The following is a 54,449-nucleotide window of genomic DNA, read 5'->3' as shown; positions in this document are numbered from 1 at the left end:
AGCTTCTCGGCGAAGGCGTCATAGACCCCGGCCTGGACATAGATGCGGTTGGCGCAGACGCAGGTCTGGCCGTTGTTGCGGAACTTGCAGATCATCGCGCCCTCGACGGCCGCATCCAGATCGGCGTCGTCGAAGACGATGAAGGGCGCGTTGCCGCCGAGCTCCATCGAGGTCTTCTGGATCTGCTCGGCCGACTGCTTCATCAGGATCCGCCCGACATTGGTGGAGCCGGTGAAGGTCAGCTTGCGCACCTTCGGGTTCGAGCAGAATTCCTGGCCGATCTCGGAGGCCGCCGAGGAGGTCACGACGCTGAGCAGCCCCGCGGGCACTCCGGCCTCTTCGGCGAGCTTCGCCATCACCAGCGCCGAGAGCGGCGTTTCGGAGGCCGGGCGCGAGACGAAGGAGCAGCCCGCGGCCAGGGCGGGGGCGACCTTGCGGGCGATCATCGCATTGGGGAAGTTCCAGGGCGTGATCGAGGCGACGACGCCGACCGGCTGCTTCATCACCATGATCCGCTTGTCGGGCTGGTGGCCCGGGATCAGGTCGCCATAGACCCGCTTGGCCTCCTCGGCGAACCATTCGATGAAGGAGGCGCCATAGGCGATCTCGCCCTTGGCCTCGGCCAGCGGCTTGCCCATCTCGGCGGTCAGGATGGTGCCCAAGTCGTCCTGGTTGGCCATCATCAGGTCGAACCACTTGCGCAGAACGGCGGCGCGCTCCTTGCCGGTTTTGGCGGCCCAGGGCTTCTGCGCGTCATAGGCGGCGTTGATCGCGGCCCGGGCCTCGGCCACGCCCAGATCGGGCAGGGTGGCGATCACCTCGCCGGTCGCGGGGTTCGTCACCTCGAATTGCGCCGGGGCGTCGGCGGCGGAGACCCATTTCCCCGCGACCAGCGCGGAGGTGACCAGAAGATCGGGATTGGAAAGGCGGTCGGCAAGCGAAGTCATGGGATCGGTCCTGTCCTGCGTCATCGTCATGGCGCCCCTCGGAGGGCGCCGGGCTTGCCGGGCAGGGTGGCTCTCGGCGGCGGAAAGTCAACGCCGCGGGCCGGAGCGGCTGGCCACATCACCGCGATTTCGATGGCGCCAGAACGGAAAGCGGCGGCCGGAGCCGCCGCGATGCCTCAGGATTTGGTCTTCTCTTCCAGCCAGTGTTCCAGCCAGTGGATCGTGTAGTCGCCCCTCAGGATGTCGGGCTCGGTCAGGAGCGCCGGGAAGAGCGGCACGGTCGTGTCGATGCCGTCGACGATCAGCTCGCCCAGGCTGCGGCGCAGGCGGGCCACCGCCTCGTCGCGGTCGCGGCCATGCACGATCAGCTTGCCGATCAGGCTGTCGTAATAGGGCGGGATCGAGTAGCCGTCATAGATCGCGCTGTCCATCCGGACGCCCAGCCCGCCCGGCGGGTGATAGGCGGTGATCCGGCCCGGGCAGGGCGAGAAGTTCGGCAGGCGCTCGGCGTTGATGCGCACCTCGATGGCGTGGCCCTGGGGGACGAGGTCCTCCTGCACGAATTCCATCGGCAGACCGGCGGCGACGCGGATCTGCTCGCGCACCAGGTCGACGCCGTAGACGGCCTCGGTCACCGGATGCTCCACCTGCAGGCGGGTGTTCATCTCGATGAAGTAGAACTCGCCGTCCTCGTAGAGGAACTCGATCGTGCCGGCGCCGGCATAGTTGATCGCGGCCACGGCCTCGGCGCAGATCTTGCCGATCCGCGCGCGGGTTTCGGCGTCGATGCAGGGGCCGGGGGCCTCTTCGAAGACCTTCTGGTGGCGGCGCTGCAGCGAGCAGTCGCGCTCGCCCAGATGCACGGCCTGGCCCTTGCCGTCGCCGAAGACCTGGATCTCGATATGGCGGGGCTTGCCGAGGTACTTCTCGAGATAGACCTCGTCATTGCCGAAGGCCGATTTCGCCTCGGAGCGCGCGGTCTGGAAGGCGAATTCCAGGTCCTCGGCGGTCCTGGCCAGCTTCATGCCGCGCCCGCCGCCGCCGGCGGTGGCCTTGATGATCACCGGATAGCCGATCTCGGCGGCGACCACGCGGGCCTCGTCCAGGGTCGGCACGCCGCCTTCGGAGCCGGGCACGCAGGGCACGCCGAGCTTCTTCATCGTGTCCTTGGCGGTGATCTTGTCGCCCATGATGCGGATGTGATCGGCGGTCGGACCGATGAAGGTCAGGCCGTGATCCTGCACGATCTGGACGAAATTGGCGTTCTCGGAGAGGAAGCCGTAGCCCGGGTGGATCGCCTCGGCGCCGGAGATCTCGCAGGCGGAGATGATCGAGGCGATGTGCAGGTAGCTTTCCGAGCCCGGGGGCGGGCCGATGCAGACGCTCTCGTCGGCCATGCGGACATGCATTGCATCGGCATCGGCGGTGGAGTGGACCGCGACCGAGGCAATCCCCATTTCGCGGCAGGCCCGGATGATGCGGAGCGCGATCTCGCCGCGGTTGGCGATCAGGATCTTGCTGAACATGGGGCTTACTCGATGATCATCAGGGGCGCGCCGAACTCGACCGGGCCGCCATCCTCGACCAGGATGCGCTTGATGGTGCCGGCCTTGGGGGCGGGGATCTGGTTCATCGTCTTCATCGCCTCGATGATCAGCAGCGTCTGTCCCGCCTGGACGCTTTCGCCGACGGCGGCGAAGGCCGGGGCGCCGGGCTCCGGCTGGAGATAGACGGTGCCGACCATCGGCGATGTGACCGCGCCGGGATGGGCGGCCGGATCTTCCTGCGGCGCGGCCGGAGCGGCCGGGGCCGCGGCGGCGGCCGGGGCGCCCATGGCAGGGGCGGCGGCCTGGACGACGGCAGGGGCGGGCGCGACGGTCATGGTGCGGCTGACCCGGACGGTCAGGCTGTCGTCTTCGCCGTATTCCCGCTTCACCTCGAGGTCGCTCAGGTCGTTCTCCCGCAGCAGCTTCGCCAGAGCTTCGATAAACGCCACATCGGCGCCGTGCGGATTGTCGGTCATGCGTGCCTCGTCTGGATCCAAAATGGGGTTTCATCACCCGTCTTGGCCCGGTCATATATGGCAGGTTTCGGTCAGTTGAAAGCTGTCGCGTGGCGCTTTGTCCGGTTCACTGCGGCAGATTCGGTTGATTTCGCTCAATGTCCGCCCGGCCCGGGGGGATTAACGACCTTGTGATCCCAAGGAACAGACGCGGAGAACCGAAAATGGCCCCTGACAGAACCACGCCGGGAATTGCCGCTCGGCGCCTCGATGCCGAGTCCCTCGCCCGCAATTTCGCCGAACCGCAGCCGCCGCTCGACGCCGAGGAGGCGATAGCGCTGGCGCGCTCCTGCCCGCCGGAAGGGCTGGCCGAGCTGGCCCGGGCCTATCCCGACGGGCCCGACCTGGCGGGCTTTGCCGCGAAGATGGCCGAGGGCGATTTCGCCGGGGCCGCGCAGGTGCTCTACGAGACCAACATCCTCGGCGGGATCTGCGCGCGGGTGAATCCGCTCGACTGGATCTGCCGCGACCTGGGCGAGGAGGCGGCGGCGCTGGCGCCGGCCGTGGCGCAGCTCCAGCGCTTTGCCACCGATCTGGCAATGGCCGCGCCCGGCCATCCCTTCGTCCGCGCGGCGCCGAGCGGGCGCCGGGTGGCGGTGGTCGGCGGCGGACCGGCCGGGCTCGCCTGCGCCCACCGGCTGGCGCGCCACGGCCATGACGTCGTGCTGATGGAGGCGCGCGAGAAGGCCGGCGGGCTGAACGAATACGGCATCGCCGCCTACAAGCTGCCCGCGGGCTACGCCCAGGCCGAGATCGCCTGGCTCGCGCGGATCGGCGGGATCGAACTGCGCACCGGCCTCCGGCTCGGCCGCGACGTGACGCTCGAAGGGCTCTGCGCGGAGCATGACGCGGTCTTCCTGGCGCTGGGACTGGCCGGGGTGAACGCGCTGCGCGCCGAGGGGGCGGAGAAGGCCAATGTCCATGACGCGGTGGATTTCATCGCCGGGCTGCGCCAGCAGGGCTGGCAGGAGATCCCGGTCGGGCGCGACGTGGTGGTGATCGGCGGCGGGATGACCGCGCTGGAGACAGCGGTGCAGGCCAAGCTGCTCGGCGCGCAGAGCGTCACCATGGTCTACCGCCGCAGCGAGGCCGAGATGAGCGTCCACGCGCCCGAGCGCCAGCATGCCGCCTCGAAGGGCGTGCGCATCGTCACCGGCGCCGAGCCGGTGCGGCTGCATGGCGGCGAGGGCGTCGAGGAGGTCGAGTTCCTGCGCGCCGCCGGGGGCCGCACCTTCCGGCTGAAGGCCGACCAGGTCTTCAAGGCGATCGGCCAGTGCCTGGGCGAAGCGCCGGGCGGCATCCGGCTGGAGGCGGGCAAGATCGCCATCGCGCCGGGCGGGGCGACCTCGGTGCCCGGGGTCTGGGCAGGCGGCGACTGCGCCACCGGCGGCAGCGACCTGACGTTAGAGGCCGTGACCCAGGGGCGCGACGCCGCCGAGGACATCCACCACCGCCTGAGTGCCGCCTGAGGCGGGGACGGGGCAGAATGCCACTGGCCTCTGCCCCGGCTTTGCGCTTGAGTGTCCGGGTGCCTGACGACTAGGCCCCGATGACAATGGACAGCCTTCACCTGACGCCCGAAATCCTGCTGCGCGCCTATGCGATGGGCGTCTTCCCGATGGCCGAGAGCCGTGACGACCCGGAGATCTTCTGGGTCGATCCGCGCCGCCGCGGAATCCTGCCGCTTGGCGGGTTCCATGTCTCGCGCACGCTGGCCAAGCGCATCCGCCGGGCCGAGTTCGAGATCCGCTTCGACAGCGATTTCGCCGGGGTGCTTGCGGGCTGCGCCGACCGCGAGGAGACCTGGATCAACGACGCGATCTTCGATCTCTACTGCGAGCTCCACGCGCTGGGATTCGGCCATTCGATCGAGGTGCTGCGCGACGGGGTGCTGGTCGGCGGGGTCTATGGCGTTGCGCTCGGCGGCGCTTTTTTCGGCGAAAGCATGTTCTCGCGCCGCACCGACGCCTCGAAAGTGGCGCTGGCCTATCTGGTCGACCGGCTGAAAGGGCAGGGGTTCGAGCTATTCGACACGCAGTTCGTCACGCCGCATCTGCAGCGGCTGGGCGCGCAGGAGGTCTCGCGGCGGGAATACCGGCGGATGCTGGCGCGGGCGCTGCCGCGCCCGGCGCGCTTCGATGCCCGGGCGCCGGTGGCGACGCCTCAGGAACTGCTGCAGCGGATCAGCCAGACGTCGTAGCGCATGTGGTCGAGCGCGTTGAGCGCGGGCGAGGAGGCGACCATCCAGCCCTCGAAATTCGGCTCCGTGGCGCGCCGGTCCTTGATCGTCAGATAGGCATAGGCGTCGCCGGTCGGGTTGTCGGCGGGCACCCGGCATTCGGCCACGGAAATCTCGAGATCGCGGTAGGTCGTGCTGCTGCCGGCGCGGACCTGGAACTCGGTCAGCTCGCCGGACAGCCGGTCGAGCCCGCGCAGCGTCACCACCGGCGCGGTCTGCACCGGGATGTTGTCCTGCGCGCGGGCTGCCTCCGGCGCGAGGGCCGGGGCCGCCACCAGGAGCGCCGCAGCCAGGAGGCTCCGGATCATTCCCCGCCGCCCACGAACTTCATCAGGAGGCTGATCAGGCTGACGGCGCCCTGGGTGTCGACCACCTCGTCGCCGGGCGCGTAGTTGTCGACCGAGCCGCCGGGCAGGATCTCGACATAGTTGCCGCCGAGCAGCCCCTCGGAGGAGATCACGATGGCGCTGTCGTCGGGCAGCTCGATACCGTTGCGGATCTGCACGGTGGCCTCGGCGCGGAAGCTCTGCGGGTTCAGGTCCATCGAGGTGACGGAGCCGACCTTGACGCCGGCCATGCGGACATCGGTGCCGACGCCGATTCCCTCCGCCGAGCGGAAGCTGGCGGTCAGCGGATAGCCGGCATTGCTGGTCATCCCGCCGGTGGAGCTGAGCGTGTAGAGCAGGAAGGCTGCGGCGACGGCCAGGACGGTCCCGCCGACGGCGACTTCGGTAACATTCTCGGACATGTACGTCCCCTTCTTCGGGCCGTTATTCGGGCGACCAGGCGTCGTAGTCGCTGCGGGCGGCGGGTTCGGGCCGGCGGATGGAGCCGGCGGGGGCATAGGCCATGACCGTGCCGGTCAGGTTCTCGGCATGCGGCTTTTCCCAGGGCTTGTGCGCCAGCGGGCGGTCCGTGGGCGGCTCGTCCCAGGTATGGTGCAGCCAGCCGTGCCAGTCGGGCGACACGCGGCTGGCCTCGGCCTCGCCGTTATAGATGACCCAGCGGCGCTTGCCGTCTTCGGTCTGGTAGAAGATGTTGCCCTGATCGTCCTCGCCGACCTTCCGGCCGTGGCGGCTGGTGAAGATCTTGGTGCCGAGTGTCTGGCCGTTCCACCAGGTGACGGCCTGCTTGAGCGTGTCGACGATCGCCATGGGAACCCCTTCTTCCGGACAGCCCAGATATGGACCTGACATCTTATAATGACCAGTGCCACGCCGTCGCAAGTGGCGGGCATGGCACGGCCCATCGCGAAGCCGTGACGCAGAAAGGTTCAGAAAACGCAAAAGCCGCCCGATGGGCGGCTTTGACGTCGTAGATGCTGATCAGCTCAGCCCTGGCGTGCCTTGAAGCGACGCTGGGTCTTGTTGATCACGTACACCCGGCCTTTGCGGCGCACAACGCGGCAGTCGCGATGACGCTGCTTCAGCGAGCGGAGCGAGTTACGGACCTTCATGGCCTTTCTCCTCATTTCGCGGCGCGTCCGCGCCTGGTTGAAGCCAAAGGCCCCCGAAACGGGGGCCCGTTTTCCGAGAGGCAATGGTGGGCGGTACAAGGATCGAACTTGTGACCCCTACGATGTCAACGTAGTGCTCTACCGCTGAGCTAACCGCCCACTAGCCTTCCGCTTTGCCGCCTCTTTCCGGTCCTTCGGGCGCCGCCCTCCGTTCCGTTCCGCTGCTGCTCTGCGTCGGTGGGGGGCTTCTAATCAGAGTCGCGGGGGGGTGCAAGCCCTTTCGACAGAGAAAAGAATCTGACTATAAGGAAAGCCTGAGGAGAGCCGATGCCGACGACCCATTTCGACCTGTTCCTTCCGGATAAGCCGCTGTCAGGCGCCATTTTCGCGTCGCCGCATTCCGGCCGCAGCTATGCAGAGGCCTTCCTGGAAGCCTCCGTTCTCGATCCGCACACGCTGAGATCGTCCGAAGATGCCTATGTGGACAAGCTGATCGCCGAAGCGCCCGCGCTTGGCGTTCCGCTCTTGGCCGCGCATACGCCGCGCGCCTATGTCGATCTCAACCGCGCCGCGGACGAGCTCGATCCGGCGCTGATTCACGGCGTGCGGCGGCTGGCGCACAATCCGCGCGTGACCTCCGGGCTCGGGGTGATTCCCCGCGTCGTCGCGGGCGGGCGGGCGATCTACCGCGGTCGGCTGCCGATCGAGGAGGCGCAGAGCCGCCTGTCGGAACACTGGCATCCCTATCACGACGCGCTGCAGGCGCTGCTCTCCAGCCAGCGGCAGGCCTTCGGCCGGACGATCCTGATCGACTGCCATTCCATGCCGCATGAGGCGATCGAGCATCACTGCATGTCGATGGACCGGCTGCCCGATGTCGTGCTGGGCGACCGCTTCGGCGCCTCGTCCGATCCGGACGTGACCGCGGCGATCGAGGCGGTGTTCGAATCAGAAGGGCTGGCCGTGGCGCGCAACACGCCCTTTGCCGGCGCCTATATCTCGCAGCGCTACGGCCGGCCGTCCTCGTCGCAGAGCGTGGTGCAGGTCGAGCTGGACCGCTCGCTCTACATGGACGAGCGCAGCCTGGTGCCCCATGAGGGATTCGCGCGGATCAAGAGGGTGATGACGCGGCTGATCGCGGAAGTGGCCGAGCTGGCGCGTCCGCAGATGCCGCTGGCCGCCGAATAGGGCGGCAGGGTGCGCCGGGCCCCGCGGAGGGGCCCCGGCAGTCTCGTCGGCCGGTCTCAGGCGGCGTTGACGACGTCTTTCAGCGCCTTGGCGATGGTCACCTTCACCTGGCGGTCGGCTTCCTTCTTGATCTGCTCGCCGGTGGCCGGGTTGCGGACCATGCGCTCGGGGCGCTCGCGGCAGAAGATCTTGCCGACGCCCGGCAGGGTCACGGCGCCGCCCTTGGCGACTTCTTCGGTGATGATGCCGGCAATGGCGTCCAGAGCCGCGGTCGCGGTCTTCTTGTCGGTCTCCATGGCCTCTGCCACGGCTGCAACGAGCTGGGTCTTCGTCAGCGGTTTGGTCACGGCTTCGTTCCTTGTGCCTGTATGGTTCTTGGTTTGGCGCCCACCTTAGAACTAAGGGAATCAGCTACTCAATCGCTTTACAAAGGATTTCGTGCCGATCGGCGGGTTTGCCCACAGAAAATATGCTCCTGACGCCCCGGAAGGGCCGCTGAGGCTGTTTTCAGGGCGCTCCGCCGGGGCTGGATGTTGCAGATTTGCAACGCCAAATCGGGTGTCAGAGGAAAGCGGTCTCGTTGAAGCTGCGAAGTTTCCGCGAATGGATTCGCTCCAGAGGCATGTCACGCAGGATTTCCATGGCCCGGATCCCGATCTGCAAGTGCCTCCTGACCTGGGTATTGTAGAACTCCGAGGCCATGCCGGGCAGCTTCAGCTCGCCATGCAGCGGCTTGTCCGAGACGCAGAGCAGCGTGCCGTAGGGCACCCGGAAGCGGAAGCCGTTGGCGGCGATGGTCGCCGACTCCATGTCGAGGGCGACCGCGCGGCACTGGCTCAGCCGCTTCACCGGGCCGGACTGGTCGCGCAGCTCCCAGTTGCGGTTGTCGATCGTGGCGACGGTGCCGGTGCGCATGATCCGCTTCAGCTCGTAGTCCTTCAGCGCGGTGATCTCCTCCACCGCCTGCTCGAGCGAGGTCTGGATCTCGGCCAGGGCCGGGATCGGCACCCAGACCGGCAGGTCGTCATCCAGCACGTGGTCCTCGCGCAGATAGGCATGGGCGAGGACGAAGTCGCCGAGCCGCTGCGAGTTCCGCAGCCCCGCGCAATGGCCGACCATGATCCAGGCATGCGGGCGCAGCACGGCGATATGGTCGGTCGCGGTCTTCGCGTTCGACGGGCCGACGCCGATATTGACCAGGGTGATCCCGGCCGAGCCCTCGCGCTTGAGGTGGTAGGTCGGCATCTGGGGCATCTTGGCCAGCCGCGCCAGCTCGCCATCGGGGCTGGTGATCTCGGAATTGCCCGGCCCGACGAAGGAGGTGTAGCCCGACGCGGGATCGGCCAGCGCCTGGCGCGCCATCGCCTCGAACTCCTCGACGTAGAACTGGTAGTTGGTGAAGAGCACGTGGTTCTGGAAATGCTCGGGATCGGTGGCGGTGTAATGCGCCAGCCGCGCGAGCGAATAGTCGATCCGCTGCGCCGTGAAGGGCGCGAAGGGGATCGAGCCGTCCTCCAGCGTCACCGCATAGCCGTTGACGATGTCGTCATTCGTGGTCGCCAGATCCGGCACGTCGAAGATGTCGCGCAGCGGGAAGTCGAGCGCGCCCTCCTGCGGGACCTTCTGCCCGGCGGCGGCGAAATGGATCGGCATCGGCGTCGCTGACCAGCCGACCTGCACCGGCACGCCGTGATTGCGCAGGAGCAGCCCGACCTGCTGGGTCAGGTAGTTCTCGAAGAGATCGGGCCGGGTGATCGTGGTGGCATAGCGCCCCGGCTCGGTGACATGGCCGAAGCTCAGCCGACTGTCGGCCGAGGCGTAGCTGGTCATCACCGCGCGCACTTCGGGATAGTAGGCGCGGAAGCGCGCCCGCGCCTGGCCGCCGGTCAGCGTCGCGGCGAAGCGCTCCGAGAGGAAGGTCCGTGCCTCGTCGTAGAGCTCCCGCAGGAAGGCCACCGCCTCGGCGGCGTCGGAAAAGGTGCGGTGCGGCCGCGCGGGCGGCGTCTCGAGGGGCAGGGTCTGGGTCATCGGCTCTCCTGTCGCGGCGTGATGCGCCGGTCTTGGCGGCACGCTGGCACAGTGCCCGCAGGAGAGACAAGTGATAAGCCGATGACGGCGCCGCGGGCAAGCGGCGCGGCAGCGGAAGGGCCCGGCCATGCAGTTCGTCATCCACCACAACCCGAAATGCGGCACCTCGCGCAAGGTTCTGCAGGCGATCCGCGATGCCGGGCACGAGCCGGTCGTGGTCGAGTACCTGAAGACCGGCTGGACCAGGCCGCAGCTGCAGCTGCTTTTTGCGGTGGCGGGGATGTCCCCGGCCGAGGCGCTGCGGGCCAAGGGCACGGCCGCCGCCGAGCTGGGCCTGACCGCGCCGGATGCCGATCCCGACGCGATCCTCGACGCGATGGTCGCCGATCCGGTGATGGTAGAGCGGCCCTTCGTCGCCTCGCCGAAGGGCGTCCGGCTCTGCCGCCCGGCCGAGCGGCTGGAGGAGCTGCTCTAGCAAGCCGCGGCGAGGCCCCTTGCCGCCTGGCGCCGGGATCATGGTTCTGAACCGGCCGGGAGCGTGCCGTTTCCGCGGCGGCCTGCTAGGCCAGCCCGAGCAGTGTCCCGCCATAGAGCGCGGCGGTTTCCAGCGCCCGCTGGCGGCGCGGCCCCATCGCCATCAGCGCCCGGGTCCGCCCCAGCGCGGTAGAGCGGTCATGGCTGGCGAAGGCGTCCAGCCGGGCGCGGTTCTCCGGCGTCAGCAGGTGGCGGCAGTTCTCCAGCGCGGCCAGGTTGGCCTCGAACCAGCCGCGCCACTTGCCGCCGCCGAAGGAGCCCGCGCGGCGCATCACCGCGCGCAGGCTGCGGTTCTCGCCCAGCACGTTGCCGGCATGCTGGCGGTAGTGCATGCAGGGCCGCGGATCATAGAGGATGCGCCCTCCGGCGCCCGTGACCATCAGGTAGCACCACCAGTCGTGATAGGGCACCTTCTGCCGGCCGGCCGCGCGCATCAGCCGGTGCGCCGCGGGGTTCAGCACGATCGTGTTGCCGGCCACCACGTTCTGCACCAGCGCATTGCCGAAGCCGAAATGCCGGTGGAGCCGCGACGGGCCCAGCGGATGCAGCGCGGCATCGGCCAGCATCGTGCGGCCGCAGGCCAGGGCCGGGGTGTCCGGATCGGTCCCGGCCAGCAGCGCCATCGCGCGCTCCAGCTTGCCGGGGAACCAGACATCGTCCTGGTCGCTCAGCGCGGCATAGCCGGGCGGGTCGGTCTCGTCGCAGATCAGGTTGAGGAAATTCGCCGCGAAGCCCTGGCCCGGACCCTCGACGATCCTGGGCGCCCGGCCTGCGGGATCGCGGAAGGCGCTGGCAATGGCGCGGGTCGAATCCCGCGATCCGTCGTCGCCGATCACCAGGTTCCAGTCCCGGCAGGTCTGTGCGGAGAAGCTGTCGAGCTGCGCGCCGAGATGCCTGCCGCCGTTGTAGCTGCAGAGCAGGACCGTGATCTGTGCCATGCCGTCTTCTGTCTTTCCCGTGTTGCGCTACCCGTTATGGCGGATTTCCACCGTGCGGCAAGTGAGGGAATTGCCCAGAAGGCGCCGTAGGTGTAGCAGTTCGGCAGGTAGAAGTGCGGGGTTGCGATGGCATATACTGTCCCGAATCCGCTTCCGCTGGCGAACAGGCTCCGGACCATCGCCCGCGAGGAGGGAACGCGTGCCGCTCTGGGCCGGGTTGCGAATTACGGCCGCATCCGGCTGGCCCAGACAACGGTCGGGAAGGCGGTGGGGTTCGGTACCGCGGCGCGGTCGATCTATGCGCTGGGACCGACCTGGCAGCATCTCGCCCGCAGCGGCGTCTTCTTCGGCAGCCAGGGCAGCGCGCAGCAGCGCCACCTGGCGGTGATCGCCGAGGCCAGCCTGCCGCAATGCACCCGCTACCGGGTGGAGCAGATGTCCGGCCTGGCGCGTGCCTGCGGCATGGGATTCGCCGCGGCCGACCACCGCGACGAGGCGGAATCGCTGACCGCGCTGCAGATGGCGAGCCATGTGATGCTCTACCGGCTGGAGCCCGGGGCGCGGACCTGGATGTACCTCTACGAGGCGCGGCGGCTTGGGCTGCCGGTGCTCTACGATCTCGACGACCCGCTCTTCTCCGTGCCGGCGATCACCGGCTCGCAGGTCAGCCTGCCCGAGATCCTCACCCGCCATTTCGCCGATGCCGCGCCGGGGATCCTCGCGGTGATGGGCGCCTGCGACGCGATCAGCGTCAGCACGCCGGCGCTGGTCGAGGCGGTGCGGGCCTTCCTGCCGCGTCCGGTCTTCCTGCGCCGCAACTATGCCGATGCCGACATGCTGGCCGGGCTTCCCGGCGCCGCACCGGTCGCGGGCGGGCCGGGGCTGACCCTGGCGCTGGCCAGCGGTTCGGACGGGCGGCTGGGCGATCTCGAAGTGGCGCGTCCGGCGCTGGAGCGCTTCCTCGCCGCCGATTCCGGGCGGCGGCTGATGCTGATCGGCCACGGTCTCGACCATCATGCCGGGCTCGACCCGTCGCTGGTGCGCCAGATCATCCCGGTGCCCTTCCAGGACTATCCGCTCTACCTGGCGCAGCTCGCCGAGGCGGATGCCGTGCTGGTGCCGCTGGCCGACGATCCGTTCAACCTGTGCAAGAGCGCGGTGCGGGCCTTCGACGCCGCCGCTGCCGGGCGGCCGGTCATCGCCAGCCCCTTCGGCGACCTGCCCGCGGCGGTGCGCCACGGCAAGACCGGCTGGCTGGCCGAGACCGAAGCGGAGTGGGACGCGGCCTTCGATGCGCTGGCCGCCCGCGCCGACCGCGGCCGCGAGCTGGGCCGCGCCGCCCATGCCGAGCTGCACCGGGAATGGAGCGATCCTGCCTCGGCGCGGATTACCGATGCCGGCCTGAGGGAGTGGCTCGTGTCGTGACTTCCAGCCGTTTCAGCCACGTTCTCGTGGTCAACGTGCATTTCGATCCCGACAATTACGGCGGGGCAACGATCGTCGCGAAGGAAGTGTCGCGCCATCTCTGCGCCGCCGGGCTCAGGGTGAGCGCGGTCGCGACGATGCAGGCCGAGGAACTGCCGCCCTATGCGGTGATCCGCAGCCATCGCGACGGGATCGACACCTACCGGATCAACATGCCGCCAGGGCCGCAGCCGATGCTGCGCTACTGGGACGACCAGATGACCGCGCGGGTGGCGCAGATCGCCCGCCAGGTCGGCGCCGATGTCGCCCATCTGCATTGCCTGCAGGGGCTGGGCGCCGGGTTGATCCCGGGGCTGCGCGCCGAGGGGCTGCCGGTGATGCTGTCGGTGCATGATTTCTGGTGGCTCTGCCAGCGGCAGTTCATGGTCCAGCCCGACGGTCGCTACTGCGGCCAGGATCCGGTGCGGCTGCGGCAATGCGTGGGCTGCGTCTCCAGCCGCAGCCAGCTCGGCGAGCGCAACGAGAAGCTCTTCTCGGCGATCCGCCAGGCCGACCTGGTGACCTTCCCCAGCAGCTTCGCCCACGGGCTGTCGCTGCGCTCGGGCCTGCCCGCGCGGCGCAGCGTGATCTGGGAGAATGGCATCAACCGGCCCGGCCCGGGCTTCTTCGACAACCAGGCGGTGCGGCGGGCGCAGTCGCCCGAGCTGACCTTCGGCTTCGTCGGCGGGCCCTCGGCGGTGAAGGGCTGGCCGCTGGTCAAGGCGGCGTTCCAGCGGCTCGACCGCGCGGATTTCCGCGGCATCGTCGTCGACGGCTCGCTCGACGGCAGCTGGTGGCGGCAGAGCATGTTCCAGGGCATGCGCGGGCAGTGGAACATCCATCCGCGCTTCGAGCAGGCGGCCGGGATCGACCAGTTCTACGCCTCGATCGACGTGCTGCTCTTCCTGTCGCAATGGCGCGAGACCTTCGGGCTGGTGGTGCGCGAGGCGATCAGCCGGGGCGTGCGGGTGATCCAGACCGATGGCGGCGGCGCGACCGAGCACCGGGCGAAGTCGCGGCGGCTGCCGATCGGCGCCAGCCCGGAAGAGCTGACCGCCATTCTCGGCCAGGAACTGCAGAACCGCGACGCCCATCCCGAACCCGTGCCCTGCCGCAGCTTCGCAGATCAGGCCGAAGAGCTTCTCGTCCTGATGGAAACGCTGTAGGACTCTTCCAGTGATGTCAGTAATGGGGGCACCGACCGTTTGAGCCTGCTGAATTCCTTTGCCCGAATGCCGCGCGTCGTCGGCGCGCTGATCCTGCGGGAGATGGCCACGACCTACGGAAAATCGCCCGGCGGCTATCTCTGGGCGGTGCTGGAGCCGACTCTGGGCATCATGGTGATGGCCCTGGGCTTCTCGCTCCTGGTCCGGACCCCGCCGGTCGGCGACAACTTCATGCTGTTCTACGCGACCGGGCTCCTGCCCTTCAGCATGTACATGGACCTGTCGAACAAGATCTCGGGCTCGATCACCTTCTCGCGGCAGCTTCTGGCCTATCCGAGCGTCACTTTCATCGACGCGATCCTGGCGCGGTTCCTGCTGAACGCGCTGATGCAAATGCTGGTCTTCTACATCATCCTCGGCGGGATCATCGTGATCTTCCAGCCGGAAATGATCATGAATATCAGCCAGATCGCGCTGGCGCTGTCGCTTATCATGTACCTTGCGCTGGGGATCGGGCTGTTCAACTGCTTCATGTTCTCCTACTACCCGCTCTACCGGCAGCTCTGGGGGATCGCGACGCGGCCGTTGCTGATCTGCTCGGGCGTGTTCTTCACCTATGACTCGCTGCCGCCCGCGCTGCAGGACTGGCTGTGGTTCAACCCGATCCTGCAGATCGTCGGGCTGATGCGCGAGGGCGTCTACTTCCAGTACGACGCGTCCTATGTGTCGCTTTCCTACATCATCCTCTTCGCCAGCGTGCCGGCGCTCGCGGGTCTGTTTTTCCTCCGGCGCTACTACCGTGTTATCCTGTACGAAATGTAGGATCTGCAAACTCCTGCCGCCGCAGGCCGGGACCGGTTGGGCGCATGCGCGGTCATGACAGATTGCGCGCCCCCGGCCGTCCGAGCCTAATCTGAACCGCGAAGCATGAGCGTGGACAAAAGTGAACACCCCCCGATCCGCCCAGGGCGGTACCCCCTCCGAGCCCGAGCAGGCCGGAAATGACGAAACCGAAATCTCGCCCGAGGTGATCTCCGGCAAGCCCGGTCCGGCCGAGCCTGCAGACAGTCCGCGCCCCGGTCCCGGTCCGGGCCGCAAGCCCGGCGGTCCCGGGCGGCAGGGCGGCCCCGGACGGCCCGGCGGACCCGGCAAGCCCGGCGGCCGCGGGCCCGGCCCGCGCGCGGCAGAGGCCAAGGCCGCAGGCGTTCCGGTGCCCGTCGAGGGCAACCCGGTGCCCGCGCGCCGTCCCGATGCGCCGGTTCCCGCGCGCCCGGGGCAGGGCGGCGGCGCCGGCGGGCGCAAGCCGCCGCTGAACCGCGTGAGCATGGCTCCGGTGCCGCGCGCACGGCTGCGCCACAAGCACCGCTTCCTGTTCTACACCTTCTTCCTGATGGTGCTCCTGCCTGCGGCGGGCGCCTTCTACTATCTCTACGAGCATGCCCAGGACCGCTACGCGTCGAATTCGGCCTTCTTCGTCCACAAGGAGGATACCTCGACCTCGATCGAGACCGTGTTCGGCCTGACCGGGATCGGCGGCACCACCACCACGCCGGATGCCGACGTGCTCTACCAGTTCATCCAGTCGCAGCGCATGGTCGAGCTCGCCGACCAGAAGCTCGACCTGCGGGCGATGTTCAGCCCGGCCTATGACGTCGACCCGGTCTTCTCGCTGAAGCCCGATGCCACGCTCGAGGACATGATCGACTACTGGGGCCGGGCGGTGAAGGTGATCTACGAGGCGGATTCCGGCCTGATCAATCTCGAGGTCCGGGCCTTCTCGCCCGAGGACGCGCAGAAGATCTCGCAGGAAATCCTCGACGAGAGCGCGACGCTGATCAACGATCTCAGCCGCATCTCCGAGGGCGACTCGATCAAGGAGGCCGAGGCCGACCTGCATATCGCCGAGGAGCGGCTGAAGAAGTCCCGCGTGGCCGTCGCGGAGTTCCGCGGCAGCAGCCAGTTCGTCGATCCCTCGGCCAGCGTGGCCGGGCAGGAGGGCGTCATCACCGCGCTGGAAACCAGATTGGCCGAAGAGATGATCGCCCGCGACGCGCTGGTCGGCACCACCACCCGGGACGACGACCCCCGGCTGGAGCGCTCTGACCGGATGATCGAGGCGATCCGCGAGCGCATCAAGGAAGAGCGCGCCAATGTCGGCAGCGACCAGGCGCCGGCCGTGGGCACCTACGAGGAGCTGCTGGCCGACCGGCAATTTGCCGAGGCGGCCTATACTGCCGCGCTTGGCGCCTATGATGCCGCCGTTGCCGAGGCCCGCCGCAAGAGCCGCTACCTGGCCGTGCATATCGAGCCGACCCTCGCGGCCAGCTCGATCTATCCGCAGCGGGTGCTCTACGGGCTGACCGCGACGGCCTTCCTGTTCGTGATCTGGGGCGTTGCCATGCTGGTGGTGATGTCGATCCGAGACCGTCGCTGAGAGGGGAGGCGCCATGTTCGCCCGTCTCAGAGGCACGAAGCGCCCCGTCGCCGGAACCGTCCCCGAGGAGCCCGCAGCGCCGGGCGCCCCGCGGGAACGGCCGGCGCACGGCCGCGGCTCGGTGCGCTTCGTCAACGTGACCAAGAGCTATCCGAGCAGCCACGGCCAGCGGAAATACATCGTGCGCGACTGCAACCTGCTCTTCCCGGCGGGCAAGAAGATCGCGCTTCTCGGCCATAACGGCGTCGGCAAGTCGACGATGATGCGGATCATCTCGGGCGCGCAGGACTACGATTCCGGCGAGATCCAGTGCAATGGCGCCATGTCCTGGCCGATCGGTTTCTCCGGCGCCTTCCACCCCGAGATGACCGGCGCGCAGAATGCCCGCTTCGTCGCCCGGGTGCATGGCATCGACACCGATGCCATGGTCGATTTCGTCAGCGATTTCAGTGAGCTGGGCGACTATCTCGACATGCCGTTCCGGACCTATTCCTCGGGGATGCGCGCGCGCCTGGCCTTCGGCGTGTCGATGGCGGTGCCCTTCGACTGCTACCTGGTCGACGAGGTGACCTCGGTCGGGGACAAGCGCTTCCGCGACAAGTGCGCGGAGACCTTCCACACCCGGCTGCGCAGCTCCAGCGCCATCATGGCCACGCACAACCTGTCCCAGATCAAGAGCATGTGCGACATGGTGGCGATTCTGCATGACGGGGAGCTCTCGCTCTACCCGTCGATCGAGGAAGGGCTGGAAGTCCACAAAGCGAACCAGAAATCGCCCGACAAGCCGAGGAACAACTGATGGCCGCACCCGTGCTGGTCCTTGGCGCCTCCGGCCGCGCCGGTCGGCTGCTGCGCGGCGCCTGGCCGCTGATCGGCGCAGAGGCGCCGCGGGCGCTCTTCCAGGCGCGGCGTGCCGGGCCGGGCATCGACCTGGCCGGGCCCTGCGGCCCGGACCTCGCAGAGCAGCTTGCCGAGGCGCCCTCGGCGATCCTCGTCCTTGCCGGCGTCACCGCCGGGAGCGAGGCGGAGCTGGCCGCGAATTCGGATCTGGCCCGTGCCGGGCTGGAACTCGGCGCCGCGCTCGGCACGCCGCTGGTGATGCTCTGCTCCTCGGCCGCGGTCTACCGCCCCGACGGCAGCGGGCGCGCCTTTGCGGAGTCCGAGGCTGGCGGGGCCGAGCGGCCCTATGGCCGGGCCAAGCTGGCGATGGAGGCAGCGGCGCGCGACTGGATCGCGGCGCGTTCCGGCGGGCCCGCGGCGCTCTGCCTGAGGCTGGCCAATATCGTCGGCGCCGACATGCTGGGCGATGCCGTGCGGCGGGCGGCGGCGGGAGACCCGCTGGTGCTCGACCGCTTCGCCGATGGTCAGGGGCCGCGGCGCAGCTACCTGTCGCCGGTGACGCTGGCACGGGTGGCGGCGCGGGCCGCCGCGGCCGCTCCGGCGGAGCGCTTTACCGCGGTGAACCTGGCGGAGCCGGGCGGCGCGACGGCAATGGCGGACCTCCTCGGCGCGCTCGGCGAGCTGGGCCATCCGGTGCCCTGGTCCTGGCGCGACGCGCCGGGCAGCGCGGTGCCGAGCCTCGTTCTGGATCTGGCGCGGCAGCAGGCGCTCTGGCCCGGGCTCGAGACCGCGGGCGCGGGCGCCCGCGCGCTTGCCGCCGACTGGATCGCAGCCGGGGGCGGCCAGCCGTGACGCCCGCCAAGCGATTGATGGACCTCGCCTTCTGCCTGCTCCTCCTGGTGCCGGTGGCGCCGATGATCCTGGCGATCACGCTCTTGATCCTGCTGCGCGACGGGCGGCCGGTCTTCTACCTCTCGGAGCGGATGAAGACCGCCGAGCAGGGCTTCACCCTGGTGAAGTTCCGCACCATGACGGTCGATCCCGGCCGCGGCGGCGTCACCGGCGGAGACAAGACCGACCAGATCACCCGCACCGGCCGCTGGCTGCGCAGGCTCCGGCTCGACGAGCTGCCGCAGATCTGGAACGTGCTGCGCGGCGATATCAGCCTTGTCGGTCCGCGCCCGCCGCTGCGCCGCTATGTCGAGGCGGCCCCGGCGCTCTACCGCGAAGTGCTGGCCTGCCGGCCGGGAATCACCGGCCTCGCGACCCTGCGCTTCCACCGTCACGAGGCGCTTCTGCTGGCCGGCTGCCGCAATGCCGAGGAAACCGACCGGGTCTACCGGCGCCGCTGCGTGCCCCGGAAAGCACAGCTCGATCTCATCTATCGGAAAAACAGGAACGTATGTTTCGATTTTCTTATACTTGTGCAAACTTTTTGTGCAGTCCTCCCCCGCATTCGGCCGAAATCGACCTAGCTGGCGATTGCGCTACCTAAAGGGTGCTGCGACGCAGAAAGCAGGTGCGGGTTCGCTCCCGTAAAGGTAAAATAATCGTTAAAAGCTGGAAGGAGTCGCACCGTCCGGCTTGGCAGCATCATTCTGGAGGACGCTCGAGATGGAGTCTGGCTACCTGAATTTAAGCTTCTTCGTTCCATTGATTTGACAAAGTAAATCTGTGCCTCGCCGGACAGTCTCCGGCGGTGTTTTTCTGCGACCGGTGATGGAAGGCTGATTTTGGACCGGGAAGATCAAAGTGTGTATGGGCTGGTCAGCTCGCTGACCATGATGCAGAAGCGCTGGATTCTGGTCGCGCTCGATGTCTGCGCCGTGCCAGTCGCGCTGCTCATGGCGAATTTCTTCCGCAGCGGCGCCGTCGATTCCCAGGCGGCGGTGTGGGAGAACTGGACCATCGCGATCGCCATGATGGTGATCGCGGCCATGGTGTCCCTGTTCCTCGGCCTGCCGCGGATCCGGCTGAACGGATTCGAGACCAACGGCGTCCACCTTGCCGCGGGATTCGCGGTGATGGTGTCGATCGTCGGCGCCTCCCTCAACAGCCTGGTCGATCATGCCCTTCCCTGGTCGACCTTCATCAATTTCGGCCTGATCCTCTTCATCGGGGTGATCGGCTCGCGGGTGCTGCTGCGCTTCGTGCTGCTGTCGATCCTCAGCCGCAGGCATCCGCGCTCCGCCGTGGTGATCTACGGCGCCGGGCGCACCGGCATCCAGCTGGCGAACGCGCTGCGCCATGACGCCTTCGTGGTGCCTGTCGGCTTCATCGACGACAACCCGGCGCTGCACCGCGTCTTCGTGTCCGGCCTGCCGGTCTGGGCGCCGATCGAGCTGCCGCGCGTGGTCTCGGAGAAGAGCGTTTCGAAGGTGCTGCTGGCGATGCCGTCGCTTTCCGCGGTGAAGCGCTCGCGCATCCATCACCAGCTCGTGCCGCTCGGGGTCGACGTCCAGGCGCTGCCCTCCTTCGCGCAGCTCACCGGCGAGGAGCCGCTGCCCTCGAAGCTGGCCCCGGTCAGCCCGTCCGACTTCCTGCAGCGCCGCTCCTTCCAGAGCGACATGTCCATTGCCCGCAGCACGTTCCGCGGCGCGACCGTGATGGTGACAGGGGCGGGGGGCTCGATCGGCTCGGAACTCTGCCGCCAGCTCCTGGCGCTCGGGCCGAAGCGGCTGGTGATGTTCGAATCGAGCGAGCTCGCGCTCTACAGCATCGACCTGGAACTGCGCGGCCTCTCCAGCGACGTGGAGCTGGTGCCGGTGCTGGGCTCGGTGGTGGACGAAACCCTCTGCCGCACGATCATGTCGCGCGAGGGCGTGCAGATCCTGCTCCATGCCGCCGCCTACAAGCATGTGCCGCTGGTCGAGACCAACCCGATCGCGGGGCTGCGCAACAACGTGCTGGGCACCAAGGCCCTGGCCGATGCCGCCCGCGACAGCGGCGTGCAGCGTTTCATCCTGGTCTCTTCCGACAAGGCGGTGCGGCCGACCAATGTCATGGGCGCGTCGAAGCGCCTGTCCGAGCTGATCATCCAGGACATGGCGACCCGCCCGGGGCCGCTTTTCTCGATGGTGCGCTTCGGCAATGTTCTGGGCTCCTCGGGCTCGGTGATCCCGCTCTTCCAGGACCAGATCGCCAATGGCGGGCCGGTCACGCTGACCCATGAATCGGTGACGCGCTACTTCATGACGATCGACGAGGCCGCGCGGCTGCTGCTGATCTCCAGCGCGTTGACCTCGGGCGGCGATGTCTTCGTGCTCGACATGGGCAAGCCGGTGGCGATCATCGACCTGGCGCGGCAGATGATCGAGGCGGCGGGCTACAGCGTCCGCGATGCCGAGCATCCCGATGGCGACATCGAGATCACCATCACCGGGCTGCGCCCCGGCGAGAAGATGCACGAGGAACTGCTGATCGGCGACGGGCGGATGACCACGATTCACCCCAAGATCACGCGGGCGCGGGAATCCAATCTCTCGGAGATCGAGGTGGCGACCTTCCTGCGCGACCTGCGCGACGCGGTCGACGGCAACGACACCGCCGCGGCGCGCGCGGTGCTGGCCCGCTGGGTCGAGGGCTCCATGGGCCCGGGCAGCCAGCGCCAGGCCTGAACCGGCCCGGAACGTGTGAAAAATGGCACATGACGCAGCGACGCCCCGCCCGGCCGGGCCGGGGTGTTGCAGAAACGGCCGCCGCAGTCGAGTGTCGGTGCATCAGTTTTAGGTGGGTGGAACGTGAGCGGCAAAACTGCCTTCAGAGCGGGGCTGAAAGCGGGTGTTTCGGTTCTGGGGTTGCTTCTGGCCAGCGCGGCCGGGGCGCAGGAATACCGGCCATCCGACTGGCCGACGATGAACCTTTTCAACGTGCCGGGCGCGATCGAGACGCCGAGCGCCTTCACCAAGCCCGACGGCGAGATGGCCCTGACCATCGGCAATTTCGCCGGCATGACCCGGTTCCAGTTCGGCGCGCAGGTGCATCCCCGGCTCTATGGCGGCTTCCGCTATACCGAGATCAGGGATTTCGATTCCGCGGGCTTCAGCACCTACTATGACCGCAGCTTCGACCTGCGCTTCACCGCGATCAAGGAATCCCCGTTTCTGCCCGAAGTGACGATCGGCCTGCAGGACTTCATCGGCACCGGCATCTACGGCGCGGAATATGTCGTCGCCTCCAAGCATATCGGCCGCAAGCTGCAATTCTCCGGCGGCCTCGGCTGGGGCCGGCTGGCGGGCAATTCGGTGCTCTCGGGCTTCGGAGACCGGGCGCCCCTGACGCCCGAGGATGTCGGCGAGGGCGGCGACCCGAACCTCTCCACGCTGTTCCGCGGCGAGATCGGCGCCTTCGGCAGCGTCCAGTGGCAGGTCCGCGACAACCTCGTGCTGAAGGCGGAATATTCCAGCGACGAGTACCAGCTCGAATCCGAGGATCTGGGGGTCTTCGACCGCGACATCCCCTTCAACTTCGGCGCCACCTACCAGACCAAGGGCGGCACGGAGCTCTCGGCCTACTATCTCTACGGCTCCGAGGTCGGGGTGCAGGTCGCCTTCAGCTTCAACCCGAACCGGCCGGGCACTGGCGGGTCGCTCGACAGCGCGCCCCTGCCGATCACGCCGCGCCCGACCCGCGCGGCGGCGCCCGATGCCTATGTCACCGGCTGGAGCGACAGCGAGGCCGGCCGGGACTATGTGCGCGGCAAGCTGGCCGAAGTGCTTCTGCTCGACAAGATGGAGCTCGAAGGGCTGCGCATCGACGACACGCATGCGACCGCCTATCTGCGCAACGTCACCTACGTGGCCGAGCCGCAGGCCCTGGGCCGCGCCGCGCGGGCGATGGCGGCCATCCTGCCGGCCTCGGTCGAGGTCTTCACCATCGTGCCGATGGAATCGGGGATGGCGATGCCCTCCTTCACCTTCCGGCGCAGCGATCTGGAACGCTACGAGGTCGCGGCCGACGGGTCCGAAAAGATCCTGGCCGCCGCGCAGGTGACCAGCACGCCCGCCCGCCTGACCGGCGGGGACCAGGTCGACGGCTTCTATCCGCGGCTCAACTTCCTGGCCGAACCCTACATGCGCACCAGCCTCTTCGATCCCGACAACCCGTTCCGCGCCGATGTCGGCCTGCGGCTCGGCGCCGGGGTCGAGGTCACGCCGGGGCTGATCGTTTCGGGCACGGTCATCAAGAAGGCCTTCGGCAATCTCGACCAGAACAAGCGGGAATCGAACAGCGTGCTGCCGCATGTCCGGTCGGATTTCCCGTATTACGACCGCGAAGGCGATCCGGCGATGGAGACGCTGCAGGCGGCCTACTATGCGCGCCCCGGCAAGGATCTCTACAGCCGCGTCACCGCGGGCTACCTGGAGCAGATGTTCGCGGGCGTCTCCACCGAGGCGCTCTGGGCGCCCTATGACACGCCCTTCGCCTTCGGCGCCGAGGTCAACTTCGTCCGGCAGCGGGACTTCGACGGCGGCTTCGGCCTGCAGGACTACGATGTCGTGACCGGCCATGGCTCGGTCTACTACCGCTACGAGGACTATCTCGCGCAGGTCGATGTCGGCCGCTACCTGGCAGGCGACTACGGCGCGACCCTGGGGCTCCAGCGGATCTACGCCAATGGCTGGAAGGTCGGCGCCTTCGCCACCTTCACCGATGTCTCGTCCGAGGATTTCGGCGAGGGCTCCTTCGACAAGGGCATCACGCTGACGATCCCGCTGGGCTGGTTCTCCGGCACGTCCTCGAAAGTGGTTCCGCAATTCACAATGCGGCCGCTGCAGCGCGACGGCGGCGCGCGCCTGAACGTCAACGGCCGTCTCTACGGCCTCGTCGAGTCCTCCCGTCAGGACCGTGTCGAAGAGCAGTGGGGACGGTTCTGGAGATGATGCGTCGGATTGGAATGGGTGCGGTCCTGGCGGCAGGGCTGCTGGCGGGATGCACGAACGCACCGGTGGATTCGTCGCTGAACACGGTCATCCTCGGCTCGCTGCAGACGATCGGCTCGGCGCTGACGCCGGGCGAAGAGCGGACCGGCCCGGTCGTCACCCGCGAGACGGTGGAGCGCGCCGGACGGCCGCTGATCCTGATCGACGTGCCGGTGACCGGCGACCAGGCGACGGCCATCGCCTTCGGCCGCAACGGCAATGCCGAGACCTGGATCACCCGCAACGGCGTGACCTTCACGCTGAAGGGCGGGGCGCTGTTCTCCACCCGCGGACTGGGACCGGATCTGCTGAGCGCGACGACCGCCGGGATCGAGACCGCGCTGCCGCAGCGGGCATCGGCGAAATACGCGCGCGACCTGCGCTTCATCGGCGGCGACGAGAGCATCCAGAAGTTCCGCTTCTACTGCGAGCTCGTCAACGAGGGCCCCGAGGACCGCGTCGTCCTGCAGCTCCGCCACAGCACCACGCGGATGCGCGAAAGCTGCTACGCGCTGGAAGGCAGCCGGAGCTTCACCAATCTCTACTGGGTCGGCTCGGACGGCATGCTGTGGGATAGCCGCCAATGGGTCAGCGAGATGGCGCAGTACGTCACCATCCAGCGCCTGCACCGCTGAGGCGGCAGCGCCGCTAGAGGCTGGCGAAGCGGGCGGCGAGCGCGTCGGCCGCCTCCTTCCAGCCCCAGGGGGCATTCGCCACCCAGAGCCCGCTGCCGGTCATGCCATGGCCGGGCCGGGCGGGCGGAAAGCGCACCGTGCTTGTCACCGCCTCGCCGCCGATCTCCGACAGCTTCGCGGCCAGCGGCAGATGCGCGCCCGATTCCAGAAGCGGATACCACAGCATCACGACGCCGACAGGCCATTTGCGGCGCAGCTTTGCGACCAGATCCGGGATCGCCGTCCATTCGGTCTTCACCTCGTAGGACGGGTCGATCAGGATCAGCCCGCGCCGCGGCTCGGGCGGGGTCAGCGACAGCGCCAGGGCGGGCCCGTCGGCGGCGTGGATCTCGGCCCAGGAAATCGCCTTCTTCAGCGCGGCAACCTCCTGCGGGTGCTTCTCCGCCAGGATCAGCCGGTCGGTGTCGCGCAGATGCGTTGCGGCGACGATCGGCGAGCCGGGATAGGCCTGCGGACCGCCGAGCTGCCGCGCGGCATCCAGCGCCTGGGCATAGGGGTGATCGTCGGGGAACCAGCCCTCCATCCGGCCGATCCCGGCCGCGGCCTCGCCGGTCTTGGCGGCCTCGGGCCCCGCGAGGTCGTAGAGCGCGCGCCCGGCATGGGTCTCGATATAGCTCAGGGGCTTCGGCTTCTTCGCCATGTAGTCGAGCGCCACGGCAAGCAGGGCGTGCTTGTGGACATCGGCCGCGTTTCCGGCGTGATAGGCGTGCTGGTAGGAAAGCATGGCGTCCCATAGCGCGCGCCCGGCCGCCTGCCAAGCGGAACCGCGCCGGGGCGGTCCACGCGAAGGTGAAGCCGCGCGATCTTGCGTGAACGCGGCTGCGGGCCATGTCTGAGGGAGACGCATTCCACCAGAAGAGGCCCTGCATGATCCGCTCCGCCCCGCTTCCCGTGACGCTTGCCGCTTTCCTGTCGCTCTCGGCCTGCGCCGATGCGCGGGATTTCAACGACGCCCGCCCGAATGGCCGCGGCCAGTCCCCGGCCTTCGCGGGCCAGACGCGGGCGCCGGTGCTGGAGGACGGGGTGCGGCTGCGCCGCGAGGTGGTGGCCGAGGGCCTGTCGCATCCCTGGGGGATGGCGGCGCTGCCCGAGGGCGGCTGGCTGGTGACGGAACGGCCGGGCCGGCTGCGGATCGTGTCGGCGGAGGGGGCGCTTTCCGAGCCGGTCGCAGGCCTTCCGCAGGTCGATGCGCGGCGCCAGGGCGGGCTTCTCGACGTGGCGATCCGCGGGGATTTCGCCCAGAGCCGCCGGGTCTGGTGGAGCTATGCCGAGCCGCGGGGCGCTGGGACGACCGGCACCGCTGTGGCGAGCGGCCGGCTCTCGGCCGACGGGCGGCAGATGGAGGACGTGCAGGTGGTCTTCCGCCAGGATCCCGCCTGGGCCTCGACCGCGCATTACGGCGGGCGGCTGGTCTTCGACCCGTCGGGCGCGCTTTTCGTCACTACCGGCGAGCGCTCGGTATCCGGGGCGCGGGAGCTGGCGCAGGATGTCTCAATCCAGCTCGGCAAGGTGATCCGCATCGATCCGATGGGCGGGCCCGCGCCGGGCAATCCGCGGATCGCGGACGGGGCGCCGGGCGTCTGGTCCTGGGGGCACCGCAACCTGCAGGCGGCGGCGATCGGGCCGGACGGGGCGCTCTGGACGGTCGAGCACGGGCCGCGCGGCGGCGACGAGCTGAACCGGCCCGAGGCGGGGAAGAACTACGGCTGGCCGGTGATCTCCTACGGCGTCAGCTACAATGGCAGCGCGGTCGGGTCGGGCGAGACCGCGCGCGACGGGATGGAGCAGCCGGTCTACTACTGGGATCCGGTGATCGCGCCCTCGGGCCTGGCCTTCTATGACGGCGCGATGTTCCCCGGCTGGCAGGGCGACGCGCTGATCGGCGGGCTCGCCGGGCAGGCGCTGGTGCGGCTGGAGATCGCGGATGGCCGCGTGACCGGCGAACAGCGCTACCTGCAGGGCTTCGCCCGGATCCGCGATGTGGAAATCGCGCCCGACGGGGCGGTGATGATCCTGACCGACGAGGACAATGGCGCGCTGATCCGGCTGACCCCGCAATAGGGCGGGGGCAGATCGTCACAGCTTTGGCCTGAATTGGATAGGATGATTGACCAGATCGTCCGAAGCCTCTAACGAGAGCGGAGGGAGACTGGACAATTCGCCTGCCGGGGAGGGCTGGCCATGCGCCTGACTGACTGCCACAATTTTCAAGATTTCCGCCGTCTGGCCAGGCAGCGCCTGCCGGGGCCGATCTTCAACTACATCGACGGGGCGGCGGATGACGAAGTCACCTACCGCCGCAATACCGAGAGCTTCGAGGCCTGCGACCTGGTGCCCTCGGTGCTGGCCGGGGTCGAGGATATCGACCTGTCGGTGACGGTGATGGGGCAGAAGCTGGCCCTGCCGATCTACTGCTCGCCCACGGCGCTGCAGCGGCTCTTCCACCATGACGGCGAGCGCGCCGTGGCGGCGGCGGCCTCGAAATTCGGCACGATGTTCGGGGTCTCGTCGCTGGGGACGACCTCGATGGCCGAGCTGCGCAAGCAGTATGACACGCCGCAATGCTACCAGTTCTACTTCCACAAGGACCGCGGCCTGAACAAGGCGATGATGCAGACGGCCAAGGAGTCGGGCATCGACGTCATGATGCTGACGGTCGATTCCATCACCGGCGGCAACCGCGAGCGCGACCTGCGCACCGGTTTCTCCATCCCCTTCCGGCTGACCCTGGGCGGCATGGCGCAATTCGCGATGAAGCCGATGTGGGGGATAAACTACGTCACCCACGAGAAATTCTCGCTGCCGCAGCTCGACGCGCATATCGACATGGGCGGCGACACGCTGTCGATCGGGCGCTATTTCACCGAGATGCTCGATCCGTCGATGACCTGGGACGACGTGGCCGAGATGGTGCGCGACTGGGACGGGCAGTTCTGCCTGAAGGGCATCATGTCGGTCGAGGACGCCAAGCGCGCGGTGGAGATCGGCTGCACCGGCATCATCCTGTCGAATCACGGCGGCCGACAGCTCGACGGCTCGCGCGCGCCCTTCGACCAGCTCAAGGAAATCGTCGACGCGGTCGGCGACCAGATCGACGTGATCATGGATAGCGGCATCCAGCGCGGGACCCATGTGCTCAAGGCGCTGAGCCTCGGCGCCAAGGCGGTCGGCGGCGGCCGGTTCTACCTGTATCCGCTGGCCGCGGCGGGCCAGCCCGGCGTCGAGCGGGCGCTGACCCTGATGAAGGCCGAGCTCGAGCGCGGCATGCGCCTGATGGGCGCCAGATCGGTGGACGAGCTGAACCCGGGGAACCTCCGGTTCCGCTGAATCCGGCTGGAAGAGGGGAGGCTTCCGGCCAGGGCCGCTGCCTGCAAACCGGGCAGCGGCCCGGTTTTTCGCCTATTGCGCGGAAATGCGCGACTTTTCATTTTGCGATTGTGGAAAACTCGGCTATGCGCAGGGCAGCCGATCAACTTTCAGCCAGGAGGGCGTTACATGACAGCGATGAAGCACATGCCGCGCCCGACCAATCTGTGGCTGCCAGTCGAAGGCTGCAAGGGGTCGTACCGACAGGGTTACCGACTCTGATCCGGGCCACCGCCCCCTGACATCTCCGATCAGCATCAAGACCACTCAACCGGCGTAACGCGTCCGGTCCGGCGATCCTGCGGCTGATCTTTCCCAAAACCCAAGCACTTGAAAAGAAAGGCCCGAAATCCGTGTCTTCACGGGCGGGAAATATCAATGAACATGATCAAGCACGACACCATGGGCGCGCCCGCGCCGCTTTCCGTCACCGTCGACTCGCTGATTTCCGAGCATGGCGGCTGGCGCTTCCTGATCGCCGCCATTGCCGGTCTCGGCCGCGCACCCATGATCCGCCGGCAGATAGACCACATGCCCGACTACCTGCGGATGGATGTGGGCCTGCCGCCCAAGGACGATCCGTTCCCCAGCCGGGAGTTCATGCGGTGATCCAGCGCGGGCCGGCCTTGCGGCCGGTCCGCAACTCCGCTCCGGCGGCGGCTCAGATCCTCAGGAAGGGCTGGGCCAGCCGCGGCAGCAGGCTGTGGAAGCGCAGCCGGTCCGAGGTGGCCGCCAGACAGATGCAGGTCTCGTCGCCGAGGACGCGGGGCATGTGGTCGATTTCCTCGTCGGCAATCTCGACATCGCCGCGGCGGTAGGTGCCGAACTCGTCCTCGAACGCGCCCTGAAGCACCAGCGTCAGTTCCAGCCCGCGATGGCCGTGATCAGGCATGGCGGCACCGGGCGGGATGCTCAGCAGCCGGACCGAGGCGCCGCGCGTGTCCTGCAGGATCGCCTGCCGTGCGCCCATGCCGATCGGCCGCCAGGCCACCTTGTCGAGATCTCCGCCCACCGCTTTTCTCAACGGTTCCGGGAAGATGCCGGGCCTGCGCGCCGGGCGCTGCGCCGCGGCGGGGCTGTCCGAGATCCGCGCCATGCAGGCGGCGAGACTGCCCTCGTCCATTGCCATCGGCGCGGTATCCTCAAGGAGGGCGCCGCCCACGGCATCGAAGCTTTCCAGCCGCGCGCGGCTGTCGTCGCAAAGCGAGACATGCGTTGCCACCACCAGGTCGAACACCTCGGGCAGGGCGCCGGTGCCATAGGCGAGCAGCAGCTCGTCGGGCAGGGTATGGGTCACGTCATGCGTCACGGCCTGGTCATCTCCCGTCTCAGGCGATCGAGCGCCAATCTAATCCGCGATTTGATCGTGCCAAGGGGCAGACCGGTCACTTCCGCGATTTCCGTGTGGCTCATCTCGCCGAAATAGGCCTGCTCGACCAGCTTGCGCTGCGGATCGGGCAGGCGGCGGACGGCATCGGCCAGGGCGCGGCTTTCCTGCTGGAAGGCCAGCGCATCGGCCTGGTCGGGCTCTGCCTCGGGGCCCCAGGGCAGATCCTCGGGCTCGGGGCGGGCGGCGCGGCGGGCCATGTCGATGCGCCTGTTGCGCGCGATCGTGTAGATCCAGGTGGCCAGGCTGGCGCGGGCCGGATCGAACTGCGCCGCCTTGTTCCAGACCGTGGCCATGACCTCCTGCGCGCATTCCTCGGCGGTGGCCGCGTCGCTGCCGGCCTTCATCAGCATGCCCTTCACCCGCGGGGCGAAATGGCGGAAGAGCTCGGCGAAGGCCTCCTGGTCGCGGCTGCGGATGCGCGCGATCAGCGCCAGCCAGCGCTCTTCTGTGGAAGGGGCAAGGGTCACGGCTAGGGCCTGCCTCGGGGGTCCGTCTGGTCCTGGTTCCACGAGCTTAGGCGATTGGCTCAGGTCCTGCAAAGCGTCAGTTCTCCGGGTCTGGCGGATAGGCGCCGCGAGCGTGCCTGGTCGGAAATTTGTGATCCGCGGCAGCGGCCTGTGCGTAGAGCTAGAGTGAACAAGGCGGAGGTCTAGGGTATGGAAGCACAGGCAGGCAGCGCGGCGCGGCGCGTGGCAGTGATCGGCGGCGGGATATCGGGGCTGGGCGCAGCCTGGGGCCTGTCGCCCTGGCACCAGGTCACGCTGTTCGAGGCGGCGCCGCGGATCGGCGGGCATGCCTGCACGGTGATGGCGGGCAAGCGCGGCGACCAGCCGGTCGATATCGGCTTCATCGTCTTCAACCGGGCGAACTACCCGCGGCTGACCCGGCTCTTCGCCGAGCTCGACGTGCCGGTGGCGCCCGCGCAAATGAGCTTCGGCGTCTCCGCCGGGGGCGGCAGGCTGGAATACGCGCTGAACGATTTCCGCACGCTCTTCGCGCAGAAGCGCAACCTGGCGCGCCCGGCCTTCTGGCGGATGCTGCGCGACATCCTGCATTTCAACGCGCATGCGGCGGACTATGCCGGCGATGACAGCCTGACCGTGCGCCAGATGCTGGAGCGCCTGGGCACCTCGGAGGGGTTCCGCGACCACTACCTGCTGCCCTTCTCGGGGGCGATCTGGTCGACGCCGGTTTCCGACGTGCTGGATTTCCCCGCCGCGGCGATGGTGCGCTTCTTCGCCAACCACAATCTCCTGAGCGTCACCGGCCAGCACCAGTGGTACACCGTGCGGGGCGGTTCGCGCGAATACCTGGAGCGGATGGAGCGCATGCTGCGCGCCCGCAATGTCCGCATCCGCACCCGCGCGCAGGTCGATGCGGTGCTGCGCGACGCGGGCGGCGTCCGGATCAAGGCACAGGGCGGCGACTGGGAGCGCTTTGACGAGGTGGTCTTCGCCACCCATGCCGATGACACGATCCGCATGATCGCCGATCCGGCGGAGGAGGAGCTGACCTCGGTCGGCCGCATCGACTACCAGCCGAACGAGGTGGTGCTGCATTCCGACACGGCGATGATGCCGCGGCGGCGCCGGGCCTGGGCCTCCTGGGTCTATAGCGAGGAGGCGGGCGGGCCGGGCGGTCCGATCGGCCTGACCTACTGGATGAATTCGCTGCAGCCGATCCCGATGGACGATCCGCTTTTCGTCAGCCTCAACAGCACCCGCGCGATCGACCCGGCGAAGATCCACACGCGCACGACCTTCCGCCATCCGGTCTACACGACGCAGACGCTGCGCGCGCAGGAGGCGGTGCGGAAGATCAGCGGGCGGCGCGGCACCTGGTTCGCGGGTGCCTGGATGGGCAGCGGCTTCCACGAGGACGGGCTTTCCGCCGGGCTGGCCGCGGCTGAGGGGATTTCGGCGGCGGGCCGCGAAAGGGCGGTGGCATGAGCCGGGTCGAGCATCTGAGGGGCGAGACCGTCCATGCCCGCGAGGCGGATGTGCAGAACGCCTTCCGCTACAGTGTCGACTACGTGATCTGCGATCCGGAAGAGAGCCGCGGGCCGCTGCTTTTCTCGCGCAACCGCGCCAATCTGGCGGCGCTGCAGGACCGCGACCATGGCGGCGCGCCGGGCCAGGGCCGCGGCGCCGCCTGGATGCGCGAGGTGCTGGCGGCGCACGGGCTCGAGGCCTGCGACGGGCAGATCCTTCTCGTCGCCCAGCCGCGGGTGCTGGGCCATGTCTTCAACCCGGTCAGCTTCTGGCTCTGCCATGACCGGGCGGGCGGGCTGCGCGCGGTGGTGGCCGAGGTGTCGAACACCTATGGCGACCGGCATTCCTACCTGCTGCATCATCCCGACCAGCGCGAGATCGGCCCCGCCGACCGGCTGGAGGCGCGGAAGATCTTCCATGTCTCGCCCTTCCTGCCGGTCGATGGCGGCTATGTCTTCCGCTTCGACATCCGGCCCGACCGGATCGGCATCTGGATCGACCACCGCTCGGAGGCGGGGCGGCTCTTTGCGACGCTGACGGGACGGCGGGCGCCGCTCCGGTCGCTGGGCATCCTCGGCATGTGCCTGCGCCGGCCCTTCGGCTCGCGCCGGGTGCTGGGGCTGATCTACTGGCAGGCGCTGAAGCTGCGCCTGAAGGGCGCGGGCTGGCATGTCCGTCCAGCGCCCCCGGCAGAGGAGGTCAGCCGGTGAGCCTTCTTGCGGGATTTCTCGGCGGCCTGCTGGCCGCGATGCTGGTGGCGGCGCTGGCCGGGCGGCTGGCCTCTTTCCGGGCGCAGCGCCCGTCCGACTATGCCGGGCAGGCGCCGGCCTTCGATCTGGTGCGCCATCTCGACGGGCCGCTCGACTGCGAGGGCGTGATCTACGGCCCCTTCGGCCGCGTGGCGGCGCGCTTCGTGGCGCGGATGGTGGTGGAATGGGACGGCGCGCGGGGAACGATGCGCGAGTCCTTCCGTTATGACAGCGGCACGCGGCAGGAGCGGGTGTGGACGCTGAGCGTTGACGAAGACGGCCGCGTGCAGGCCGAGGCGCCGGACGTGGTCGGCATTGGCCATGGGCGGCAGAGCGGGCCGAGCCTCAGCCTGCGCTACCGGCTGCGCCTGCCCGAGAGCTCCGGCGGCCATGTGCTCGACGTGACCGACTGGATGTACGTGATGGAGAACGGGGCGGTGGTGAACCGCAGCCAGTTCCGCAAGTTCGGCATCAAGGTCGCCGAGCTGGTGGCGGTGATGCGCCCGGCGGTCAGCGCCGCGGCCCCCGGAATGACCGCCTGAGACGGGCGGCGGGAGAACGGAAATGAGCGGGTTTGCGGGGCAGCGCTACTGGGTGGTCGGCGCCTCCGAGGGGTTCGGCCTGGCGCTGGCCAGGGCGCTGTCGGACGAGGGCGCGGAGCTGGTGCTGAGCGCGCGCAATGGCGCGCGGCTGGAAGAGGCCGCGGCGGCGATGCCGGGTCCGGCGCGGGCCGTGCCGGTGGATGTCGCCGATCCGGCCTCGGTCGCGGCGGCGGCAGAGGCGGCGGGCCAGATCGACGGGCTGGTCTTTGCCGCCGGGGTCTACTGGCCGATGGCGGCGGCGGAGTGGCAGGCGGAGGAGGCCGAGACGATGGCCGACGTCAATTTCACCGGCGCGCTCAGGGTGCTGGGCCGGGTGCTGCCCGCGATGGTGGCGCGCGGCCGCGGCCATGTGCTGCTGACCGGATCGCTGACCGGCTATCGCGGCCTGCCGGGCTCGATCGGCTATACCGCCTCCAAGGCCGGGATCATGTCGCTGGCCGAGTGCCTGGCCTGCGACCTGCGCGGCAGCGGCGTGCGGGTGCAGCTGGCCAATCCCGGCTTCATCCGCACCCGGCTGACCGACAAGAACAGCTTCGCCATGCCCTTCATCATGGAGCCGGAGAAGGCCGCGGAGATCGTGCTGCGCCACATGAAGTCCCGCCGGTTCCGCCGCGATTTCCCGCGCGGCTTCGGCCTTCTGTTCAAGCTCGGCCGGGTGCTGCCCGACGCGCTCTATGTCCGGCTCTTCGCGCCGCGCGGGGGCTGAGCCGGAGCCTTCTCCGCAGGCTCCGCGCGATCTGATCTATGTCCTTTCCTTCGGTCCGAGATTCGGCAATCGTGATGCTGTGACTCACCAAGGAGGCAGAAAAATGCCCGAAATCCATGCCGACATCGCGGCGCAGGTGATCCTGCTGGCGCGGGAGGCCGAAGACAGCGGAGACTCGACAGCCCGGGCGGAGCTGTCCTCATTCATCGCCGGGCTGAACGAGGACGAGGCTCTGATGCTGGTCGCGCTCGCCTGGATCGGCCGGGAAAGCTTCACGCCGGACGAATGGGACGAGGCGGTGCAGACCGCGCGCGAAGAGGCGCGGGTGCCGACGGCCGACTACCTGTCCGGCATGCCGCAGCTATCGGGCTATCTCGAGGACGGGCTGGAGGCGATGGGCATCTCCTCGGCCGATGCCGAAGACGACCTGATGTAGCCCCTGCGGGTTGGCGCCGCTGGCGTTGACCAAGACGAAAGACATCTCCGCTAGCATTCCGCGGCGCCGGCTGTCGGCGCTGGCAGGAACAGGGCGGGGATGGTCCAGGATATCGACCGGTACTATGCGTTGGGCTACATCTCGCTGGTCCTGGGGTTTCCGTTGGTCTTCGTGCTCTACTGGCGGGCCCTGGTCTATTCGCATATCCTCAAGGCGGAGGGCGGCCTCGCCGGCTACAAGGCGGCGCTGAGGGAACGCGCGGAAACCGACAATGTCGCCAAGGCCTCGCTGAAGTTCCTCAAGACGGCGAATATCTATTTCCTGTTCTACTGGCTGTCTTTCGCGGTCATCGTCGGCACGCATCATGCCCGCGGCTGGTGGACCGAGTGAAGCAAAAATTTCTGTGGCAAAATGTGAAATCGTATGTAAAAACATCCGCAGCGGGGAGGTGCTCAGTGGATAGGCGCTTGACGTATCACCCCTGAGTCGGGTTAGGGTTCTCTGCGGCAAGATGCCACCGGCATGAAACAAATTTTCGCTGCTTTGCAGCAACTTGCGGGCATCGCCGGGAGGAGGAACGATGAGGAAACTCTGGGCCTTTGTCTGCGTGATCGGTTTCACGGCCTTCTGGGCCTACGGGCTTGCGATCCTCGCAGCCCTGTTCGGGGAAAAGGTGTTTTCGCCGCTTGAACTTGTGTTCTGCCTGTTCGGCCTGGTGCTAGGACTTTACGCGCGAATGCGCCTGCTGCGGCACACGCCGTCGATGCATGGCCGCCGCGCAGCGTCCCGGGCACGGCTGGAACAGGAGTATATGGAGAGTGCGCAGGGCTAGCGCCCTGACCCCGCACCTCCATTGACGGTCGGCCGCATCTGCGGGGTAGGGGAGGACCCTGCGGTGCGGCTGGCCTCTTTTTTACTGTGCTCCGGCTGGGAGGGGAGGCCCGGCCGGAGCTTTTTATTGTCTGCAGTTCTTATCGTCTGCAGATCCCGCTTTCCGGACCGTCTGCCGCCCGGGAACCCGGCCCTTGGCGGGCCGGGCGGCGGTGTCCCGGGGACCGGGACCCTGCCGGAGCGCGCTCAGTAGGGCTGCGGATGCGCCTTGTGGACCGCGGCGATGTCCTTCAGGCAGTCCTCGCTCAGCTCCAGGCCGTCAGCGGAGAGCACCTCCTCGAGCTGCGCCGTCGAGGTCGCGCCGATGATGGCGGCGCCCATGAAGGGGCGGCTGACGCAGAAGGCCAGCGACATCTGCACCAGGCTCAGCCCGTGGGCGCGGGCGACCTCGGCATAGGCCTCGACCGCGGCGAGGGCGCGGTCGGTCAGGCGGCCGCCGAGCCCGGGATTGCGCGTGCCGCGGCTGCCTTCGGGAATGGCGCCGCCCTGGTACTTGCCGGTCAGCAGCCCGGTCGCCAGCGGCGAGTAGGCCAGGAGCGGGATGTCCTCGTTCAGCGAGGCCTCGGCGGCGTCGGTGTCGAATTCGCGGTAGAGCAGCGAGTACTCGTTCTGGATCGTCGCCATCCGTGGCACGCCCATCTCGTCGGCGACGCGCGACCAGGTCGACATGCCCCAGGCGCTCTCGTTCGACAGGCCGATATAGCGCAGCTTGCCGGCCTCGACCTGCTTTGCCAGTTCGCCCAGCACGTCCTGCATGTGCTCGATGGTCTCGTTGCGGTTCTGCGCCGAGGGGTCGTAGCTCCAGTTCTGGCGGAAAGCGTAGGAGCCGCGGTTCGGCCAGTGCAGCTGGTAGATGTCGATGACATCGGTCTTCAGCCGCCGCAGGCTGTTCTCGACGCATTGGCGGATCTCGCCGGCGCTGATCGCCGCGCCGCCGCGGGCCTTGCCGCCGGCCCCGCCGATCTTGGTGGCCAGAACCCAGTCATTGCGCCGCCCGGTCTTCTCGAACCAGTTGCCGATGATCGCCTCGGTGTCGCCGACGGTTTCCTCGAGCACCGGGGCGACCGGGTACATCTCGGCCGTGTCCATGAAGTTGATGCCGCGATCCGCCGCCATCTCGATCTGGGCATGGCCCTCTGCCTCGGTGTTCTGGCTGCCCCAGGTCATCGTGCCGAGGCAGAGCGAGGTGACGGCCAGGTCGGTGCGGCCAAGCTGTTTCTTCTGCATGTAGTCATCTCCGGATGCGGTCCTGCCTTGGCTAGAGTGCAGATGCAGCAGGCGCAAGGCCCGTCCGGTCCGGCTTTGGAACATTTGGGGAACATGCTAGGATCGGCGCATGATCGAGGCCGGGCTGAGTCGCGATCCGCACCCTTCTGCGGCGCTGGTGCGGGTCTCTGCGGAAATGTCGCTGCGTCCGGGACGGGCGCATGAGCTGTGCGGCGCGGCGCGGCGGCGGCTGGCCCTGGCCGTGGCGGCGGCCGTGACCGGGCCGGTGCTGTGGATCCGCCCCTCCTGGCAGGCGGAGCAGCTGAATTGCGACGGCGTGCGCATGCTGGCCGATCCGGGGCGGCTGATCTTCGCGGAGCCGGTCCGCGCCGAGGATCTGCTGTGGTGCATGGAGGAGGGGCTGCGCAGCGGGGCGGCTCCGCTGGTGGTCGCGGAACTGCCCGCGCCCCCGGCGATGACGCCGGTCAGACGGCTGCACCTGGCGGCGGAAACGGGAGGAGGCCAGGCCCTGGGGCTGCTGCTGACGCCGGGCGCCGGGGGCGCCCCGGGGGTGGAGAGCCGCTGGTCGCTCGACCCGGTGCACGAGCCCGGGCAGAGGCGCTGGCGGCTGGAACGGCGCCGCGCGCGGACCCAGCCGCCGAAGGTCTGGGACTGGGCGGCTTGAGCGGCGCGCAACGGGAGCCTCCTGGCGGCGCACCGCCCGCGTGACTCCCCGCCGCGTGCGGTGCGCTCAGGCCCGGACCGTCAGACGGCCACGGGCTCCGCCCTGGACAGCAGCTTCGCGAGCTGGTCCTTCAGGGCAACCCGCGTGCGCCGCAGGCGCAGCGCCTCGATATCGCACATCGGCTGCAGATTGGTCTCCACCCGATGGAGGATGTCGTTGATTTCGGTGTATTCGTCGGCCAGCCGGGCGACGCGGGCGTCGGTCTGGCGCAGATGGCGGAGGGTCTCGACTTGAGCGGGGAACTCCTCGGCAAGGGCATGGGCAACGTGGGTCATCGTCGGTGTCCTCATCTCTGTGGCAAGACGGACCTTACGCGAGGACAGGCGGGCCCCGCCTTGATGCCGATCAAATCCGGCCTAGCGGCCGGATTTTTTGACCTGGTGCTCGCGCCAGGCGATGAAGGACACGGCCGAGACGATCACCCCGCCGCCAAGCAGCACATAGGGATCGACCGGCTCGCCGAAGACGATCACGCCCAGAAGGACCGACCAGACGAGCTGCAGGAAGGTGACCGGCTGGGTCACGGCGACCGGCGCGGCGCGGAAGGCCAGGGTCATCAGGTAGTGCCCGACATTGGCGAAGACCGCGGCCAGCGCCAGCGTGGCCAGCACGGGCCAGGGCGGCGTCACCCAGTTCGCCGCCGCCAGCGGCAGCAGGATCGGCGTGACCGAGAGGCTGAGCCAGGCGACGATCACCGTCGGCGGGAAGCGCGCGGTCAGGGTCTTGCCGATCACGTAGGAGCTGCCGAGGCTGATCGCGGCGAGGATCATCGCGAAATGCCCGGGCTCCAGCGTGCGGAAGCCGGGGCGCAGCAGGATCAGCGCGCCGAGCAGCGCCACGGCCACCGCCGCGATCCGCCGCGCCGCCAGCCGCTCGCCCAGGAAGAGCGCGGCGCCGACGGTGACGCAGACCGGCGCGAGGTAGTTGATCGCCGTGACCTCGGCCAGCGGGATGCTGGCGATGGCGAAGAACCAGGCGCAGATCGCCACGGAGTGGACGACGCCGCGGCCGAGGAAGAGCTTCAGGTCGCGCCCCTTCGGCCAGTGCGCGCGCAGCCGTCCGGCCAGGGGTACCAGGAAGACCAGCCCGAAGGCGAAGCGCAGGAAGGCGCCCTCGACCACCGGCACGGCATCGCCCACCGATTTCATCGCGCCGATGAAGCAGACGAAGGCGAGGCCCGAGAGCACCATCCAGCCCATGCCGGCCAGGGGCCGCTGTCCGGGCAGCGGTGGCGGCGTCACCTCAGGCAATGACCACCACCAGGACGGTCAGCGCCGCCATCACCACCAGCGCGGCCAGCGCGATCATCCCGCTCATCCGCGGATCCTTGGGGTCCTTCATGCCGCGTTCCTTACGCCATGACAGGGGCGGCGGCCCGCTCGGCGCGCAGGTTCCGCGCCAGCAGGTCCATCGCGGCCATGCGCACGGCGACGCCCATCTCCACCTGCTCGCGGATCACCGAGCGGGTCAGGTCGTCGGCGATCAGCCCGTCGATCTCCACCCCGCGGTTCATCGGCCCGGGATGCATGACGATCGCGTCGTCCTTGGCGTAGCCCAGCTTCTCGGCATCGAGGCCGAAGCGGTGGAAATACTCGCGCTCGGACGGGATGAAACCGCCATCCATGCGCTCGCGCTGGAGCCGCAGCATCATCACCACGTCGCAATCGGCCAGCCCCTCGGCCATGTCGTGATAGACCTCGACGCCCCAGTCCCTGACCCCTGCGGGCAGCAGCGTGGGCGGGCCGACCAGGCGGACGCGGTTCTCCATCTTGTGCAGCAGCAGGATGTTCGAGCGGGCGACGCGGCTATGGGCGATGTCGCCGCAGATGGCGATGTTCAGCCGGTGCAGCCGTCCCTTGGCGCGGCGGATGGTCAGCGCGTCGAGCAGCGCCTGGGTCGGATGCTCGTGCCGCCCGTCGCCGGCGTTCAGCACCGCGCAATTGACCTTCTGCGCCAGCAGGTCGACCGCGCCGGAATGCGGATGGCGCACCACCAGCAGGTCGGGATGCATCGCGTTCAGCGTCACCGCGGTGTCGATCAGCGTCTCGCCCTTCTTCACCGAGGAGGTCTGCATCGACATCGACATCACGTCGGCGCCCAGCCGCTTGCCGGCCAGCTCGAAGCTCGACTGGGTGCGGGTGGAGTTCTCGAAGAACATGTTGACCTGGGTCATCCCCGCCAGCGCGTCGCCATGCTTGTCCTCGCGCCGGTTCATCTCGGCATAGCGGTCCGCGAGGTCGAGGACCGTGCGGATCTCTTCGGGATGGAGCGGCTCGATGCCGAGGAGGTGCTTGTGGGAGAAGGTCATGGAGTCCTCGCGCCTGTGCTGCGGGTGTTCTAGCGGGCGGCGCTGCCGGTGCCAAGGTGGCGGAGGGCCGCGAGATCGGCGGCGCTGTCGATATCGGCGAGCGTGTCGGCGGTGGCGACGCGCAGCCCCGCCATGCTGCGCAGCGTGTCGGCGCGGGCATGGGCGCTCGACCAGCGCACGCCCCGGAAAAGCCCCGGCGGCGCGGCGCGGCGTCCTGCGAGCCCGACCAGCCAGTAGCCCCCGTCGGGGGCCGGGCCGATCACGGCGTCATGGGCGGCCAGCGCATGGAAGGCGCGGGCGACATGGGCGCGGGTGATGCCGGGGATGTCGGCGCCGATGACGATGGCGGGGCCGGGGGCCTGGCGCAGGATCCGCCCCATCCGCGCGCCCAGATCGCCGCGTCCCTGGGGCAGGCGGGGCAGATCCGCGGGCCAGGCGCGGCTTTCCTGCCCTTCGCGGTCGGGGCTGACGGCCAGCACCAGCTCCCATCGCGGATCGCGCAGCCGGCGCAGGAGCGCCCGGGTCTGGTGGCGGAACCACCAGGCGGCCGGGACCATGCCGATGCCCGCGCCCAGCCGCGTCTTGACCCGGCCCGGCCGCGGCTCCTTCACCATCACGGCCAGGCGGGGACGGATCACGGGCGGTCGCGCCACATGTCGACATGCGGGATGCCCGCATCGTCGTATTCCTCGCCGTCCGGGGTGAAGCCGAGCTTGCGGTAGAAGCCCGCGGCCGAGACCTGCGAGGACAGCTTGACCCGCTGCACCTCCGGCGTCTCGCGGATGGCGTCGAGCGCGGCGAACATCAGCCGCGCGCCCAGCCCGGTGCCGCGATAGGTGTCGAGCACGCAGACCCGCTCGATCTTCGCGGTCTCCCCGACCATCCGCCAGCGCAGCGTGCCCGCCGGGTTCCCGGCCTCGCGCGCGATCAGGTGCCGTGCCTCGGTGTCGAGCCCGTCCCATTCCAGCTCGGCCGGGATGTTCTGCTCGTCGATGAACACCGCCTGCCGCAGCGCGCGGATATCCGCCATGTCCTTGCCGGTTGCGGCTTCTGTGATGATCATTGCGCGAAATACTCCGTCAGGATGCGGCTGTAGATGGCCTTGAGCTGCGGGATCTGGGCGATCTCCACCCGCTCGTCCACCTGGTGCATGCGGTGCCCGACCAGGCCGAATTCCACCACCGGGCAGTGATCCTTGACGAAGCGCGCATCCGAGGTGCCGCCCGAAGTGGACAGCTCCGGCGTCACGCCGGTCTCGGCGGTCACGGCCTGCGCCACCAGATCGACCAGCGGCCCCGGCGGGGTCAGGAAGCTCTCGCCCGAGACGGCGGTGGTCATGTCGAAGCCGATGCCGGTCTCCTCGGCGACCTGACCCATCTCCTGCGCCATCCAGGCGACGAGCCCGGCGCTGTCATGCAGGTCGTTGAAGCGGATATTCACCGTCGCGCGGCAGCTCGCGGGCACGACATTGGTCGCCGGATTGCCGGTGTCGAAGGTGGTGACGGCCAGGGTCGAGGGGTCGAAATGGTCGCTGCCGGCATCGAGCACGGCCGAGCTGAGCCGGTCGACCAGCTTCGCCATCGCCGGGACCGGATTGGCGGTCTTGTGGGGATAGGCGACATGGCCCTGGATGCCGCTGGCGGTGAAGAAGGCGCTGACCGAGCCGCGCCGCCCGATCTTCATCATGTCGCCCAGCGTCTCGGGGCAGGTCGGCTCGCCGACCAGGCAGGCCGCCATCGCCTCGCCCTCGGCCGCCATCCAGTCGAGCAGCGCGACCGTGCCGTCCTTTGCCGGGCCCTCCTCGTCGCCGGTGATCGCCAGGATCACCGCGCCGTCGGGCGGCGCCTGGGTGACGAGGTCGATCGCCGCGGCGGCGAAGGCGGCGACGCCGGATTTCATGTCGGTCGCCCCGCGGCCGTAGAGCCAGCCCCCGGCCTCCTCGGCGCCGAACGGGTCCATGGTCCAGGCGGCGGCATCGCCCACGGGGACCACGTCGGTATGGCCGTTGAAGCCGAAGGTCCTCGGATGCCCTTTGGCGCCCCAGCGGGCGAAGAGATTGGCGGTGCCGTTGCGGTCGACGCGGGTGCAGGCGAACCCGGCAGCGGCGAGCTCCCCCGCCAGCAGCTCCAGTGCGCCGCCCTCCTCGGGGGTGACAGAGGGGCAGCGCACGAGGCGGCGGGTCAGCGCGACGGGATCGGTTGGCATCGGCGGTCTCCTTTGGGGCCGGAGTACCGCGCAGATGCCAGGCGTGCAATCCGCCCCCTCAGTCCCGGTCTTCGTCTCCGAAGAACGGGGTCATCTGCGCCACGATCACGGCATTCTCGGCCAGCGCGCGGTCCATCAGCTCCGCCTCGTCGGCATCGATCTCGTGGCCCATCGCCTCGCGCTCCTCGCGGGTGCCGTAGCCGGTGACATCGAGCGGGGCGAGATCGGCCTGCTTCAGCACGGCAACGGTCTCGCGCACGGCCTCGGCCTCGTCGACGCCGGAGGAGTAGCACATCAGCGCCGCTCCGGTTGCGCCCTCGGGCAGCCCGTCGCCTTTCTTGCGTCCGAGCTGGACGAGCAGGGTGAAGACCTGCTGGGGTTTCTTTTCCTTGGTCATGGGCGGCAGATGCGCGCGAATGGCTGCGGCGTCAAGCGGGTTGTTCGGGCAGGGGCGCGCGGGCAGGGTGGAGCCGGATTTGAGCGGGGCGATTGGATGGTGGAATTTGCGGACGAGACGGACATCGAGGCCTGGCTGAAAGACCAGCCAGATCAGGTCTCGATCCATCTTGCGGCGCGCTCGGCGCTTCGGGCACTGCCGGGCTTTGGTTTGGCTGACCAAGAAATGGCTTTGCCAGGTTTGGGGCTAAATGATGGAGCCTCACTGTCTGAGGTTGTTCTGCCAGCTCTTCGAGCTGCCATTTTGTCCGCGGCAGCCGCCAATGCTCCAACTGAGAAGTTTTCTCTGTTGGTTGCCGCATCGCGCTCTCTTCGATCCAAATACCGCGCAGGGAGGGGGGCTGCCTCTTTACTTTCCCCTAGGTCTTTGGTGCGGCGTGCCTTGTCTGCAGCTCTGTCCGCCGCCGCCTCAGTAGAGTCTAGAAATGGTCTTTGGCGGGAAGCTGCCGCAGCCGCCGTTGGTGATACTGCTGCTTTCGGGCGCGCTTCTGCGTTTGCTGCGGCCTCAAGAGATGTGAACGTCGCAAACGGGACGAACGATGGTTGGTGCGCAGTCTGGCAGAACGAACAAGGCTTGTGGATTGGCAAAGACGAACCGGAGGTGCTGAGGAAAGGAAGGAAGGCAATTTTGAAGTATTTCAGTGGCAACGAAAGCGATTGGGCTTTCTGGAGCCGCTGGTATCTCGCGATCCTTGCTGGAACTTGGAGCGACTGGGAGCTCTGCCGCGACATCGCCCTGATCCCGGACGACATTTGGGAAGAAGGTCCGGCGGCGGTGGCTGACGCGATCCGGAAAATCGAGCACCAGAGAAAGGCGCTGCCTCCCGAAGCGGCGCGGACGCAGGCACAGCATCTTTTGCGGGACCCGAAACGGTCGAGCCTCTATGCGGCCGGCTTGGCACAGCTCCTCGGAACGGCGATACATGCTGTCGGGAACGCACTGCCGGACCCGTTTGCGGCGGCAGAGCCGTTGCAGAAATACCTGCAGCAGATCTCGGCGGTGCTGCTGGCGACCCATCTGACCGATCAGGAGGCGCAGCTGGCGAAGCTGCTGGAGCAGGCTGCCGATACCGTCGCGCGGCTGGTCCGGGAGCTGCGGGAGGCGCAGGCCGAGATTGGCCTGCTGGAGGCAAAGCTTGCGGCCGCCGAGACGGCTGCCGAAAAAGCCGAGTTGCAGGCGCAGGCTGCGGAGAACCCGAAAATCAACTGGCGCCAGAAGGTTTCCGATAGCGCCCTGACGGGGTTCGGCGAGAATACTGGGGCCCTGTTTTCCGGGGTGCTCTGGGGTGGTCTTGGAGTGGGGCTAATGTATCTGCTCGGCCCGGATGCGAATGACGCCGTCGCCGCCACCTCGCAATGCTTCAACGACATCATCCAGCCGGTCTATCTGCGCGAGGTCACACAAGCGGTGTCCCTCGACATCTGAGCGATGTGCAAAGGGCCGCGGCCGAGACTGGGAAGCCGGGCGCTCCGGGATAGCGTTGCAGGACATTGGCGAAGGACCTTGCACGCGCGCTGGGCGGAGCTCTGGATGCGGCCGCACCGGGTGAGGGCTGGCCGCGGCCGGTCTCCGTGCCACGGTCGGGACAGTTGATCCCGGCATGGAACAGGGCTAGCGAAGGCCTAGATATGCATGGACGTTTCCAGGAAGGACAGGGCGATGACGGGCAATCCTACGGCGGCGATGCTGGTGATCGGGGACGAGATCCTCTCGGGCCGCACCCGCGACTCCAACATGCACTATCTCGCGGGCGAGCTGACCCGCCACAACATCCCCCTCGCCGAGGCGCGCTTCATCCCCGACGAGGCCGCGACCATCACCGCGGCCGTCCGCACGCTGTCGGAGGCGCATGACTATGTCTTCACCTCGGGCGGCATCGGGCCGACGCATGACGACATCACCGCCGATGCCGTCGCCGCCGCCTTCGGCGCCCATATCGATGTGCGCGATGACGCCCGCGCCATCCTCGCCGCGCATTACGCCAATCGCGGCACCGAGATGAACGAGGCGCGGCTGCGCATGGCCCGCATCCCCGACGGCGCGACGCTGATCGACAACCCGGTCTCGGCCGCGCCGGGCTTCGTGCTCGGCAATGTCCATGTCATGGCCGGCGTGCCCTCGGTCTTCCAGGCGATGGTCGCCTCGGTGATGCCGACGCTTTCGGGCGGCGCGCCGCTCCTGAGCCAGTCGGTGACGCTCTACATGCCCGAGGGCGAGATCGCCGGGCCGCTGCGGCGGCTGGCCGAGGAATTCCCCGAGCTGTCGATGGGCAGCTACCCGTTCCAGCGCGACGGCGCCTTCGGCGCGCAGATCGTCGTGCGGGGCACCGACGGGCCGAAGATCGACGCCGCCATGGCGCGGCTGGGCGAGGTGCTGCCGCCGGTGGCGCCGTGAGCCTGCCCGGGCCGGAGGAGATGCGCCAGGCGCTGGCCGCGACCTGGCCCGCGGCGGAAGAGACCGCGCTGGGCCCGTTCCGGATGCGCCGCTCGCCCGGCGGCGGGAAGCGGGTCAGCGCGGCGCGGGCGCTGCCCGGGGCCGAAGGCCTGGCCGAGGCGCTGCCGCGGGCGGTGGCGCAGATGCAGGCCTGGGGCCAGGCGCCGGTCTTCCAGATCCTGCCAGACACGCCCGGGCTCGACGCGCTGCTGGAGCGCGAGGGCTATGCGATCAAGGATCCGAGCCTGCTCTATGCCGCGCCGCTGGACGCCTTTGCCGGCATCGAAATGCCGCGGCTGACGACCTTCGCCCATTGGCCGCCCTTGTCGATCCAGGAGGAGATCTGGGCGCAGGGCGGGATCGGCCGCGACCGCATGGCGGTGATGTCCCGTGTCGGCGGGCCGCATGTCTCGCTGATGGCGCGCGACGGGGACGTCCCGGCCGGCACCGCCTTCGCCGCGGTCGACGGCCGCATCGCGATGATCCACGCGATCGAGATCCGCCCCGCTTTTCGCCGTCGCGGCAATGGCGCGAGGCTGATGGCGCGGGCCGCGGCCTGGGCAGCAGAGCAGGGCGCGGAGGTGCTGGCGCTCGCCGTGACCGAGGGCAATGCCGGGGCGCGGGCGCTCTATGCCGGGCTCGGGATGGAGCCGGTGCTTCGCTACCACTACCGCGTGCAGCCATGAGCCGGGCCCTGCTGGCCATCGCGGCGCTGGCTCTGCCGGGCCTGGCGGTCGCGGAAGAGACCGGGCGCCGCGACGATCCGGTCGGCCAGTACAGCCTGCCCGCGGGCGCGTTCGACGGCACCGAAGTGCCGCAGCAGAGCCTCGACGCCCGGCGCGAGACGGTCGCCTGGTCGCGCCCGCTCGACGCGGAGACGACGCCGCTCTCGGTCTTCGAGACGCTGGCATCGGAGATCGAGGACGGCGGCGGTCGGATCCTCTTCCGCTGCGCGGCCGCGGATTGCGGCGGCTTCGATTTCCGCAGCGGCATCGAGCTTCTGCCGCCGCCGCAGATGTATCTCGACCTGTCGGAATTCTACGCGCTCGGCGCCGAGACCGGGACGGGGGACGGGCTGCGCCTCTTGGTGGTCAGCCGGACCGCGTCGCAGGTCTTCTGGCAGCAGACGACGCTCCTGCCTGCCACGGTGGCACCGGTCGGGCTCGCCCCGGAAACGGCCCCGGTCCCGGGGCCCGAAGCGGGGGATCTGGCGGCGGAGCTCGATGCGGAGGGCTTCGCGGTGCTCGAGGATGTCAGCTTCGCGACCGGCGCGGACACGCTCGGCGAGGAGGTTCCGGCGAGCCTGCCGGCGCTGGCGGCCTATCTGGCGGCGCATCCCGGCTATCGCGCGACGATCGTTGGTCATAGCGATGCCAGCGGCAAGGCGGCGGCCAACATGGATCTGTCGCAGCGGCGCGCCGCTTCGGTGCGCAGCCTGCTGGTCGACGGGCTGGGCCTGGCGCCGGAGCGGGTCGCCGCGGCCGGCGTGGGCGCGCTGGCGCCGCGGGCGACCAACGCCACCGAAGAGGGGAGGCGGAAGAACCGGCGGGTCGAGGTCGTGATCGGCTTCGAATAGCGGGGATCCGAGGGGCGGGGCCTCTCCGGTCTCGAAGAACGTCGCGGAGGCCGGACTGCAGGGAAAGGAGCGCTCTGGCTGGCTGCCGGGCGGTCGCCGGGCAGGCCAGCGCTCCGGTGCTTGGCATAGCGGCCGCGGGACGGGCTGCTGTTCCGCTCGGGCTCCGGCCAGACAGGCTTTTCGGCAGCTTGCCAGTGCGCGGGCAGCGGGGACAGGCGCCCCCGCGGCCGGATCAGGCGATGGCGCGGTCGGCCTGGGCCTGCGGGGCCTCGACATAGGCGTCGACCAGGAACTGGACGAAGCTGCGCACCCGCGGCAGGCTGCCATGGCTCGGCGCATGGGCGACATAGAGCGGCGCGGTCTGGGCGGGCAGGGTCGGCATGGCCGACTGCAGCTGCCCGGCGGCCAGCGCGTCGCCGACCAGGAAATCCGGCAGGAAGGCGATGCCCATGCCGGCGATGGCGCTGTCCTTCAGGCAGGTGCCGCTATTGGTCGCCAGCCGGCCGCGGCTGCGCACCACGCGCGCCTCGCCGCTCGCCGAGACCAGCGTCCAGGACGGATCGCCGCCGCTTTCGAGCTGATGGAGCAGCGAATGCTGCGCCAGATCCTCGATCCGCGCGGGGCTGCCATGCCGGGCGAGATAGTCCGGGCTGGCCACGAGAAGGCGCGTGACGGTGTCGAGCTTGTGGCTGCGCAGCGTGCTGTCGGGCTTGCTGCCCAGGCACACCGACAGGTCGATATCGCCATTGACCGCCTCGCAGGGGTCGTGGCCCAGCACCAGGTTCACGTCGACCCCCGGGTTGAGCTCGAGATACTCCGCCACCAGGGGCGCCAGCACGCAGGTGCCGAAATCCGCGGGCGCCAGCACTTTCAGCGTGCCGGTCGGCTCCGCCTGCATGCCGAGCACGGCGGCATCGGCCTGCACGGCCGCGTTCAAAACGTTTCGTGCCCGGTCGTAGTAGACCAGGCCGACATCGGTCGGATTGACCCGCCGCGTGGTGCGGTTCAGCAGCCGGGCGCCCAGCCGCGCCTCCAGAGAGGAGACATGTTTCGAGACCGCCGACTTCGAAATCCCCAGCTTCTGAGCCGCCCCGGTGAATCCTCCCTGATCCACGACCGCGGCAAAGGCTTCCATCTCAGACAGTCTGTCCATACTCCACTCCAACCGTTCCTTCCCCCGCGAACCTGATTACGCGGGATTTTCGTACAAACATCATAAAAATCATCGCATGATCTCAGGTAAGGGCCAAGTATTGGCCAAGACCCTAGTTAACGCAATCATGCGAAGCTGGGAAACTACCTGGTTCCCACGATCCGTCCAGCGGGAAGATGCCGGACGCCTTCCGATTGTTCCACCTGGACATAGCTTTTCCCTGAACTGGATCAACCCTAGCGAAAGCGGCGTGAAAAATGAATCATAATTTGAGCATTAGCCGGTAGGCATCGGCGATTGCCCGCTTGGCATCGATTCCGCGGGCCGAGTCCGCGCCGCCGACGGTATGGGTGCTGCCCGCGGGGCGCCGCGCCGCAAGATCCGCCAAAGCGGTTTCGGATTCCTGCCCGGCGCAGATCACCACCTGGTCGGCGGCAAAGACCTGCTCCGCGTCCTTCCGCCGGTAGCGCAGCCCGCCGGGCCCGATCTCCAGGTACTCGACCCCAGCCTCCATCTGCACGCCCTTCGCGCGCAGGCTGCTGCGGTGGATCCAGCCCGTGGTCTTGCCCAGCGAGCCGCCGAACTTGCCGGCGCTGCGCTGGAACATGGCGATCTCGCGCGGCGGCGGCGCGGGCTCGGCGCCCCCGGGGCGCAGCCCGCCGCGGTCCTGCCGCGGATCGCCGACGCCCCATTCGCGTTTCCAGAGCGCCAGATCCTCCGACGGGCTCTGGCCGGGGACATGGGCCAGGAATTCCGCCACGTCGAAGCCGATCCCGCCGCCGCCGATCACCGCCACCCGCTTGCCGGGCGCGGCCCTGCCCGAAAGCAGCTCGGCATAGCTGACCACCTCGGCGCCCGGCGCCACGGGAATGCCGGGCGCCCGCGGCCGCACGCCGGTGGCGATCACCACATGGTCATAGGCCCCGAGCTCCTCCGCCGTGACGCGGTGGCCGAGGCGCAGATCAACGCCCGAGGCCGCCAATTCGCCCGCGAACCAGTCAAGCAGGCCGCGGAACTCCTCCTTGCCGGGGATCCGCGCGGCGAGGACCAGCTGGCCGCCGATCTCGTCGGCCGCCTCGTAGAGCGTGACCCGGTGGCCGCGCTCTGCGGCCGCCAGCGCCGCGGTCATCCCGGCCGGACCTGCCCCCGCTACCGCAATGTCGAGCGGCTCCGCGGCGGGCTCGGGCACCAGCACGGTCTCGTGGCAGGCGCGCGGATTGACCAGGCAGCTCGTCAGCTTCATTGCGAATGTGTGGTCGAGGCAGGCCTGGTTGCAGGCGATGCAGGGCGCGATCCGCGCCGCCTCGCCGCGCGCCGCCTTGGCGACGAACTGCGGATCGGCGAGGAAGGGCCGGGCCATCGACACCATGTCGGCGCAGCCCTCGGCCAGCACGTCCTCGGCGATCTGGGGCGTGTTGATCCGGTTCGAGGTGACGAGCGGAATGCCGACCTCGCCCATCAGCCGCTTCGTCACCCAGGCGAAGGCGCGGCGCGGCACGCTGGTGGCGATAGTCGGGATCCGCGCCTCGTGCCAGCCGATGCCGGTATTGAGGATCGAGGCCCCGGCCGCCTCCACCGCGCGCGCCAGCGTCACGACCTCCTCCCAGCTCGAGCCGTCGGGCACGAGGTCGATCATCGACAGCCGGTAGATCAGGATGAAATCGGCGCCCACCGCCGCGCGCACCCGCCGCACCACCTCGACCGGCAGCCGCATCCGGTTCTCGTAGCTGCCGCCCCAGCGGTCCTCGCGCCGGTTGGTATGGGCGACCAGGAACTGGTTCAGGAAATACCCTTCCGAGCCCATGATCTCGACCCCGTCATAACCCGCCTCGCGGGCGCGGGCCGCCGCCGCTGCGATATCGGCGATCTGGGTCTCGATCCCGGCCTCGTCCAGCGCATGCGGCCGGAAGGGCGAGATCGGCGCGCGGATCGCCGAGGGCGCCACCGCCCGGTCGGAATAGGCATAGCGCCCGGCATGCAGGATCTGCGCCGCGATCCGCCCGCCCGCGCCATGGACCCGCTCGGTCACCATGCGGTGATGCGCGACATCCTCTGCGGTCCTCAGCCCCGCCGCGCCGGGCAGCACCGCGCCCTCGGCATTCGGCGCCAGCCCGCCAGTGACGATCAGCCCGGCCCCGCCCTCGGCGCGCGCGGCATAGAAGGCGCCGACCCGCGCCCAGTCGCCGGTCTCCTCGAGCCCGGTATGCATCGAGCCCATCAGCACCCGGTTGGGCAGCGTCACATGGCCCAGCTCGAGCGGGCGCAGAAGATGCGGATAAGCGGTCATGGCGGTCCTCCCTCGGGCAGAGGGAAGCGCGGGCCGCGCCGACTGTCCAGAGCGCGCGTGACGGAACGCGGCGTCACGGATGCGGGGCGGGGGCGCGGCAGAGCGAGAGATGCGGGATCCGCACTCCGCGCCCGGCCATGCCGGTGAAAACCAGGTCGATCCAGCCGCGGCGGAAGAGGCCCGGGACCGGGGTCGGCGCCGCGGGCCCGGGGCCGAGCGGCGTCACGCGCGCGCCTGCCGCCAGGGCGAGCGGAACGGTCATCTGCCAGGGGGTGCCATTCTCCTCGATCGTCAGCCGCAGATAGCCGCCGCCGGGAAGGGGGGTATTGCCAGCCGCCAGGGCCAGCCGCAGCCGGAGGTTATGCGCGGGGCCCAGATCCGCGGCCATCTCCGCAGGCAGGTCGATCGCCAGCGAGACATAGCTGCCGCCGAAGCGCCGGGCCGAGAGCTCCAGCCCATCGGCGCGGGCCTCCAGCCGGATCTCCGCTGCAGCGCCGCCGTCATGGAATAGTGCCGCATCCGGGGCGAAGCGCCCCTCAAGCGGGCCGGAGCCGCATCCGCGGCGCCAGGGCAGGGGCAGATGCTCCAGCACCGGCTGCGGATGGCGCAGCGCGCGGAGCGGGGGCAGGCCGCCGGTCATCCGGCCCGGTCTGCCAAGGGGCGATACGGCCGCCGCAGGGCGCGTGCCCGACCGCGACCGGCCGGGCTTCCGGGCGCAGCGGCAGCCGGGTCGGGCCTGGCTGCGGCCCGGGCGGTCACATCATCATGCCGCGGGCGAGGCCCGGAATGATGATGTCGCGCAGCGCGATGATGCCGATGAACACCACCAGCGGCGCCAGATCCAGCGCCCCGGTATCGGGCAGGATCCGCCGGATCGGCCGGTAGAGCGGGTCGAGCAGCCGGTTCAGCCCGTCCCAGATCTGGTAGACCAGCGGCTGGCTGAGGTTCAGCACGTTGAAATTGATCAGCCAGCTCATGATGATGTGAACGATCATGACGAAAAAGACGACGCTGAGGATCAGGTCGACAAGTTGCAGGATCATGATCATGGGCGGAACTCTCCTCGGGAATGGCGCTTTGCCAAGCACCTAGGCATTCATGGTAAAAAGAACAAGAACGGACGCGATGTCCGCCTTGACGCGCCCCCAGGGCGCTGGCCCTCTGCCGGCAATCCGAGGAGGTTCCGATGTATCCGTTCATCCGCATGGCCGCCGATCTCTGGCTCTACCGCAAGGCGCCGCCGCTCTTGCCGCAGGAGCTGCATGCCACCACCCACCGCATCTGGCCCTGGGATCTCGACATGTTCCTCGAGCTCAACAACGGCCGCACGCTGACGCTCTACGACATCGCCCGCGTCGTCCAGGCCAAGCGCACCGGGCTCTGGGGCGTCCTCAAGCGCCAGCGCTGGGGCATGACCGTGGCGGGGCTCTCCGTGCGCTTCCGCCGCCGCGTCCGGGTCTTCCACCAGGTCGAGTCGCGGGTGCGGCTGGCCGCCTGGGACCACCGGTTCTTCTATCTCGACCAGTCGATGTGGCGGAAGGGCGAGTGCACCTCGCAGATCCTCGTGCGGATCGCCGTGACCGACGCCAATGGCATCGTGCCCACGCAAAAGGTGCTGGCGGCCATGGGCCATGACGGACCCTCGCCCGAGGTTCCGGACTGGATCCGCGCCTGGATCGAGGCCGAGGGAGGCCGCCCCTGGCCGCCGCAATAGCCGCGTGCGACTCGCTTGGCGCCTGTCCGCGCCCGTGCTATCCCTTGTGGAATGAACGCGCATAACCGCAATATCAGCCCCGCACCGATCCGCCAGCTCGACGAGGCCGCCATCAACCGCATTGCCGCGGGCGAGGTGGTCGAACGTCCCGCCTCGGCGGTGAAGGAGCTTGCCGAGAATGCGCTCGATGCCGGGGCCGGGCGGATCGAGATCGACTATGCCGATGGCGGCAAGACGCTGATCCGCGTCACCGATGACGGCCATGGCATCGCCGCGGCGGATCTGCCGCTGGCAATGTCGCGCCATGCCACCTCGAAAATCGACGGCAGCGACCTGCTGAACATCCACAGCTTCGGCTTCCGCGGCGAGGCGCTGCCCTCGCTCGGCGCGGTCGGCCGTCTCTCGGTCACCAGCCGCTTCGCAGGCGCCGAGGCCGCGTCGATCACGGTGGAGGGCGGACGGCTGGCGCCGGTGCGCCCCGCCGCGCTCGGCCGCGGCACGGTGGTGGAGCTGCGCGACCTCTTCTACGCCACGCCCGCGCGGCTGAAATTCCTGCGCACCGACCGCTCCGAGGCGCAGGCCATCGCCGATACCGTGCGCCGCCTCGCCATGGCCGAGCCCGCGGTCGCCTTCACCCTGCGCGAAAGCCGCGAGGACGGCGGCCGCACCGTCCTGCGCCTCAATGCCGAGACCGGCGACCTCTTCGACGCGCTCCATGGCCGGCTGGGCCGGATCCTCGGCGCAGAGTTCATCGAGAACGCCATCCGCGTCGAGGCCGAGCGCGAGGGCGTCCGCCTGACCGGCTATGCCGCGCTGCCGACCTATGCGCGCGGCTCCTCGCAGGCGCAGTACCTTTTCGTCAATGGCCGTCCGGTCCGCGACAAGCTGCTCAGCGGCGCGCTGCGCGCCGCCTACATGGACGTGCTGCCCTCGGGGCGCTATCCGGCGGCGGTGCTTTTCGTCGATCTCGACCCGCAGCTGGTCGACGTCAACGTCCATCCCGCCAAGGCCGAAGTGCGCTTCCGCGACTCCGGAACGGTGCGCGGGCTGATCGTCTCGGCGCTGCGCCATGCGCTGGCGGGGGAGGGGCACCGCGCCTCCTCCACCGTCTCCGGCGCGATGCTGGGGGCCTTCCGCCCGGAAGAAACCTCCGCCCAGCCGCCGCGCGTCTACCAGATGGACCGCCCCTCGCTGCAGGGCCGTGCCGCCGCCTACATGGCCCAGGCCCCTGCGCCGCGCCCCGCGCCCGATCTGCCGCCGATGGAGGGCTTCGGCGCGCCCTCGGCCCGGTTCGAGCCCGCCGCGCCGCCCGCGCCCGCGCCGGTGCCCGACGAGGCGCCGCAGGACCATCCGCTCGGCGCCGCGCGCGCGCAGCTCCACGAGAACTACATCATCGCCCAGACCCCCGACGGCATGGTCATCGTCGACCAGCATGCCGCGCATGAGCGGCTGGTCTACGAGGAGCTGAAGGCCCAGGCCGCGACCCGCTCGGTCCCTGCCCAGGCGCTGCTGATCCCCGAGATCGTCACCCTGCCGGCCGGGGGCGCCGAGGCGCTGCGGGAGATCGCGGAGGACCTCGCCGGGCTCGGCCTGTCGCTGGAGCCCTTCGGCCCCGATACCGTGGCGGTGCGCGAGACGCCCGCGATCCTCGGCCATGTCGATGCCGCGAAGCTCCTGCGCGACATCTGGGACGAGCTCGAGGGCACTGGCGGCGATGCGCTGAAGGCCCGCATCGACGCGGTCCTGTCGCGCATGGCCTGCCACGGCTCGGTCCGCTCCGGCCGCCAGATGCAGCCGCAGGAGATGAACGCGCTCCTGCGCCGGATGGAGGCGACGCCGCTCTCCGGCCAGTGCAATCACGGCCGCCCGACCTATGTGCGGCTGAAGCTCTCCGACATCGAACGGCTCTTCGGGCGCACATGACCGGCGCTGCCCTGGCCTTCGACCTGCAGGATCCGCGGCTCTGGATGGCGGCGGGCGCGGCGGGGCTGCTCGTGCTGCTGCTGCTCGCCTCGCTGCGCGCCTCCTCCCGCGCGGCGCGCCAGTCCGAGGCGCTGGTCCAGTCGATCCAGGCCGTCGGCACGCGCGTCCAGGGGCTGGGCGAGGCCCAGCAGCGTCTGGCCGGCGGGCTTTCCCATGTCGCCGAGGCGCAGGCGGTGGCGCAATCGGCCATGCTGGCGACGATGGAGCGGCGGCTGGAGGAGGTCACCAAGTCGATGGGCGACACGCTGCACGGCCAGGCGACGCGGACGGCGCGCAGCCTCGGCGACCTGCAGCAGCGGCTGGAGGCGATCGACAAGGCGCAGTCGAATATCGAGAAGCTCTCGGGCGACGTGCTGGGGCTGCAGGACATCCTGGCCAACAAGCAGACCCGCGGCGCCTTCGGCGAGATCCAGCTGCATGACATCGTGCAATCCGCGCTGCCCGCAGACAGCTACCGGATGCAGGCGACGCTCTCGAACGGGCGGCGGGCGGACTGCCTGATCCACCTGCCGAACCCGCCGGGGCCGATCGTGATCGACTCGAAATTCCCGCTGGAGGCCTACGAGGCGCTGCGCAATGCCCGCGACGAGCGCGAGCAGGCCGTGGCCGCGCGCGACATGCGCACCGCCCTGCGCAGCCATCTGCGCGCGATTGCCGAGAAATACATCATCGAGGGCGAGACCGCCGACGGCGCGCTGATGTTCCTGCCCTCCGAGGCGGTCTATGCCGAGCTGCATGCCAGCTTCCCCGAGATCGTCCGCGAGGGGTTCTCGCTGCGGGTCTGGACCGTTTCTCCGACCACCTGCATGGCGGTGCTGAACACGATGCGCGCGGTGCTGAAGGACGTGCGGATGCGCGAGCAGGCGGGCCATGTCCGCCGCGAGCTCGGGCTGCTGGCCCGCGATGTCGAGCGGCTGGGAGACCGGGTCGGCAATCTCGACCGGCATTTCGGCCAGGCGGCCAAGGACCTCGCCGAGATCCGCACCAGCGCCGAGAAGGCCGGGCGCCGGGCGCAGCGGCTGGACAATTTCGACTTCGAGGAGATCGCGCCCCAGCCCGCGGAGGCGGCTCTTCGCCCAGCCGGTCCGCAGCCACTGGCGGAGTTTCCCCGTCGCGGCTAGATCTGCCGGTACAGATTCTTGGACAAAAGAACGACAGGCAGGACAGGCATGCGGATTCTTCCGGCACTATCGGCCCTTGCGGGCCTTTTTCTCGCCGCCCAGGCCATGGCCGGCGAAGCGGTTTTCGGCCTCGGCCAGAGCGACCCGGGCTCGGCGCGCGACGACCGCGATCTTAGCGTTTCGGCCGATCTGCGCAGCAACACGCTGGGCGAAATCGGTCCGGTGGGGATCAGGCTCGGCGGTGGCGCGGTGCTCGACGGGATCGACGATCTCTGGGTCGGCGCCGGCGTGACGGCGGAGGTGCCGCTGGGCGGCGCCTGGTTCGTCGAGGGCAGCGCAATGCCCGGCTATTACGATTTCGCCAATGGCGTGAACACCAAGGACGATCTGGCGCTGCGCACCCGGCTGGGCGTGGGGCTGCGGATGCCCTCGGGCGATGCGGTCTCGGTGGCGATCGACCATCGCGCCGGACCCGATGGCGGCTTCCGTTCCAGCGCGGAACGGGTCGGGCTGCAGTACCACCACGCTTTCGGCGGCTGATCCGCCCGGACACGAAAAAGGCCCCCGCGGGGGCCTTTGACTGTCTCTGTCCCGGGGCGCTCAGAGCTTCCCGGTCAGCTCCGGCACGGCGTCGAAGAGGTCGGCGACGAGGCCGTAATCGGCGACCTGGAAGATCGGGGCCTCCTCGTCCTTGTTGATCGCGACGATGACCTTCGAGTCCTTCATCCCCGCAAGGTGCTGAATCGCCCCGGAAATCCCCGCCGCGATATACAGATCCGGCGCCACCACCTTGCCGGTCTGCCCGACCTGCCAGTCATTCGGCGCAAAGCCCGAGTCGACCGCCGCCCGCGAGGCGCCCACCGCCGCGCCCAGCTTGTCCGCCAGCGCGCCGATGATCGCGAAGCTCTCCTCGGAGCCGACGCCGCGACCGCCCGAGACCACGATCTTCGCCGAGGTCAGCTCGGGACGGTCGCTCTCCGCCAGCTTGTCCTCGACCCATTCGGCGAGGCCCGTCGCGCCGGGCACCGAAACCGTCTCGACCGCGCAGGCGGGCTGGCTTCCGGCGGCCTCGAAAGTCGAGGTGCGGATGGTCGCTACCTTCTTGGTATCAATGGATTTCACCGTCTGGATCGCGTTCCCGGCATAGACCGGACGCTCGAAGGTCGCGCCGTCGACGACGGCCGTCACGTCCGAAATGATCATCACGTCGAGCAGCGC

At 69.1% G+C, this 54,449-nt stretch carries 59 protein-coding genes and 1 tRNA gene (1 of these 60 running past the window's edge); 33 read left to right on the top strand and 27 right to left on the bottom strand.

The window, feature by feature from the left end; all coding sequences use genetic code 11:
* From FGX59_RS18050 to accB, 3 genes are all read right to left on the bottom strand, one after another.
* Nucleotides 1-947: the 5' portion of an NAD-dependent succinate-semialdehyde dehydrogenase gene (locus FGX59_RS18050; protein ID WP_206078380.1), read on the bottom strand. The gene continues 526 nt to the left of window position 1, outside the view; the window shows 947 of its 1,473 coding nt (coding positions 1-947); the start codon lies at nt 945-947; the stop codon falls past the left edge of the window.
* A gap of 176 nt (nt 948-1,123) precedes the next feature.
* On the bottom strand, nt 1,124-2,473 hold the full coding sequence (accC, locus tag FGX59_RS18045) for an acetyl-CoA carboxylase biotin carboxylase subunit (protein WP_138468530.1): 1,350 nt from the start codon (nt 2,471-2,473) through the stop codon (nt 1,124-1,126).
* A gap of 5 nt (nt 2,474-2,478) precedes the next feature.
* Nucleotides 2,479-2,970, bottom strand: coding sequence for an acetyl-CoA carboxylase biotin carboxyl carrier protein (gene accB, locus FGX59_RS18040; RefSeq protein ID WP_138468529.1), 492 nt, complete (start codon nt 2,968-2,970; stop codon nt 2,479-2,481).
* A 203-nt stretch (nt 2,971-3,173) separates the two neighbouring features.
* Between accB and FGX59_RS18035 the strand changes: the two genes are divergently transcribed.
* A complete protein-coding gene (locus FGX59_RS18035) occupies nt 3,174-4,478 on the top strand; it encodes an FAD-dependent oxidoreductase (RefSeq protein WP_138468528.1) in 1,305 nt (434 codons plus the stop codon).
* A gap of 80 nt (nt 4,479-4,558) precedes the next feature.
* Complete coding sequence (aat, locus tag FGX59_RS18030; RefSeq protein WP_138468527.1) at nt 4,559-5,209, top strand: leucyl/phenylalanyl-tRNA--protein transferase; 651 nt, start codon at nt 4,559-4,561, stop codon at nt 5,207-5,209.
* Here aat and FGX59_RS18025 read toward each other — a convergent pair.
* The 5 genes from FGX59_RS18025 to FGX59_RS18005 all read right to left on the bottom strand — a co-directional run bounded on the left by FGX59_RS18025 (nt 5,173) and on the right by FGX59_RS18005 (nt 6,863).
* Nucleotides 5,173-5,556, bottom strand: coding sequence for a DUF2155 domain-containing protein (locus tag FGX59_RS18025; protein WP_138468526.1), 384 nt, complete (start codon nt 5,554-5,556; stop codon nt 5,173-5,175). The genes aat and FGX59_RS18025 overlap by 37 nt on opposite strands.
* Nucleotides 5,553-5,996, bottom strand: a complete 444-nt coding sequence (mlaD, locus tag FGX59_RS18020; protein ID WP_138468525.1) for an outer membrane lipid asymmetry maintenance protein MlaD — start codon at nt 5,994-5,996, stop codon at nt 5,553-5,555. The genes FGX59_RS18025 and mlaD overlap by 4 nt, the downstream gene beginning before the upstream one ends.
* 22 nt (nt 5,997-6,018) lie before the next feature.
* Nucleotides 6,019-6,402 (bottom strand): NADH:ubiquinone oxidoreductase subunit NDUFA12, encoded by a 384-nt coding sequence (locus FGX59_RS18015; protein WP_138468524.1) that lies wholly within the window; start codon nt 6,400-6,402, stop codon nt 6,019-6,021.
* Between the two features lie 176 nt (nt 6,403-6,578).
* A complete protein-coding gene (gene ykgO / locus FGX59_RS18010; protein WP_010141322.1) occupies nt 6,579-6,704 on the bottom strand; it encodes a type B 50S ribosomal protein L36 in 126 nt (41 codons plus the stop codon).
* A gap of 84 nt (nt 6,705-6,788) precedes the next feature.
* Nucleotides 6,789-6,863: transfer RNA gene (locus FGX59_RS18005), tRNA-Val, on the bottom strand.
* Nucleotides 6,864-7,031: 168 nt separating this feature from the next.
* On the opposite strand from FGX59_RS18005, the gene FGX59_RS18000 reads away from it, so the two are divergent.
* On the top strand, nt 7,032-7,892 hold the full coding sequence (locus tag FGX59_RS18000; protein WP_138468523.1) for an N-formylglutamate amidohydrolase: 861 nt from the start codon (nt 7,032-7,034) through the stop codon (nt 7,890-7,892).
* Nucleotides 7,893-7,948: 56 nt separating this feature from the next.
* Here FGX59_RS18000 and FGX59_RS17995 read toward each other — a convergent pair whose 3' ends face one another.
* Both FGX59_RS17995 and FGX59_RS17990 read right to left on the bottom strand, forming a co-directional pair.
* Nucleotides 7,949-8,239, bottom strand: coding sequence for an HU family DNA-binding protein (locus tag FGX59_RS17995; RefSeq protein WP_138468522.1), 291 nt, complete (start codon nt 8,237-8,239; stop codon nt 7,949-7,951).
* A 214-nt stretch (nt 8,240-8,453) separates the two neighbouring features.
* Nucleotides 8,454-9,920 (bottom strand): AMP nucleosidase, encoded by a 1,467-nt coding sequence (locus tag FGX59_RS17990; RefSeq protein ID WP_138468521.1) that lies wholly within the window; start codon nt 9,918-9,920, stop codon nt 8,454-8,456.
* 127 nt (nt 9,921-10,047) lie between these two features.
* Between FGX59_RS17990 and arsC the strand changes: the two genes are divergently transcribed.
* Nucleotides 10,048-10,395, top strand: a complete 348-nt coding sequence (arsC, locus tag FGX59_RS17985; protein WP_138468520.1) for an arsenate reductase (glutaredoxin) — start codon at nt 10,048-10,050, stop codon at nt 10,393-10,395.
* 85 nt (nt 10,396-10,480) lie between these two features.
* On the opposite strand, the gene FGX59_RS17980 is transcribed toward arsC, so the two are convergent.
* Entirely contained in the window at nt 10,481-11,392 is a 912-nt protein-coding gene (locus FGX59_RS17980) for a glycosyltransferase (protein ID WP_138468519.1), read from the bottom strand.
* Nucleotides 11,393-11,518: 126 nt separating this feature from the next.
* Here FGX59_RS17980 and FGX59_RS17975 point away from each other — a divergent pair, with 126 nt between their 5' ends.
* The 10 genes from FGX59_RS17975 (at nt 11,519) to FGX59_RS17930 (ending at nt 23,852) form a co-directional block, all read left to right on the top strand.
* On the top strand, nt 11,519-12,817 hold the full coding sequence (locus FGX59_RS17975; protein ID WP_138468518.1) for a glycosyltransferase: 1,299 nt from the start codon (nt 11,519-11,521) through the stop codon (nt 12,815-12,817).
* The gene (locus FGX59_RS17970) at nt 12,814-14,022 is read left to right on the top strand and encodes a glycosyltransferase (RefSeq protein ID WP_171060696.1); all 1,209 of its coding nucleotides are present in this window, start codon (nt 12,814-12,816) and stop codon (nt 14,020-14,022) included. The genes FGX59_RS17975 and FGX59_RS17970 overlap by 4 nt, the downstream gene beginning before the upstream one ends.
* 66 nt (nt 14,023-14,088) lie before the next feature.
* Nucleotides 14,089-14,844, top strand: coding sequence for an ABC transporter permease (locus FGX59_RS17965; RefSeq protein WP_138468516.1), 756 nt, complete (start codon nt 14,089-14,091; stop codon nt 14,842-14,844).
* A gap of 121 nt (nt 14,845-14,965) precedes the next feature.
* Nucleotides 14,966-16,456: a capsule biosynthesis protein gene (locus FGX59_RS17960; protein ID WP_138468515.1), complete on the top strand. Its 1,491-nt coding sequence runs from the start codon at nt 14,966-14,968 to the stop codon at nt 16,454-16,456.
* A 13-nt stretch (nt 16,457-16,469) separates the two neighbouring features.
* Nucleotides 16,470-17,255: an ABC transporter ATP-binding protein gene (locus FGX59_RS17955; RefSeq protein WP_138468514.1), complete on the top strand. Its 786-nt coding sequence runs from the start codon at nt 16,470-16,472 to the stop codon at nt 17,253-17,255.
* On the top strand, nt 17,255-18,148 hold the full coding sequence (locus tag FGX59_RS17950) for an NAD(P)-dependent oxidoreductase (RefSeq protein WP_138468513.1): 894 nt from the start codon (nt 17,255-17,257) through the stop codon (nt 18,146-18,148). The genes FGX59_RS17955 and FGX59_RS17950 overlap by 1 nt, the downstream gene beginning before the upstream one ends.
* Nucleotides 18,145-18,771 carry a sugar transferase gene (locus tag FGX59_RS17945; protein ID WP_240722541.1) on the top strand — a complete coding sequence of 209 codons (627 nt, stop codon included), beginning with the start codon at nt 18,145-18,147 and terminating at the stop codon, nt 18,769-18,771. Before FGX59_RS17950 ends, FGX59_RS17945 begins: the two co-directional genes overlap by 4 nt.
* Nucleotides 18,772-19,050: 279 nt before the next feature.
* Nucleotides 19,051-20,913, top strand: a complete 1,863-nt coding sequence (locus FGX59_RS17940; RefSeq protein ID WP_370296110.1) for a polysaccharide biosynthesis protein — start codon at nt 19,051-19,053, stop codon at nt 20,911-20,913.
* A gap of 123 nt (nt 20,914-21,036) precedes the next feature.
* A complete protein-coding gene (locus FGX59_RS17935) occupies nt 21,037-23,178 on the top strand; it encodes a YjbH domain-containing protein (protein WP_138468512.1) in 2,142 nt (713 codons plus the stop codon).
* A 65-nt stretch (nt 23,179-23,243) separates the two neighbouring features.
* Entirely contained in the window at nt 23,244-23,852 is a 609-nt protein-coding gene (locus FGX59_RS17930) for a YjbF family lipoprotein (protein WP_171060695.1), read from the top strand.
* A gap of 13 nt (nt 23,853-23,865) precedes the next feature.
* Here the strand turns inward: FGX59_RS17930 and rlmJ are convergent, their stop codons facing one another.
* Nucleotides 23,866-24,636: a 23S rRNA (adenine(2030)-N(6))-methyltransferase RlmJ gene (gene rlmJ / locus FGX59_RS17925; protein WP_138468510.1), complete on the bottom strand. Its 771-nt coding sequence runs from the start codon at nt 24,634-24,636 to the stop codon at nt 23,866-23,868.
* Between the two features lie 143 nt (nt 24,637-24,779).
* Between rlmJ and FGX59_RS17920 the strand changes: the two genes are divergently transcribed.
* The 3 genes from FGX59_RS17920 (at nt 24,780) to FGX59_RS17910 (ending at nt 27,887) form a co-directional block, all read left to right on the top strand.
* On the top strand, nt 24,780-25,973 hold the full coding sequence (locus FGX59_RS17920; RefSeq protein WP_138468509.1) for a PQQ-dependent sugar dehydrogenase: 1,194 nt from the start codon (nt 24,780-24,782) through the stop codon (nt 25,971-25,973).
* A 120-nt stretch (nt 25,974-26,093) separates the two neighbouring features.
* Nucleotides 26,094-27,239 carry an alpha-hydroxy acid oxidase gene (locus FGX59_RS17915; protein ID WP_138468508.1) on the top strand — a complete coding sequence of 382 codons (1,146 nt, stop codon included), beginning with the start codon at nt 26,094-26,096 and terminating at the stop codon, nt 27,237-27,239.
* A 417-nt stretch (nt 27,240-27,656) separates the two neighbouring features.
* Nucleotides 27,657-27,887, top strand: a complete 231-nt coding sequence (locus FGX59_RS17910) for a hypothetical protein (RefSeq protein ID WP_138468507.1) — start codon at nt 27,657-27,659, stop codon at nt 27,885-27,887.
* A gap of 52 nt (nt 27,888-27,939) precedes the next feature.
* Here FGX59_RS17910 and FGX59_RS17905 read toward each other — a convergent pair whose 3' ends face one another.
* The gene (locus FGX59_RS17905) at nt 27,940-28,587 is read right to left on the bottom strand and encodes a ChrR family anti-sigma-E factor (RefSeq protein ID WP_138468506.1); all 648 of its coding nucleotides are present in this window, start codon (nt 28,585-28,587) and stop codon (nt 27,940-27,942) included.
* Nucleotides 28,584-29,135: a sigma-70 family RNA polymerase sigma factor gene (locus FGX59_RS17900; RefSeq protein WP_206078379.1), complete on the bottom strand. Its 552-nt coding sequence runs from the start codon at nt 29,133-29,135 to the stop codon at nt 28,584-28,586. The genes FGX59_RS17905 and FGX59_RS17900 overlap by 4 nt, the downstream gene beginning before the upstream one ends.
* Before the next feature lie 189 nt (nt 29,136-29,324).
* Between FGX59_RS17900 and FGX59_RS17895 the strand changes: the two genes are divergently transcribed.
* The 7 genes from FGX59_RS17895 to FGX59_RS17865 all read left to right on the top strand — a co-directional run bounded on the left by FGX59_RS17895 (nt 29,325) and on the right by FGX59_RS17865 (nt 33,984).
* Complete coding sequence (locus FGX59_RS17895; RefSeq protein WP_138468504.1) at nt 29,325-30,617, top strand: NAD(P)/FAD-dependent oxidoreductase; 1,293 nt, start codon at nt 29,325-29,327, stop codon at nt 30,615-30,617.
* On the top strand, nt 30,614-31,369 hold the full coding sequence (locus FGX59_RS17890) for a DUF1365 domain-containing protein (protein WP_138468503.1): 756 nt from the start codon (nt 30,614-30,616) through the stop codon (nt 31,367-31,369). The genes FGX59_RS17895 and FGX59_RS17890 overlap by 4 nt, the downstream gene beginning before the upstream one ends.
* Before the next feature lie 38 nt (nt 31,370-31,407).
* On the top strand, nt 31,408-31,950 hold the full coding sequence (locus tag FGX59_RS17885) for a DUF3833 domain-containing protein (protein WP_138468573.1): 543 nt from the start codon (nt 31,408-31,410) through the stop codon (nt 31,948-31,950).
* A 22-nt stretch (nt 31,951-31,972) separates the two neighbouring features.
* Nucleotides 31,973-32,716 (top strand): SDR family oxidoreductase, encoded by a 744-nt coding sequence (locus tag FGX59_RS17880; protein ID WP_138468502.1) that lies wholly within the window; start codon nt 31,973-31,975, stop codon nt 32,714-32,716.
* Between the two features lie 103 nt (nt 32,717-32,819).
* The gene (locus FGX59_RS17875; RefSeq protein ID WP_138468501.1) at nt 32,820-33,152 is read left to right on the top strand and encodes a DUF3775 domain-containing protein; all 333 of its coding nucleotides are present in this window, start codon (nt 32,820-32,822) and stop codon (nt 33,150-33,152) included.
* A 99-nt stretch (nt 33,153-33,251) separates the two neighbouring features.
* Nucleotides 33,252-33,542, top strand: coding sequence for a hypothetical protein (locus FGX59_RS17870; protein ID WP_138468500.1), 291 nt, complete (start codon nt 33,252-33,254; stop codon nt 33,540-33,542).
* A gap of 190 nt (nt 33,543-33,732) precedes the next feature.
* A complete protein-coding gene (locus tag FGX59_RS17865) occupies nt 33,733-33,984 on the top strand; it encodes a hypothetical protein (RefSeq protein WP_138468499.1) in 252 nt (83 codons plus the stop codon).
* A 245-nt stretch (nt 33,985-34,229) separates the two neighbouring features.
* On the opposite strand, the gene FGX59_RS17860 is transcribed toward FGX59_RS17865, so the two are convergent.
* Nucleotides 34,230-35,270 carry an aldo/keto reductase gene (locus FGX59_RS17860; RefSeq protein WP_138468498.1) on the bottom strand — a complete coding sequence of 347 codons (1,041 nt, stop codon included), beginning with the start codon at nt 35,268-35,270 and terminating at the stop codon, nt 34,230-34,232.
* Between the two features lie 109 nt (nt 35,271-35,379).
* On the opposite strand from FGX59_RS17860, the gene FGX59_RS17855 reads away from it, so the two are divergent.
* Nucleotides 35,380-35,934 (top strand): hypothetical protein, encoded by a 555-nt coding sequence (locus FGX59_RS17855; protein WP_240722539.1) that lies wholly within the window; start codon nt 35,380-35,382, stop codon nt 35,932-35,934.
* An 80-nt stretch (nt 35,935-36,014) separates the two neighbouring features.
* On the opposite strand, the gene FGX59_RS17850 is transcribed toward FGX59_RS17855, so the two are convergent.
* The 7 genes from FGX59_RS17850 to FGX59_RS17820 all read right to left on the bottom strand — a co-directional run bounded on the left by FGX59_RS17850 (nt 36,015) and on the right by FGX59_RS17820 (nt 40,904).
* Nucleotides 36,015-36,269, bottom strand: a complete 255-nt coding sequence (locus FGX59_RS17850) for a YdcH family protein (protein ID WP_138468497.1) — start codon at nt 36,267-36,269, stop codon at nt 36,015-36,017.
* An 81-nt stretch (nt 36,270-36,350) separates the two neighbouring features.
* Nucleotides 36,351-37,235: a DMT family transporter gene (locus tag FGX59_RS17845; protein WP_370296115.1), complete on the bottom strand. Its 885-nt coding sequence runs from the start codon at nt 37,233-37,235 to the stop codon at nt 36,351-36,353.
* A gap of 110 nt (nt 37,236-37,345) precedes the next feature.
* Nucleotides 37,346-38,302, bottom strand: coding sequence for an aspartate carbamoyltransferase catalytic subunit (locus FGX59_RS17840; protein WP_138468496.1), 957 nt, complete (start codon nt 38,300-38,302; stop codon nt 37,346-37,348).
* 29 nt (nt 38,303-38,331) lie between these two features.
* Nucleotides 38,332-38,916 (bottom strand): TIGR04282 family arsenosugar biosynthesis glycosyltransferase, encoded by a 585-nt coding sequence (locus FGX59_RS17835; protein ID WP_138468570.1) that lies wholly within the window; start codon nt 38,914-38,916, stop codon nt 38,332-38,334.
* 20 nt (nt 38,917-38,936) lie between these two features.
* The gene (locus tag FGX59_RS17830) at nt 38,937-39,365 is read right to left on the bottom strand and encodes a GNAT family N-acetyltransferase (RefSeq protein WP_138468495.1); all 429 of its coding nucleotides are present in this window, start codon (nt 39,363-39,365) and stop codon (nt 38,937-38,939) included.
* Nucleotides 39,362-40,507, bottom strand: coding sequence for a succinyl-diaminopimelate desuccinylase (dapE, locus tag FGX59_RS17825; RefSeq protein ID WP_138468494.1), 1,146 nt, complete (start codon nt 40,505-40,507; stop codon nt 39,362-39,364). The genes FGX59_RS17830 and dapE overlap by 4 nt, the downstream gene beginning before the upstream one ends.
* A 58-nt stretch (nt 40,508-40,565) precedes the next feature.
* Nucleotides 40,566-40,904, bottom strand: coding sequence for a hypothetical protein (locus FGX59_RS17820; protein ID WP_138468493.1), 339 nt, complete (start codon nt 40,902-40,904; stop codon nt 40,566-40,568).
* Nucleotides 40,905-41,000: 96 nt separating this feature from the next.
* On the opposite strand from FGX59_RS17820, the gene FGX59_RS17815 reads away from it, so the two are divergent.
* The 4 genes from FGX59_RS17815 (at nt 41,001) to FGX59_RS17800 (ending at nt 44,973) form a co-directional block, all read left to right on the top strand.
* Complete coding sequence (locus tag FGX59_RS17815; RefSeq protein WP_138468492.1) at nt 41,001-42,389, top strand: hypothetical protein; 1,389 nt, start codon at nt 41,001-41,003, stop codon at nt 42,387-42,389.
* A 234-nt stretch (nt 42,390-42,623) separates the two neighbouring features.
* Nucleotides 42,624-43,358 carry a molybdopterin-binding protein gene (locus tag FGX59_RS17810; RefSeq protein ID WP_138468491.1) on the top strand — a complete coding sequence of 245 codons (735 nt, stop codon included), beginning with the start codon at nt 42,624-42,626 and terminating at the stop codon, nt 43,356-43,358.
* On the top strand, nt 43,355-44,083 hold the full coding sequence (locus tag FGX59_RS17805; RefSeq protein ID WP_240722537.1) for a GNAT family N-acetyltransferase: 729 nt from the start codon (nt 43,355-43,357) through the stop codon (nt 44,081-44,083). The genes FGX59_RS17810 and FGX59_RS17805 overlap by 4 nt, the downstream gene beginning before the upstream one ends.
* A complete protein-coding gene (locus tag FGX59_RS17800) occupies nt 44,080-44,973 on the top strand; it encodes an OmpA family protein (protein WP_138468490.1) in 894 nt (297 codons plus the stop codon). Before FGX59_RS17805 ends, FGX59_RS17800 begins: the two co-directional genes overlap by 4 nt.
* A gap of 232 nt (nt 44,974-45,205) precedes the next feature.
* Here the strand turns inward: FGX59_RS17800 and FGX59_RS17795 are convergent, their stop codons facing one another.
* From FGX59_RS17795 to FGX59_RS17780, 4 genes are all read right to left on the bottom strand, one after another.
* A complete protein-coding gene (locus tag FGX59_RS17795; RefSeq protein ID WP_138468489.1) occupies nt 45,206-46,126 on the bottom strand; it encodes a LysR family transcriptional regulator in 921 nt (306 codons plus the stop codon).
* Between the two features lie 262 nt (nt 46,127-46,388).
* A complete protein-coding gene (locus FGX59_RS17790) occupies nt 46,389-48,413 on the bottom strand; it encodes an NADPH-dependent 2,4-dienoyl-CoA reductase (RefSeq protein ID WP_138468488.1) in 2,025 nt (674 codons plus the stop codon).
* Between the two features lie 73 nt (nt 48,414-48,486).
* Complete coding sequence (locus tag FGX59_RS17785) at nt 48,487-49,053, bottom strand: DUF6478 family protein (RefSeq protein ID WP_138468487.1); 567 nt, start codon at nt 49,051-49,053, stop codon at nt 48,487-48,489.
* A gap of 115 nt (nt 49,054-49,168) precedes the next feature.
* Nucleotides 49,169-49,456, bottom strand: coding sequence for a YggT family protein (locus FGX59_RS17780; RefSeq protein WP_370296114.1), 288 nt, complete (start codon nt 49,454-49,456; stop codon nt 49,169-49,171).
* A gap of 143 nt (nt 49,457-49,599) precedes the next feature.
* Between FGX59_RS17780 and FGX59_RS17775 the strand changes: the two genes are divergently transcribed.
* The 4 genes from FGX59_RS17775 to FGX59_RS17760 are packed head-to-tail and all read left to right on the top strand — an operon-like array spanning nt 49,600 to nt 53,771.
* Nucleotides 49,600-50,127 carry an acyl-CoA thioesterase gene (locus FGX59_RS17775; protein ID WP_138468485.1) on the top strand — a complete coding sequence of 176 codons (528 nt, stop codon included), beginning with the start codon at nt 49,600-49,602 and terminating at the stop codon, nt 50,125-50,127.
* Between the two features lie 51 nt (nt 50,128-50,178).
* Nucleotides 50,179-52,050 (top strand): DNA mismatch repair endonuclease MutL, encoded by a 1,872-nt coding sequence (gene mutL / locus FGX59_RS17770; RefSeq protein WP_138468484.1) that lies wholly within the window; start codon nt 50,179-50,181, stop codon nt 52,048-52,050.
* The gene (locus FGX59_RS17765; protein ID WP_138468483.1) at nt 52,047-53,231 is read left to right on the top strand and encodes a DNA recombination protein RmuC; all 1,185 of its coding nucleotides are present in this window, start codon (nt 52,047-52,049) and stop codon (nt 53,229-53,231) included. Before mutL ends, FGX59_RS17765 begins: the two co-directional genes overlap by 4 nt.
* Nucleotides 53,232-53,279: 48 nt before the next feature.
* Entirely contained in the window at nt 53,280-53,771 is a 492-nt protein-coding gene (locus FGX59_RS17760; protein ID WP_138468482.1) for a hypothetical protein, read from the top strand.
* 60 nt (nt 53,772-53,831) lie between these two features.
* On the opposite strand, the gene FGX59_RS17755 is transcribed toward FGX59_RS17760, so the two are convergent.
* Nucleotides 53,832-54,449 (bottom strand): electron transfer flavoprotein subunit alpha/FixB family protein (locus tag FGX59_RS17755; RefSeq protein WP_138468481.1); only part of this gene is annotated, 618 nt, incomplete at its 5' end.

The organism is Poseidonocella sp. HB161398 (assembly GCF_005870025.1).
Classification (GTDB): Bacteria; Pseudomonadota; Alphaproteobacteria; order Rhodobacterales; family Rhodobacteraceae; genus Mangrovicoccus.
This window is presented reverse-complemented; position numbering and strand designations above follow the sequence as displayed.

Coding starts and splice junctions, on each gene's coding strand:
- accC (WP_138468530.1), bottom strand. CDS start 2,473: ATGTTCAGCAAGATCCTGATCGCCAACCGCGGCGAGATCGCGCTCCGC.
- accB (WP_138468529.1), bottom strand. CDS start 2,970: ATGACCGACAATCCGCACGGCGCCGATGTGGCGTTTATCGAAGCTCTG.
- FGX59_RS18035 (WP_138468528.1), top strand. CDS start 3,174: ATGGCCCCTGACAGAACCACGCCGGGAATTGCCGCTCGGCGCCTCGAT.
- aat (WP_138468527.1), top strand. CDS start 4,559: ATGACAATGGACAGCCTTCACCTGACGCCCGAAATCCTGCTGCGCGCC.
- FGX59_RS18025 (WP_138468526.1), bottom strand. CDS start 5,556: ATGATCCGGAGCCTCCTGGCTGCGGCGCTCCTGGTGGCGGCCCCGGCC.
- mlaD (WP_138468525.1), bottom strand. CDS start 5,996: ATGTCCGAGAATGTTACCGAAGTCGCCGTCGGCGGGACCGTCCTGGCC.
- FGX59_RS18015 (WP_138468524.1), bottom strand. CDS start 6,402: ATGGCGATCGTCGACACGCTCAAGCAGGCCGTCACCTGGTGGAACGGC.
- ykgO (WP_010141322.1), bottom strand. CDS start 6,704: ATGAAGGTCCGTAACTCGCTCCGCTCGCTGAAGCAGCGTCATCGCGAC.
- FGX59_RS18000 (WP_138468523.1), top strand. CDS start 7,032: ATGCCGACGACCCATTTCGACCTGTTCCTTCCGGATAAGCCGCTGTCA.
- FGX59_RS17990 (WP_138468521.1), bottom strand. CDS start 9,920: ATGACCCAGACCCTGCCCCTCGAGACGCCGCCCGCGCGGCCGCACCGC.
- arsC (WP_138468520.1), top strand. CDS start 10,048: ATGCAGTTCGTCATCCACCACAACCCGAAATGCGGCACCTCGCGCAAG.
- FGX59_RS17980 (WP_138468519.1), bottom strand. CDS start 11,392: ATGGCACAGATCACGGTCCTGCTCTGCAGCTACAACGGCGGCAGGCAT.
- FGX59_RS17975 (WP_138468518.1), top strand. CDS start 11,519: ATGGCATATACTGTCCCGAATCCGCTTCCGCTGGCGAACAGGCTCCGG.
- FGX59_RS17965 (WP_138468516.1), top strand. CDS start 14,089: ATGCCGCGCGTCGTCGGCGCGCTGATCCTGCGGGAGATGGCCACGACC.
- FGX59_RS17955 (WP_138468514.1), top strand. CDS start 16,470: ATGTTCGCCCGTCTCAGAGGCACGAAGCGCCCCGTCGCCGGAACCGTC.
- FGX59_RS17950 (WP_138468513.1), top strand. CDS start 17,255: ATGGCCGCACCCGTGCTGGTCCTTGGCGCCTCCGGCCGCGCCGGTCGG.
- rlmJ (WP_138468510.1), bottom strand. CDS start 24,636: ATGCTTTCCTACCAGCACGCCTATCACGCCGGAAACGCGGCCGATGTC.
- FGX59_RS17920 (WP_138468509.1), top strand. CDS start 24,780: ATGATCCGCTCCGCCCCGCTTCCCGTGACGCTTGCCGCTTTCCTGTCG.
- FGX59_RS17915 (WP_138468508.1), top strand. CDS start 26,094: ATGCGCCTGACTGACTGCCACAATTTTCAAGATTTCCGCCGTCTGGCC.
- FGX59_RS17910 (WP_138468507.1), top strand. CDS start 27,657: ATGAACATGATCAAGCACGACACCATGGGCGCGCCCGCGCCGCTTTCC.
- FGX59_RS17895 (WP_138468504.1), top strand. CDS start 29,325: ATGGAAGCACAGGCAGGCAGCGCGGCGCGGCGCGTGGCAGTGATCGGC.
- FGX59_RS17890 (WP_138468503.1), top strand. CDS start 30,614: ATGAGCCGGGTCGAGCATCTGAGGGGCGAGACCGTCCATGCCCGCGAG.
- FGX59_RS17885 (WP_138468573.1), top strand. CDS start 31,408: ATGCTGGTGGCGGCGCTGGCCGGGCGGCTGGCCTCTTTCCGGGCGCAG.
- FGX59_RS17880 (WP_138468502.1), top strand. CDS start 31,973: ATGAGCGGGTTTGCGGGGCAGCGCTACTGGGTGGTCGGCGCCTCCGAG.
- FGX59_RS17875 (WP_138468501.1), top strand. CDS start 32,820: ATGCCCGAAATCCATGCCGACATCGCGGCGCAGGTGATCCTGCTGGCG.
- FGX59_RS17870 (WP_138468500.1), top strand. CDS start 33,252: ATGGTCCAGGATATCGACCGGTACTATGCGTTGGGCTACATCTCGCTG.
- FGX59_RS17865 (WP_138468499.1), top strand. CDS start 33,733: ATGAGGAAACTCTGGGCCTTTGTCTGCGTGATCGGTTTCACGGCCTTC.
- FGX59_RS17860 (WP_138468498.1), bottom strand. CDS start 35,270: ATGCAGAAGAAACAGCTTGGCCGCACCGACCTGGCCGTCACCTCGCTC.
- FGX59_RS17855 (WP_240722539.1), top strand. CDS start 35,380: ATGATCGAGGCCGGGCTGAGTCGCGATCCGCACCCTTCTGCGGCGCTG.
- FGX59_RS17850 (WP_138468497.1), bottom strand. CDS start 36,269: ATGACCCACGTTGCCCATGCCCTTGCCGAGGAGTTCCCCGCTCAAGTC.
- FGX59_RS17840 (WP_138468496.1), bottom strand. CDS start 38,302: ATGACCTTCTCCCACAAGCACCTCCTCGGCATCGAGCCGCTCCATCCC.
- FGX59_RS17835 (WP_138468570.1), bottom strand. CDS start 38,916: ATGGTGAAGGAGCCGCGGCCGGGCCGGGTCAAGACGCGGCTGGGCGCG.
- FGX59_RS17830 (WP_138468495.1), bottom strand. CDS start 39,365: ATGATCATCACAGAAGCCGCAACCGGCAAGGACATGGCGGATATCCGC.
- dapE (WP_138468494.1), bottom strand. CDS start 40,507: ATGCCAACCGATCCCGTCGCGCTGACCCGCCGCCTCGTGCGCTGCCCC.
- FGX59_RS17820 (WP_138468493.1), bottom strand. CDS start 40,904: ATGACCAAGGAAAAGAAACCCCAGCAGGTCTTCACCCTGCTCGTCCAG.
- FGX59_RS17815 (WP_138468492.1), top strand. CDS start 41,001: ATGGTGGAATTTGCGGACGAGACGGACATCGAGGCCTGGCTGAAAGAC.
- FGX59_RS17810 (WP_138468491.1), top strand. CDS start 42,624: ATGACGGGCAATCCTACGGCGGCGATGCTGGTGATCGGGGACGAGATC.
- FGX59_RS17800 (WP_138468490.1), top strand. CDS start 44,080: ATGAGCCGGGCCCTGCTGGCCATCGCGGCGCTGGCTCTGCCGGGCCTG.
- FGX59_RS17795 (WP_138468489.1), bottom strand. CDS start 46,126: ATGGACAGACTGTCTGAGATGGAAGCCTTTGCCGCGGTCGTGGATCAG.
- FGX59_RS17790 (WP_138468488.1), bottom strand. CDS start 48,413: ATGACCGCTTATCCGCATCTTCTGCGCCCGCTCGAGCTGGGCCATGTG.
- FGX59_RS17785 (WP_138468487.1), bottom strand. CDS start 49,053: ATGACCGGCGGCCTGCCCCCGCTCCGCGCGCTGCGCCATCCGCAGCCG.
- FGX59_RS17780 (WP_370296114.1), bottom strand. CDS start 49,456: ATGATCCTGCAACTTGTCGACCTGATCCTCAGCGTCGTCTTTTTCGTC.
- FGX59_RS17775 (WP_138468485.1), top strand. CDS start 49,600: ATGTATCCGTTCATCCGCATGGCCGCCGATCTCTGGCTCTACCGCAAG.
- mutL (WP_138468484.1), top strand. CDS start 50,179: ATGAACGCGCATAACCGCAATATCAGCCCCGCACCGATCCGCCAGCTC.
- FGX59_RS17765 (WP_138468483.1), top strand. CDS start 52,047: ATGACCGGCGCTGCCCTGGCCTTCGACCTGCAGGATCCGCGGCTCTGG.
- FGX59_RS17760 (WP_138468482.1), top strand. CDS start 53,280: ATGCGGATTCTTCCGGCACTATCGGCCCTTGCGGGCCTTTTTCTCGCC.